29 protein-coding genes are annotated in these 40,995 nt (G+C 60.3%); 13 read left to right on the top strand and 16 right to left on the bottom strand.

The features are described from left to right. Positions 1–8: 8 nt before the first annotated feature. Complete coding sequence (locus VMU57_RS01200) at positions 9–1,175, bottom strand: pyridoxal phosphate-dependent aminotransferase (protein ID WP_325379961.1); 1,167 nt, start codon at positions 1,173–1,175, stop codon at positions 9–11. Positions 1,176–1,235: 60 nt separating this feature from the next. Between VMU57_RS01200 and VMU57_RS01195 the strand changes: the two genes are divergently transcribed. Further along, a complete protein-coding gene (locus tag VMU57_RS01195) occupies positions 1,236–1,889 on the top strand; it encodes an HAD family phosphatase (RefSeq protein ID WP_325379959.1) in 654 nt (217 codons plus the stop codon). A gap of 127 nt (positions 1,890–2,016) precedes the next feature. After that, positions 2,017–7,833 (top strand): choice-of-anchor D domain-containing protein, encoded by a 5,817-nt coding sequence (locus VMU57_RS01190; RefSeq protein ID WP_325379957.1) that lies wholly within the window; start codon positions 2,017–2,019, stop codon positions 7,831–7,833. A 16-nt stretch (positions 7,834–7,849) separates the two neighbouring features. Here the strand turns inward: VMU57_RS01190 and ribB are convergent, their stop codons facing one another. Together ribB and VMU57_RS01180 are read right to left on the bottom strand one after the other, a co-directional pair. Next, positions 7,850–8,989, bottom strand: a complete 1,140-nt coding sequence (gene ribB / locus VMU57_RS01185; RefSeq protein ID WP_325379955.1) for a 3,4-dihydroxy-2-butanone-4-phosphate synthase — start codon at positions 8,987–8,989, stop codon at positions 7,850–7,852. 134 nt (positions 8,990–9,123) lie between these two features. Next, positions 9,124–9,351, bottom strand: coding sequence for a hypothetical protein (locus tag VMU57_RS01180; RefSeq protein WP_020713518.1), 228 nt, complete (start codon positions 9,349–9,351; stop codon positions 9,124–9,126). 283 nt (positions 9,352–9,634) lie between these two features. Here VMU57_RS01180 and VMU57_RS01175 point away from each other — a divergent pair, with 283 nt between their 5' ends. The 5 genes from VMU57_RS01175 (at position 9,635) to VMU57_RS01155 (ending at position 16,943) form a co-directional block, all read left to right on the top strand. Then, the gene (locus VMU57_RS01175; protein ID WP_325379945.1) at positions 9,635–10,336 is read left to right on the top strand and encodes a 2Fe-2S iron-sulfur cluster-binding protein; all 702 of its coding nucleotides are present in this window, start codon (positions 9,635–9,637) and stop codon (positions 10,334–10,336) included. Next, on the top strand, positions 10,333–11,337 hold the full coding sequence (locus VMU57_RS01170; RefSeq protein WP_325379943.1) for a xanthine dehydrogenase family protein subunit M: 1,005 nt from the start codon (positions 10,333–10,335) through the stop codon (positions 11,335–11,337). Before VMU57_RS01175 ends, VMU57_RS01170 begins: the two co-directional genes overlap by 4 nt. Continuing rightward, complete coding sequence (locus tag VMU57_RS01165) at positions 11,334–13,535, top strand: xanthine dehydrogenase family protein molybdopterin-binding subunit (protein ID WP_325379941.1); 2,202 nt, start codon at positions 11,334–11,336, stop codon at positions 13,533–13,535. The genes VMU57_RS01170 and VMU57_RS01165 overlap by 4 nt, the downstream gene beginning before the upstream one ends. A 115-nt stretch (positions 13,536–13,650) precedes the next feature. Then, the gene (locus VMU57_RS01160) at positions 13,651–14,400 is read left to right on the top strand and encodes a glucose 1-dehydrogenase (RefSeq protein WP_325379939.1); all 750 of its coding nucleotides are present in this window, start codon (positions 13,651–13,653) and stop codon (positions 14,398–14,400) included. A 122-nt stretch (positions 14,401–14,522) separates the two neighbouring features. Beyond that, positions 14,523–16,943 (top strand): RecQ family ATP-dependent DNA helicase, encoded by a 2,421-nt coding sequence (locus VMU57_RS01155; protein ID WP_325379937.1) that lies wholly within the window; start codon positions 14,523–14,525, stop codon positions 16,941–16,943. Positions 16,944–16,964: 21 nt separating this feature from the next. On the opposite strand, the gene dgt is transcribed toward VMU57_RS01155, so the two are convergent. The 4 genes from dgt to VMU57_RS01135 all read right to left on the bottom strand — a co-directional run bounded on the left by dgt (position 16,965) and on the right by VMU57_RS01135 (position 22,951). Further along, entirely contained in the window at positions 16,965–18,107 is a 1,143-nt protein-coding gene (gene dgt, locus VMU57_RS01150) for a dGTP triphosphohydrolase (protein ID WP_325379935.1), read from the bottom strand. Positions 18,108–18,164: 57 nt separating this feature from the next. Next, a complete protein-coding gene (locus VMU57_RS01145) occupies positions 18,165–20,249 on the bottom strand; it encodes a tetratricopeptide repeat protein (RefSeq protein ID WP_325379933.1) in 2,085 nt (694 codons plus the stop codon). Positions 20,250–20,397: 148 nt separating this feature from the next. Continuing rightward, positions 20,398–22,011 carry a bifunctional phosphoribosylaminoimidazolecarboxamide formyltransferase/IMP cyclohydrolase gene (purH, locus tag VMU57_RS01140; RefSeq protein WP_325379931.1) on the bottom strand — a complete coding sequence of 538 codons (1,614 nt, stop codon included), beginning with the start codon at positions 22,009–22,011 and terminating at the stop codon, positions 20,398–20,400. Between the two features lie 34 nt (positions 22,012–22,045). Next, positions 22,046–22,951 carry a dihydroorotate dehydrogenase gene (locus tag VMU57_RS01135; protein WP_325379963.1) on the bottom strand — a complete coding sequence of 302 codons (906 nt, stop codon included), beginning with the start codon at positions 22,949–22,951 and terminating at the stop codon, positions 22,046–22,048. Between the two features lie 289 nt (positions 22,952–23,240). Between VMU57_RS01135 and serS the strand changes: the two genes are divergently transcribed. The 3 genes from serS to VMU57_RS01120 all read left to right on the top strand — a co-directional run bounded on the left by serS (position 23,241) and on the right by VMU57_RS01120 (position 25,739). Beyond that, positions 23,241–24,569, top strand: coding sequence for a serine--tRNA ligase (gene serS, locus VMU57_RS01130; protein ID WP_325379929.1), 1,329 nt, complete (start codon positions 23,241–23,243; stop codon positions 24,567–24,569). Between the two features lie 4 nt (positions 24,570–24,573). After that, positions 24,574–24,954: a hypothetical protein gene (locus tag VMU57_RS01125; protein WP_325379927.1), complete on the top strand. Its 381-nt coding sequence runs from the start codon at positions 24,574–24,576 to the stop codon at positions 24,952–24,954. A 68-nt stretch (positions 24,955–25,022) separates the two neighbouring features. Continuing rightward, entirely contained in the window at positions 25,023–25,739 is a 717-nt protein-coding gene (locus VMU57_RS01120; RefSeq protein WP_325379925.1) for an outer membrane lipoprotein-sorting protein, read from the top strand. Between the two features lie 96 nt (positions 25,740–25,835). Here VMU57_RS01120 and VMU57_RS01115 read toward each other — a convergent pair whose 3' ends face one another. After that, positions 25,836–27,224, bottom strand: coding sequence for an ArnT family glycosyltransferase (locus tag VMU57_RS01115; RefSeq protein ID WP_325379923.1), 1,389 nt, complete (start codon positions 27,222–27,224; stop codon positions 25,836–25,838). 106 nt (positions 27,225–27,330) lie between these two features. Here VMU57_RS01115 and VMU57_RS01110 point away from each other — a divergent pair, with 106 nt between their 5' ends. Continuing rightward, positions 27,331–30,885: a polysaccharide deacetylase family protein gene (locus VMU57_RS01110; protein ID WP_325379920.1), complete on the top strand. Its 3,555-nt coding sequence runs from the start codon at positions 27,331–27,333 to the stop codon at positions 30,883–30,885. Positions 30,886–31,017: 132 nt separating this feature from the next. On the opposite strand, the gene VMU57_RS01105 is transcribed toward VMU57_RS01110, so the two are convergent. The 5 genes from VMU57_RS01105 to VMU57_RS01085 are packed head-to-tail and all read right to left on the bottom strand — an operon-like array spanning position 31,018 to position 37,199. Continuing rightward, on the bottom strand, positions 31,018–32,268 hold the full coding sequence (locus VMU57_RS01105) for an Nramp family divalent metal transporter (protein ID WP_325379918.1): 1,251 nt from the start codon (positions 32,266–32,268) through the stop codon (positions 31,018–31,020). Beyond that, on the bottom strand, positions 32,265–33,254 hold the full coding sequence (locus VMU57_RS01100) for an aldo/keto reductase (protein WP_325379916.1): 990 nt from the start codon (positions 33,252–33,254) through the stop codon (positions 32,265–32,267). The genes VMU57_RS01105 and VMU57_RS01100 overlap by 4 nt, the downstream gene beginning before the upstream one ends. A gap of 31 nt (positions 33,255–33,285) precedes the next feature. Beyond that, a complete protein-coding gene (locus tag VMU57_RS01095; protein WP_325379914.1) occupies positions 33,286–34,824 on the bottom strand; it encodes a GMC family oxidoreductase in 1,539 nt (512 codons plus the stop codon). Next, positions 34,821–35,882 carry a glycosyltransferase gene (locus VMU57_RS01090; protein WP_325379912.1) on the bottom strand — a complete coding sequence of 354 codons (1,062 nt, stop codon included), beginning with the start codon at positions 35,880–35,882 and terminating at the stop codon, positions 34,821–34,823. The genes VMU57_RS01095 and VMU57_RS01090 overlap by 4 nt, the downstream gene beginning before the upstream one ends. Before the next feature lie 42 nt (positions 35,883–35,924). Further along, positions 35,925–37,199, bottom strand: a complete 1,275-nt coding sequence (locus VMU57_RS01085; protein WP_325379910.1) for a magnesium transporter MgtE N-terminal domain-containing protein — start codon at positions 37,197–37,199, stop codon at positions 35,925–35,927. A 327-nt stretch (positions 37,200–37,526) separates the two neighbouring features. Here VMU57_RS01085 and VMU57_RS01080 point away from each other — a divergent pair, with 327 nt between their 5' ends. Both VMU57_RS01080 and VMU57_RS01075 read left to right on the top strand, forming a co-directional pair. Next, positions 37,527–38,081, top strand: a complete 555-nt coding sequence (locus VMU57_RS01080; protein WP_325379908.1) for an ATP-binding protein — start codon at positions 37,527–37,529, stop codon at positions 38,079–38,081. 14 nt (positions 38,082–38,095) lie between these two features. Then, complete coding sequence (locus tag VMU57_RS01075; protein WP_158908951.1) at positions 38,096–38,443, top strand: STAS domain-containing protein; 348 nt, start codon at positions 38,096–38,098, stop codon at positions 38,441–38,443. 61 nt (positions 38,444–38,504) lie between these two features. Here VMU57_RS01075 and VMU57_RS01070 read toward each other — a convergent pair whose 3' ends face one another. From VMU57_RS01070 to VMU57_RS01060, 3 genes are all read right to left on the bottom strand, one after another. Next, positions 38,505–39,086 carry a LemA family protein gene (locus VMU57_RS01070; protein WP_325379904.1) on the bottom strand — a complete coding sequence of 194 codons (582 nt, stop codon included), beginning with the start codon at positions 39,084–39,086 and terminating at the stop codon, positions 38,505–38,507. A gap of 129 nt (positions 39,087–39,215) precedes the next feature. Then, on the bottom strand, positions 39,216–39,998 hold the full coding sequence (locus VMU57_RS01065) for a TPM domain-containing protein (RefSeq protein ID WP_325379902.1): 783 nt from the start codon (positions 39,996–39,998) through the stop codon (positions 39,216–39,218). Between the two features lie 87 nt (positions 39,999–40,085). Next, positions 40,086–40,799 (bottom strand): DUF4142 domain-containing protein, encoded by a 714-nt coding sequence (locus VMU57_RS01060; RefSeq protein WP_325379900.1) that lies wholly within the window; start codon positions 40,797–40,799, stop codon positions 40,086–40,088. Positions 40,800–40,995: the final 196 nt, after the last annotated feature.

The following is a 40,995-nucleotide window of genomic DNA, read 5'->3' as shown; positions in this document are numbered from 1 at the left end:
CTATTTACTTATTTGATTCCTCTGGTCGCAGTTGAAATCAACTTCATCCCCGCCGTAAAATCCTCCACCGGGCCAATCAAGCTGACCACCACTCTCCCAGCTTGAGCAATCCCATAGAAAGCCCCCGGATGAACGATCGCCCCGCACTCCTGCAATAGCTCGCCCGCCACATCCCCAGTTCGGGGCAGCCGCAGGATCGCACACCATCCCGCCTCCACCCGCAGCACCTCCAGTCCCATCCCCTCAACACAAGCCAGATTCGCCCGTACCCGTTCCAGAATTTGCTGCTGAATTCCCTGCCGTGCCTCCAGCCACGAAGGGAGCGCCCTCTGCACCGGAGCGTTCATCGACAGAAATGTATCTGCAATCACCTCCAGCCGCCCCATCGCCTCCCGCCGCAGCGCCTCTGGTCCAGACCCGGCGATCCACGCCGCCTTCATCTGCGGAAGCCCGGCAATCTTGCTCATCCCGCTCAAAACGAAGGTCAGAACCGGATGCGGCCCTACGGCAAAGCTGACCAGTTCCTCTGTATCCGCCCGATGCAGCGAGTAGTCCAGAAAGACCTCATCCACAATCAAGGCCAGCCCATACTGCGCACAGATCTCTTCGAGCCTCTGCCGCTCCACAGCCTTCGTCCCGTGCCCGGTCGGGTTATTCGGATGCACCACGACAATCGCCCGAGTCCGCGGCCCGATCCGCCGCTGCAACTCGGCAAAGTCGATCCACCAGCCATAGTCATAGAACAGGGGATAGGGCTTCAGCTTCACATCCTCAAGGTCGGCAAGAAAATCGAACAACGGATAGCTCGGCAGCGCCACCAGTACCTCATCGCCCGCATCGCAAAGCAGCCGAAACAGATAGCCGTAGCCTTCGCTGGTACTGGTGGTCAGCACCAGCGCGTCCGGATCGACCACAGCGCCATGCCCCCGGTAATAATCCGCCACGGCCTCCCGCGCTCGCCTCATCCCCCGAGCATCGGGATCATAGACCAGCGCCTCGCTATCCCCCAGCGGAGCCAGTATCGTCGCCGCGTTATAGCTGAATCCGCAGACCGTTGGGTTCGAGACGGTCAGATCATAGAGCCGCCGCCCAGTCAGCCGCGCCTCGCGAATCGCCGCAGCAAAACTGCTCTCCCCAACATCCCAACCCGTACGCACAGAAAATCGAAAGCTCACTTGACCATGCTAATCAATTCAACGTCTTCATCGTCATCCCCTACAATAACTACTCAACCTATGAGCTCAATCAAAGCAGTCCTCTTCGACTTCGGTAAAGTCCTCTCCCTGTCCGCCGATCCCGCCGTCTGGCAGCAGATGCTCGCCCTCAGCGGCCTCAGCGAAGCCGATCTCCAGCGCGAATACTGGGCGCATCGCCACGACTACGACCGCGGCACCCTCAACAGCCAGACCTACTGGCCGGCGGTAGCGGCAGGCTCCCGCACCACCTTCACCCCCGAGCAGATCACCGCGCTCATCGCCGCCGACGTCAACCTCTGGTCGCGCCTCAACCTTCCCATGGTCGAGTGGGCGCGGAACCTGCAACGCGCGGGCATCCGCACCGGCATCCTCTCCAACATCGGCGACGCTATGGCCGAAGGCCTCATCGCAAAGTTCGACTGGATCAGCGCCTTCGACCACTGCGTCTGGTCATACTCCCTCAAGCTCGCCAAACCCGAAACCACCATCTACCGCTGCGCCGCCGAAGGACTTGCCACCGATCCCTCGCAGATCCTCTTCATCGACGACAAGATCGAGAATATCGAAGCCGCCGAATCCATCGGCATGCAGGCCATCCAATACCACCTCGACCATCCTGCCTTCGAGCAGGAGCTACGCCGCCGCAACCTCGACTCTCTCCTCAACCTATCTCCGGCATCCACACCCGCATAGCGGCACCATTCCCAAATCGGCACAAAAACGTTACATTCGTCATGAATTCGTAAAGAAAAAATCTAATCTCACGCACCACCATGGATATTAAAAGGGCAGGCTGCAATCAGCGAGTCACCGCAGCCAGATGACCATGACGAAAACACGATCCTCCCCCCGGCTCATCCTCTGCGTCCTTAGCCTCTTCATCCCTAAAACCCTTCCCGCGCAACAGACCCAGCAACTCGTCTTCACCGGTCTTCACTCTACCGCCAGCCAGGGGCAATTCAATGCAGTGCAGTCCGCACCCAACGGTCATCTCTACCTTCTGCTCGATCAGAAAGACGGCGTTCGCATACTTGAGACCGACGCAAACGCCACCACCGTCCTCGCCCAGGCCCAGCTAGGCGCGAAGGGCGACATCGGTCTCGCCATGGCGCTCGACCCCAGCGGCAACCTCTACGTCACCGGAACCACCGCCTCCGGTTTCCTCGCCGGCACCTCCGGCGCAGCCTTCCCTGCCCCCGCCGACGCCTCCACCAACTCCTTCATCGCCAAGTTCGATAGCAACCTGGACCCGCTCTTCGTCACCTTCACCGGCAGCGGACGCACAGCAGCCTCCGCGATCGCCGCCACCTTGGACGCAGTTTTCATCACTGGCAGCATCTTCGGTGCTACCATCCCGGTCACGCCCACCGCCTTCACCCAAACACCGGCCAGCAACACCACGCAAAACGGCTTCGTCGAAAAGTTCAACACCACAGGCTCAACCCTCCTCTATGCCACCTATCTCAGCGGAGCCAACGGCACCACCGCTCCCGCGGCCATCGCAGCAGACGCGTCGGACAACGCCTACATCGCCGGATACACCACCTCCTCCGGCTACCCCACCCTAGCCGCACTCGTCCCCGAGAAGGTCGGCACATCCTCCGGCTTCCTCACCAGGCTCACCCCCGCAGGCGACGGCATCGTCTTCTCTACCTACATCCCGGGCTCAGGCATCACATCCCTTGCCCTCGATCCCGCCGCCCAGAACCTGCTTGTCTCGGGAACCGTCGCCATCGGCCAGTTCCCCGTCGCCAACGTAGCCACACCGCTGGTCAATCTCCCCTACCAGACACTTTTGCGCATTCCTCTCGACGGCAGCACCGTTCTTTCCTCCACGCTCCTCGCTCCCGGCACGCAATCCATCGTCACCCCCGCGCCCAACGGCGAAGCCTGGGCTATCGGAGCCCTCACCACCCCGCTCCTCCCGCTGCTAACCTTCTCCAACATCGGCAGCGCCTTCGCCCTCCGCATCACAGCGCAAAATAACATCGACCAGTCACTGCGCTTCGGTGGTCTTCCTACGAGCAACCCCAGCTACGCCAGCGCCCCCGTCACCCTGACCTCGCTCACAACCGACGCCATCGGCCAACCTGTCTTCGCCGGAGCCGTCACCCCCACCGCCAGTTCCAGCTTGCTGGCGACTGAAACCTACGACCTGCCACTCTATAACTCCCCCACCGCCGCTCTGCCATCGACCATACGTAACGCCGTGCTCGCTCCCGGCAGTTGCAACGGGAGCCTCTGCGCCGGATCAGCGGCCTACCTCAGCAAAGTCGATCCTGGGACCGCCGCGCCCAGTCTTGCGCTATCCACGGATGACTCTCCTAATATCATTCTGAGGAATCTCGGCTCTGCTACCGCCATCAACCTGCAACTGGCCGCAACCGGATTTACACTCGCCACCGACTGCCCCATAGCTCTCGCTCCCGGCGCGGAATGCAGCATCGCCCTAAGCGGCCCTGGCCCCGGCACCATCACCGCGCAAGCCGACAACGCTACCACTCAAACCGCAAACCTCCCCGCCTCCACTACCACGCCCAACGCCATCGTCTTCTCTCCCAAGGAGCTGGACTTCGGCATTGAGAGCGCCTCCAGCCCCGCCGCGACGCGCACCATCACCGTCACCAACCTAAGCGCCCAAAGCCAGGCATTTGCTTCCTCGACCACCAACACCCAATTTACAGAGCAGTCCAGCGACTGCCCCACGAACGGCACATCCAGGCTCCTCACCCCGGGTGCAAGCTGCCACATCACCATCGCCTTCACTGCCTCTGGCGACCCCGCCAGCGACGGCCCCGTCCAATCCAACTGGACCATCGGCCCCGGCAGCGTCCTGCTCACCGGCTACTCCGAGGCCGCAGCCCTCGCTGTCTCAGTCAGCGAGATCGACTTCGGCACCCAATACACCGGAGGCCTCCGTCTCCCCCGCTTCCTCTACCTCTCCAACAACTCGGCCACCACCGTCCTGCACACCGCTGTATCTCTACCCAGCACATCGCCCTTCTCTCTTATCGATCGCTGCCCCACGCAGCTTCTCCCTCACACCATCTGCCAACTCCAACTCGACTACCTCTCGGCGCAGTCCCCCTCGAACGACTCCATCACCCTCTCGCTCGACCAGGGCCTCACCGTCCTTGTCACCGGCAAAACCTTGCCGCCGCCCGGAGCAGGCGGAGCCACCGTCAACCCAAACCTCACCGTCTCCCCCTCCAGCCTGAACTTCCCCAACGCCATCCCCGTCACCGCTGTCTCGAGCGCGACACAGACCGTCACCATCGGCAACACCGGAGCACAACCCATCCCCCTGGCGCTCTCGCTCAGCGGAGACTTTACCCAGGCCACAAGCTGCACCTCCACGCTCGGCGCTCACAGCGCCTGCACCGTCGTCATCACCTTCGCGCCCTCGCAACCCGGAACCCGGCAGGGCCTGCTCTCCGTCACCGCGGGGCCTGCGACCACACCTGCCTATGTTGCCCTTAGCGGAACGGCCACTCCGATCCTCTCTACTAACAACGGCACGCTCGACTTCGGCAACGTCATCGCCGATCAACCTGCCGTTCAGTGGTACAAGATCACCCAATCCTTCACCGCTCTCAGCGCTGCCACCTCCAACTCCGCCTTCAAGGCGATCCTCGTCGAAGACATCGGCTACGGTCACGGAACCCCACCCACCTCGGCCTTCAGCACCAACGCCTCCGGCTCCTGCGTTAATTGCTGGCTCGGACTGCAATTCATTCCACCCACCACCGGCCCTGAAACCGCGACCGTAGCCCTCCGCTCCAGCACCTCCGGCAACGCCTACACCCTCGCGCTCACCGGCAACGGCCTTCCACTCACGGGACTCATCCTCACGCCCGTCAGCAATGACTTCGGCGCCATCCCGATCAACTCGACCAGCGCGCCCACGCTCGTCTCCCTCACTAACCTCACCTCAGCCGCAGTCTCCCTCACCGCACCCACCACCAGCACAGGCTTCGTCACCAACACCGCTCCCACCGGAGGAGCGCTCTGCACTGGAACCCTCGCGCCCACCGCGTCCTGCTTCGTCGAAGTGGCCTTCGCCCCAACTACCACAGGACAGATCGCCGGAACCCTCACCCTTCCCACCAGCGCCAATACCCTCACCGCTTCGCTCACCGGCTTCGGTGCGCCCGACCCCGGCCTCGCGTTCACACCGAACGCGCTCACCTTCAACAACGTTCCCGGCGCAACTGCTACGCAGCAGACCATCACTCTCAAAAACACCGGAGCAGCCACACTCCAGATCGCCACCCCTTCCGTCACCACTCCCAACTTCACCCTCACGAGTACCTGCGCCACACTCACTCCCGCAAACACCTGCTCCATCGCAGTGACGTACGTCCCCGGCAACGCCCCGGCAACCGATACCATCACCATTCCTGTAAACAGCTCCCTCACCGGAGCAGCCACCTACACCGTTCCTCTCACCGGCGCTTACACCACCGAAGACTCGGGCCTCCAGATCATTCCCGCCGAGACCAACTTCGGCCCGCAGCTCACCAGCAACCCCGGCCTCACCCGCCAGTTCACCATCAACAACCTCACCGCGAAGTCCCTTACCCTCGCGCTTTCACTTCCTCGCCAGTTCGTCCTCGCCGACCCGCCCTGCGCCGCGCTCGCACCCAATGCAAGCTGCAACTTCTCCGTCACCTTTCTGCCGCTCACCAACGGTGACATCACCGGAACCCTCTTCGCCCAGGCCACGCCCACCGACGGCACCGCCACCTTCAACAGCCTCGGCTACTTCGAAGGCTACGGCCTCGGCACCGGAGCCCTCGCCATCACCGGCAACCTCACCCCCACTGGAGGCGACGGCACTCTGCTCAACTTCGGCCAGGTAGCCTCGGGCCAGTCCCTCAGCCAGACCCTTACGCTAACGAATCCCAATACGACTGCCATCGCCATCCGTCGCATCACCAGCGAGTGGCCCTTCCTCAGCACCACGACCTGCGCTATCGCCCTCGCGCCCGGCGAATCCTGCACCGTAGCCGTGACCTACTCGCCTCTCAATCAGGCTGCCACGGGAACCGGCTCGCCTATCTCGAATACCGACACCGGCTCCCTCGTCATCGAGAGCGACGCCCTCACCAGCCCCGATGTGGTCGACCTCACCGGGACCGCCGCACCCATCCTTGTCTCCGTCCCCGACAACACCGCTCCGCTGGCCTCTTACACCGCATCACAAAGCTCCTTCACCTTCGACTCCACCGCCGTCGGCGACGTCTCCGCCGCCCAGACCATCACTCTCTCGAATACCGGAACCCTTACGCTCCACATCATCGGTCTTGAAGCCACGCCTGATTTCACCGCCGCCAGTACGTGCGCCACGCTCGTCCCCGGAGCAAGCTGCACTCTCACCGTCACCTTCACGCCACAGCTCCCCGGCACTCGCATCAGCGCGCTTGAAATCTCCTCCGACGCGAGCACGGCGCTCGACTTCATCAGCCTCCTCGGCACGGCGACTCCAGCGTCGCTCCTCTTGTCTCCGTCCTCGCTCGACTTCGGAAGCCTCCTCGTCGGCAGCACCTCGACCCTTCCCATCGAGGCCACCAATACCAGCGCGACCCCGGCGGTCTTTCACGGCATCACGGCCACAGGCGACTACACGGTCGCAGGTGACTGCCCCGCTCCCGGCAGCTCGCTCGCAGCCAACACAAGCTGTACGATCGAGGCCACCTTTAGGCCCACGCAGCCGGGCTTGCGCGCCGGAACCCTCAAGGTAGCCAACTCGCTCTCCACGCTGCCGCTCACCATTGCGCTGACCGGCACCGGAGCGCAGTCTCACCTTCAGGCCAATCCGGCCAGCCTCAACTTCGGGAGCCTATCGCTTGCCTCTTCGGCAAGCCTCACCCTTACCCTCATCAACTCCGGCAACGCCCCCGTCACCGGACTTCATCTTGCCATCACAGGCGACTACGCCGTCATCACCCCCTGCGCGCTCACAGCCCTTCCCGCAGGCACCAGTTGTTCTGTCACTATTTCTTTCACTCCCACCGCGCTCGACACCCGCGCCGGAACCCTTACCATCACCAGCGCAGCCAACGCGCCGACTGCGGTTCCACTCCTCGGCACCGGAGTTCCCAACGGCAGCTTCCTGCTCACCGTCAATGGAAAGCCGTCCTCCAGCGTCACCGTCAAGAGCGGGTACCCCGCCAGCTACACGTTGACGGTGACACCACAGAACAGCTTCAGCGGGACGGTTATCCTTAATTGCTCCCCGGTCACTCCCGGTCAGTACGCCAACTGTGCTCTGCTGCCCTCGAGCATCGCCATCAGCGGCGCCGCCCAGAACACCACCGCCACCCTCAACACCATTACCTCTGCTCAAGTCACTCTTGCCGAAGGCAGCCGAAAGCGCGGCAGCTTCCTGCTCTGTCTGCTGCCGGCGGCTTTATTTTTCTTCTGGAGAAGTCGCCCCACCGGCCTGAAGCTCTGTGCCACGTTCCTCGCAGCCACAGCGCTGATTACCTTGAACGGCTGCGGCAGCGGAGGCAGCCTCACCGATCCCAGTCTGCGCAAGACGCCGCCCGGCACCTACCAATACCAGATCACGGCAACCTCGACCAACGGCCCCCGCATCACGCAGACCGTGACCCTAAATCTTACCGTTCAGTAATCGAATAAAAAACTGGCTAAACTCCTACCCCCAGCGGTACCGGGACCTGCTCCACGATCTCGATTCCGAAGCCCTGAAGAGCGGGTACGTGGGTCGGGGTATTCGTCAGCAGCCGGATCTTGTGGATACCCAGATCGGACAAGATCTGTCCACCAAGACCGACCTGCCGCAAGGTTCGCTGCGTCTTGTCGTCGCCGCGCTCCCGCGAGCGATCCCGATGCAGCACCACCCGCGCCGGCACTGTTCCGCGATCGATGCCGAAGCCCTTGGTTCCATTGTGCAGATAGACCAGAGCGCCGTGCCCCGCCTCGGCGATCATGCGCAGCGAGTTCTCCACCACGGCCCGGCAATCGCACATCGTGGTCGAAAACACGTCGCCCGCAAGGCAATGCGTATGCACGCGGACCGTCACCGGCTCGTCGCCCGTCACATCGCCGTACACGAGTGCCACATGCGACTCTCCACCCTCGACCTCGCTCTCATACGCGATCATGCGGAACTCGCCATGCGCCGTAGGCATCAGCGACTCCGCCACGCGATGGATATACCGCTCATTCTGCAGCCGGTAGCGAATCAGGTCAGCCACCGTCACCATCTTCAATCCGTGCAACTCACAGAACTTGATCAGATCAGGCACCCGCGCCATGGTTCCGTCTTCGTTCATGATCTCGCAGATCACCCCAGCCGTGATCAGCCCCGCCATCCGTGCCAGATCGACCGAAGCCTCGGTCTGCCCTGCGCGCACCAGAACACCGCCCTTACGCGCGCGCAACGGAAAGACATGTCCTGGGCGAGCAAGGTCCTGCGCCGTAGAGGCTGGATTGATCGCCACCCGAATCGTATGCGCCCGGTCTGCGGCAGAGATTCCTGTGGTGACGCCTTCGCGGGCCTCGATGCTCTCGGTAAACGCGGTGCCGAAACGCGACGTGTTCTCCTGCGTCATCGGCCCCAGCCGAAGGTAGTCGGCACGCTCTTCGGTCAAGGTCAGACAGATCAAGCCCCGTCCAAAGCGTGCCATGAAGTTGATGGCTTCTGGCGTGACAAACTCCGCCGCCAGCGTCAGATCGCCTTCATTCTCGCGGTCCTCGTCGTCGACGACCACCACCATCCGTCCGGCCCGTATCTCAGCAACAGCCTCGGCAACATCGGCAAACATAGCAGCCTCCAATACTTTCGACTCAACTCATCATACGTTCGACGCAAAAAGAAACGCCGCCATTTGCAGGCGGCGCTTATCGCTCCAGCTATTTTTTTTACAGAATCGACTTATTTACAGGATCGACTCGTTTTTTATAGAGTCGACTCAATCTCGAATCCCCACGCTTCCAACAGCGCCTCGGGGATGTACTTCGAATTCTTGTTCCGCCGGGCCCACTCACGCAGCCTGGTCGACCGGATGTACTGGTCGGGAGTCAATTTGAATTCCTTCACGACCTGCTCGAACGATGTAACCGTTGGCACCACCGGGCCTATCGGCTCAGGCTTGCCCCAGTTTGGATTTCCGCGACGCTTTGCCATATCTGTTCAGTACCTCTTCCAGGATATCTAGATAATCCCCCGCTCTTCGTGCGGCGGTTTAAGGGAAATTGACGCTGTATTCATTCTATGCCATTTATGCCCATAAATCAAGGCATTTCCTTGGCCTCGGGAGCGATACGAGCTTGCTCAGCCTCCTTCGATCCAGAGGCGTCTTTTTCAGTCCCTTCTCCGTCTATTCCACCAGCCATCCTGCGATGTAAGATCGAACCTACATTTAAGGTCGTACCATCTCTGCCGTTCAACCGCACATGAGGCAATCCCTATGAGCGCACCGCCCTGCTCCCCTCCCGAAGAAGAAGAGCTTCTCGAAACTGAGTCGACCGACCTCGATATATCTCGTCGCACCTTTGTCAAAGCTGCCAGCATCCTGAGCGCTGGAGTGGTCACCGGCATTCCCCATCTCGCCGAGGCCGAAGCGACCAGCATTGCCGCGACCAGCACTCCCCAGACGATCTCGGTGACGCTCAAGGTCAACGGCAAGTCCGAGCCGCTGACCCTCGACACCCGCACCACGCTGCTCGACGCGCTGCGCGATCATCTCGACCTTACCGGCAGCAAAAAAGGCTGCGACCACGGTCAATGCGGAGCCTGTACGGTGCTGGTGGATGGCCGCCGCGTGAATAGCTGCCTCACCCTCGCCGTCGTCGCCGACGGAGCCGAGATCACCACCATTGAGGGCCTCGCACAGGGCGATACCCTCAGCGCGGTCCAGACCGCGTTCCTCGAACATGACGCCTTCCAGTGCGGTTACTGCACTCCGGGCCAGATTTGTTCGGCCACCGCCCTGCTCGACGAGCAGAAGCACGGCACCCTCAGCACCGTCTCCTTCGAGACCGGCAACATCGCCAGTCCGCAGCTCACCGACAACGAGATTCGCGAGCGCATGAGCGGCAACATCTGCCGTTGCGCCGCCTACCCCAACATCGTCGCCGCCGTCCGCGCCGCCGCGAGGGCCACCGCATGAATCCCTTCAGCTATCAACGTGCCACCGCACCGGAAGAAGCGATCCGCGCCGTCTCCGCCCACAACGCAAAGTTTCTCGGCGGCGGAACCAACCTCGTCGACCTGATGAAGGATGGGGTCGAGCAGCCATCCACCCTGGTCGACATCAACCGCCTCGATCTCGCGCAGGTCACTACCACTCCCAGTGGTGGCGCGCTCATCGGAGCGCTGGTCCGCAACAGCGACCTCGCCAACCACCAGATGATCCGCAGTAACTATCCGCTGCTCTCGCATGGATTGCTGAGCGGCGCCTCTCCGCAACTGCGCAACATGGCCACTACCGGCGGCAACCTGCTGCAGCGAACCCGCTGCTACTACTTCATGGACACCGCCTTTCCCGCCTGCAACAAGCGCACGCCCGGCTCCGGCTGCGCGGCCATCCACGGCTTCAACCGCATCCATGCCATTCTGGGTGCAAGCGAAGACTGTATTGCCACTAACCCCTCCGACATGAACGTCGCCATGGCCGCCCTCGATGCCACCGTCCACGTACAGGGACCGAAGGGCAAACGCGCCATCCCGTTCGCCGACTTCCACCGCCTCCCCGGCAAGACTCCGCAGATCGAAACCACTCTCAGGCCCGACGAACTCATCACCGCCGTTGAACTTCCTGCTCCGAAGTTCGCAAAGAACTCCTGGTACCTCAAGGTCCGCGACCGCCAGAGCTACGCCTTCGCCCTGGTATCCGTAGCCGCCGGGCTTGAGATGAACGGCACCACCATCAAATCGGCGGGACTCGCGCTGGGCGGTGTAGCCCACAAACCCTGGCGGTCTATAGAAGCCGAAAAGTCCCTGGCTGGCGCAACCGCCAACACCGAGGCCTTCAAAAAAGCCGCTGAGCTTGCCGTAGCCGGGGCTCATCCCTACGAGCACAACGCCTTCAAGATCGAACTAGCCAAACAGAGCATCGTGCACGCCCTTACGCTCGCCGCACAGGGCTCACGAGAAGGAGCACAGGCATGATGGCCATCGAGTCAGAGCAGCAGCAGGAGCAAAAGCCGGAGCGCCAGCTCGATCACCGCTACGACGCCTTCGCCAAGGTCACGGGCCGCGCCAAGTACGCCGCCGAGTTCCCGGTCAAGAATGTCGCCTACGCCTACATCGTGCAAGCCACCATTCCCGCAGGATCAGTAGCCTCCATCGACGACACCGCCGCCAGCCGCGCCTCCGGGGTGCACAACGTCCTCACGCCCTTCAACGCGCCAAAGCTTGCCGAGCTTGGCAACGTCAACGTGCTGCAGGATGCCACCGTCTTCTATAGCGGACAGCCTATCGCGGTGGTGGTTGCCCGCTCGCTGCCTGAAGCCCGCTCCGCCGCGGCTCTGCTTCACATCACCTACAAAGAGCAGCCGGCGAAACTCGACTTCAACAACCTGCTCGGCGATGCTCGGCCTCCAAAGCGCGGTGGCACGTCACGTCGTGGCGATCCAGCCGCCTCTCTTGCCAAAGCCACCGTCACCGTCGACCAGACCTACTCCACGCCGCTGCAGAACCACAATCCGATGGAGCCGCACGCTACCATCGCCGCCTGGGATGGCGACAAGCTCAACGTCTACGATTCCACGCAGGGCATCACTGGCGTTCAGCAGGGACTGGCGCGCGCCTTCTCCATCCCGCAAGCCAACGTCCACGTCGACTGTCCCTACACCGGCGGTGGATTCGGCTGCAAGGGCTACGTCTGGTCTCAGACCATCCTCGCCGCGATGGCGGCCAAGGTCGCCCAGCGCCCGGTCAAACTCGTCCTCGACCGTGGACAGATGTTCGGCCCCGTCGGCTCCCGCCCCAACACCAGCCAGCACATCAAGCTCGCCGCCTCGGCCGATGGCAAGCTCCTGCTGCAGCAGCACGACTCCACCTGTTACACCTCTTTCATCTCCGACTGGGTCGAAAGTGCCGCCGCTCAGACCACGCTGCTCTACGACAGCGAATCGCTCTCCACCACGCACCTCGTCGTTCCGCTCAACCTGGGCATGGGCACGTGGATGCGCGCCCCCGGCGAGTCCACCGGCAGCGTCGGCCTCGAGATCGCGCTCGACGAGCTGGCCGAAAAGCTGAACATCGATCCCGTCCAGCTGCGGCTCATCAACTACGCCGAAAAAGATCCCCGCAACGGCAAACCCTGGTCAAGCAAGCATCTCCGCGAGGCTTACGCGCAGGCCTCCGAGCGCTTCGGCTGGTCCAAACGTAGCGCACAACCCGGCCAACACCGCGAGGGCAACAAGCTTATCGGCTACGGCATGGCCACCGCGAACTACGGAGCCGGACGCTCGCCTTCCTCCGCCGTAGTCCGAATTCTGCCCAGCGGGCGAGTCTTCGTCGGCATCGGCACGCAGGATATCGGCACCGGAACCTACACCATCCTCGCCCAGACAGCAGCCCTTGCGCTCGCCATGGATCCTTCGCACGTAGACGTGAAACTGGGTGACACCAACCTGCCGCGCTCCGGAGGATCGGGCGGATCGACCACCGCCGCCTCGGTCTGCCCAGCCGTCTACGATGCTGCGGCGCAGGCCAGGCTCAAGCTCGCACAACTGGCGATTGGAGACGCACAGTCGCCGCTCCATGGAGCCGCCGCTGAAGACTTCGACACCAAAGACGGCAAGGTCTTCCTGAAATCGGCGCCGGATAAATCCGAAGCAATCATCGCGCTGCTCGCACGCAACGGCGGAGCTCCGGTTGAAGCCACCGCAACCTCCGAGCTTTCCAAAGATCGCGACACCTTTACCTCGCACTCCTGGGGTGCAGTCTTCGCCGAGGTCGCCGTCGACGCCGATACGCACATGGTCCAGGTCCGCCGCCTCGTCGCCACCTACGACATCGGCACCCTGCTCAACGACAAGACCGGCCTCAACCAGTTGACCGGCGGACTCGTCTGGGGCATCAGCATGGCTCTCCACGAAGAGGCCGTCATCGACAAGAAATACGGTCGCACCGTCAACGAGAACTTCGCCGAGTACCACGTCCCCGTCAATGCCGACGTCCACGAGATCGACGTCACCTGCCTCAACATCCCCGACTATAAATTCAATCCTCTGGGAGCAAGAGGCATCGGCGAAATCGGCATCACCGGGACAGCCGCCGCTATCGCCAATGCTATCTATAACGCCACCGGCAAGCGCGTACGCGACCTGCCCATCACCCTCGACAAACTGATGGCCTGAGCGAAAAAATTACTCGCCGGGCCATTGAATTATTTTTCGCTTCGCTGAATCCTTTACATCTCCACCCCATCTATTCGATTGTTGTCGAATTATGAAACTAACGGAGCGTAGAGAGATGGGTAAGCTGGCAGGCAAAGTAGCAGTCGTAACCGGAGCATCCAAAGGCATTGGCGCAGGTATCGCAAAGGGCCTGGCAGCAGAAGGCGCATCAGTCGTGGTCAACTACGCCTCCAGTAAAGAAGGCGCGGATCGCATCGTCGCAGAGATCACGGCCAGCGGCGGCAAAGCCATCGCGGTACAGGGCGACGTGGCCAAGGCCGAAGACGTTAAGCGCATCTTCGCAGAGACAAAAAAGTCCTTCGGCCAACTCGACATCCTCGTAAATAACGCTGGCGTCTACCAGTTCACGCCGCTCGAAGAGGTCACCGAGGATATCTTCCACCGTCAATTCAACACCAACGTGCTCGGCCTTCTCCTCGCCACGCAGGAAGCTGCAAAGCACTTCGGCCCCGAGGGCGGGAACGTCGTTAATATCAGCTCGACCGTCACTGCGATTAATCCACCGGCATCGGCGATCTACACGGCGACCAAAGGCGCGGTCGATTCCATCACCCACGTCCTCGCCAAGGAGCTTGGCCCCAGAAAGATCCGCGTCAACGCCATCAACCCCGGCTTGGTCGAGACGGAAGGCGTCCACACCGCTGGCTTCATGGGAACCGACTTCCAGAAGCAGCTTGAGACCCAGACTCCCCTGGGAAGGATTGGTCAGCCCGACGACATCACTCCCGTCGCGGTCTTTCTGGCCTCGTCCGACTCAGGCTGGATCACCGGCGAAACATTGCTGGTCTCAGGCGGCCTCCGCTAAATCCTGTAGAAGAGTTGTGCCAAGCCCCGACCACACGTCGGGGCTTTTCACTGATCTCGCCTGCCTGTACCTGCTCCGGCATTTCATCCAGGGCAAACAATATGCGAAGATAGCCCAAGCGCATGGAACCCGAATCAGCAGATCTCGCAGCACTCCTCCACCGAACTTTCGGCTTCCCTGCCTTCCGCGCCAATCAGGAGGCCGTCTGCCGCGCTGCCACCGATGGCCGCGATGTCCTTCTGGTGATGCCGACCGGTGCGGGCAAGAGCCTCTGCTACCAACTTCCCGCTATCGCGCGCGGCGGTACAGCATTGGTCATCAGCCCGCTGATCGCGCTGATGGACGACCAGGCGGCCAAGCTCTCCGCCCTGGGACTGCGCGTGGCCCGCATCCACTCTGGCCTCAGCCGCGACGACTCCCGCCAGGCCTGCCGCGACTATCTCGATGGCACCCTGCAATTTCTCTTCATCGCGCCCGAGCGCATGCGCGTCCCCGGCTTCCCCGAGATGCTGGCAAAGAAAAAGCCCGCCCTCATCGCCATCGACGAGGCCCACTGTATCTCGCAATGGGGCCACGACTTCCGCCCCGACTATCGCACCCTCGGCGACTATCTCCCCGCGCTGCGGCCCGCGCCGGTGATTGCTCTCACCGCAACAGCTACGCCGACCGTCCAGAAAGACATCGCAACGCAGCTCCAGCTTCATCAACCGGCGCTCTTCATCCACGGCTTTCGCCGCCACAACCTCGCCATCGAGGTGGTCGAGATGTCGAAGCCACAGCGCACTGAGTTCACCGCGAAGCTCCTCAAATTGCCAGAGAACCGGCCAGCGATCGTCTACGCGCCCAGCCGCAAAGCAGCCGAAGAGATCGCCTCCACACTAGGCAGAAGTGCTGCTGCCTACCATGCCGGACTCGAACCGAGCGTCCGCGAAAGAGTCCAGCGGCACTTCCTCTCAGGAGAACTAGAGGTTGTCGTCGCCACCATCGCCTTCGGCATGGGCATCGACAAGGCGGACGTCCGCACCGTCGTCCACACCGCGCTACCGGGCAGCGTCGAAGCCTACTACCAGGAGATCGGCCGCGCCGGACGAGACGGTCTGCTCAGCCGCACCGTGCTGCTCCACTCCTACGCCGACCGCAAGATGCACGACTTCTTCCTCGAGCGCGACTATCCCGCTCCCACCGAGTTGGCTCGCGTGGCCCAGGTCCTCAACGACGAATACCAGATGCCCGACATCCTCCGTCAGCGTCTCAAGATGGATGTGGAGAGCTTCAATCGCACCGCCGAAAAACTTGTCTCCCAGGGCGCAGCAGCCTTCGACATCGCAGGCAACCTACGCTCTACCGGCCAGACTAACTGGCGCTCCAGCTACGACACCCAGCTCGCCTTCCGCCGCAGCCAGATCGACCGCATGGTCGCCTTCGCCGAATCGCCGCAATGCCGCATGTCCGCCCTCGTCCAGCACTTTGGCGACACCGCCGACGGTCTGCGCCCCTGCGGCCACTGCGATTTCTGCTCTCCCGAGCGGGCCACCGCGCAGACCTATCGCCATCCGACCTCGCTCGAAGAACGTCAGCTCCGCTCCATCCTCGAAGCTCTCGAAGGCGGAGCCGCTAAAGCCACCGGAAAACTTCACACCGACCTTGCCCTCGGCATCGACCGCAAACAGTTCGACGCCTATCTCGATGCTCTTACCCGCGCTGGCCTCATCACTCTCACTGCCGACACCTTCACCAATGCCGAAGGCACGCTCATCAACTTCAAACGGGCTTCGCTGACCCACGAAGGCCGCACCCGCGACGAGGATGATGATCTCAACGTCCTCCTCAAAGACATCTCAGACCAGAAGCCGTCGAAGTCGCGCACGTCAACCACAGGCAAAAAAATCTCGAGTAAAGCAGAGAAAGCCGATGCCGCCGCCGCTTATACTCCAGCGCAGAAAGACCTCGATCAGCGTCTCCGCGAGTGGCGCAAAGCCGAAGCCGCCAAGACCGGCAAACCAGCCTTCATGGTCTTTTCCGATGCCATCCTCACCGCCATCGTCCACGCGAGTCCCACGACCATCCCCAGCCTGCTCGGCATCTCCGGTATTGGCCCCGAAAAAGCAGACCGCTACGGCGCCGCGGTCGTCGCTATCTGTACTTCAAAGCCGGTCCCTCTCGAATACGGCGCTCCCGATAAGCCAAAGCCGGTTCGCTCCCAATCACGACCAAAAGACACCTCGCCAATCACATCGAGCAGCAAAGTCAACTCGCGAGAACAGGCCGCCGAAACTTTTCACCGACCTCGTGCCGCCCCATCGGAGCCAGCCGAAGCTCTTACTCTCGACCAGCAGGCCCTCGATCAGCGCCTTCGCGACTGGCGCAAGACCGAGGCAGAAAAGCTTGGCCTTCCTCAATTTTTCGTTCTTGGCTCTTCGGCTCTGCGCAGCATTGTCGTTCAGCGGCCCCAGACCCTCGCTCAATTGAAGACGATCAGCGGCATTGGCTCGGAGAAGACGGAACGGTTCGGGTCCGCCATCCTTGAAGCCTGCAAGATATGAATAATTTCTGCTGATTTTTCTTTACCGGCGAACCACTCGTTTGATCTGCGCGTATTGCTGCAGGATAAAGCTGTCGGTCATTCCCGCAATATAGTCGGCAACCACCCGCGCCAGCCCTTCTTCCGCAATATCGTCGAAGTGTCCCTGCGGCAGTTCCTCTGGATCATTGATCCAGTAGTTGAACAGCGCCGTCACCACCTCTTCCGCCTTGTCGTGCTCGTTTTCAAGCGTCTCGCAGGTATAGAGCGTGTCGTAAAGGTAACGCTTCTCCTGCAAGCGCTCGGACTCGGCCTGCGGCGAAAAAACGGCGAGCCGGTGCGGGCAGCGGCGTATGTCTTCAAGGCTCTCCGCGCCAATCTCTTCGACATTCTTCTGGGTTGTCGCGATCAGGTCGTCGGTCAAAATGTTCTGCATCAGCTGCAGCGCTTCGTTGAACAGGTACTTTTCTTCGACCCCGGCATGTTGCCTCTCCACCGCCTGGTAGCACCTGGAAAGAATCTCGACGTTCTCGCGGATGTGGCCGATAGCCAGCAACCCGGACTCAACTCCATCGTCAAGGTCTGCGGTCAGGTAGGCGATCTCATCGGCAAGGTCGATCAACTGTGCCTCAAGCGGTGGCCGCTGGTCCAGCATGTACTCAGCCAGTTCCGGGTACTCTCCCACACTGTAGTCGCGCGAGTGCTTGATGATTCCCTCGCGAACGCCGAGCGTGAGATTCAGGCCGCGATGCGCCGCATAACGCTGCTCGAAGTGCTCGACGATACGCAGCGCGTGAAGATTGTGATCGAACCGGCGTCCATGACTGCGCAGGCATCGATCGAGAGCCCGCTCTCCGGCGTGACCAAACGGAGGATGCCCGATATCGTGCACCAGTGCCAGCGTCTCGGCCAGGTCTTCGTTCAGGCCAAGCGTCGAAGCAGACAACCGCGCAATCTGCGCGACCTCCATCGTGTGGGTCAGACGGCTGCGAAAGTGGTCGGAGGCCCGACTCGTAAATACCTGCGTCTTGCCTGCAAGGCGGCGAAAGGCGCGCGCCTGCACAATCCGCTCCCGGTCCCGCTGAAAAGGAGTCCGCGAAGGCCGCAACGGCGCAGGATAGACACGCTCCATCAGCGGATCGTCAGATCCTCCGGCGACCGCATAGCGATGCAGTTTGGTAGACATGGTCACGTTCGAGTGTAACGGAAGAAGACAAAACAGAGGTGCAGCAGAGCTACATCCTTACTTTGCAGACTCCGGCGAAAGCTTCGCCAGCTTCACCCGCGCATTTTCGAGCTTGTGCTGCACCTTGGCTACATCCGCAGGATCAGCGTCAGCAGGCAGCGAGTGCGCATACTCCGTCATCGACCGCTGCCACTGCTCGACAGCCAGTTTTAGCTTGCCCGTCTTCTCGTAGACCTCGCCCAGATGGTCATGGACGGTCGGGTCCGTGCTCATACGCTCCATCGCCTTGCGCAGGTTCGCCTCCGCCAGGTCATATTGACCGGACTTGAAGTAGACCCATCCCAATGAATCGAGATACGCCCCATTCTGCGGATCGAGCTCGACTGCCTTGCGGATCATCGCCAGCGCCTCCGGCAGCTTGACGCCGCGGTCTGCCAGCATGTAGCCGAGATAGTTCAGGATCGTCGCATTCTGGGAATCGATGGCCAGCGCCTTGTGGAACTCGGTCTCGGCTTCGTCGTAATGCTTTTGCCGGTCGGCCAATACTCCACGGAGAAAATACACGTACAGCTTCTCGTCAGGCTTTGTCGACAATCCTGCCGCATTATCGAGCGCCGCCGCGGCATCGGGCCAGCGCTTCAGCCGGGTATAGATCTGCGTCAAGGCAAGATAGGTATCTCTGTCATCCGCTGTATTTCCCGCAGCCGAAAGCTGCGCCTTGGCCAGGGCAATTCCCTGCTCGGCTTGCCCGGTATCTGCAAGCTGACCGGCGTACATCAACTGTGTCGCCTGATCTTTAGGAGATGCCTTGGCCGCGGCGGCGGCGGCGACGGTGGCATCTTTCCAAAGGTGAGCGTCACGGTAGGCATCTACCTGCCCCTGATAACCGCCCTTGGCATACTCTCCGCCAAGATCCACCAACTGCTGATAAGCTGCGACGGCGTCGGCCGTCTTATTCTCTTCGCGGTAGATGATGCCCAGCCGATCGAGGAAGATGGAACGGTTCGCCTTCTCACCATCGCTATACTTTCCATCCGCGTGGGCGGTGTCAGACACGAGCTTGGTCAGGACGCCGGTAGCATCATCATAGCGGCCCAGCGAATCGTAGATCAGCGCCTCGTTATAGCTTAGCTCCAGCGAATTCTGTGCCAGCGGCTTGGCCTTTTCGAGCGTAGCCAGCGCCTGGTCGTAGTGTCCCTGCCTGCGCTCGATCTCCGAGATATGGATCTGCGACTGCGCGTCCTGCGGCTCGGCAGCAACGATCTCATTCAGGATCTTCAACGCTTCATCGAGCTTGCCCTGCATCAGCAGCGCATTCGCCAGGCCGCGCTCCGTATCGATGTTGCCCGGCTCCTGATCCAGGGAGCGCTGATAGGCTGCCGCCGCCTCTTGGGGCTTCTTCAGCTGGTCATAGGTTGTGCCGAGAGCATACTCGAGGCGCGCGCTGCGGTCATCGACCGGAACTCCGTTCAGCACCTCGGCAGCGCGGTTGGCGTCTCCCTCATCGCTGTAGAGCCGCGCCATGTTCAGCGCTACCTCTTCCGAGTTCGCGTCGATCTTCTGGGCCTGCTTGAACTGCGCCTCGGCCTTGACCGAATCATGGTTCAATCCATAAAGCTGGCCAAGCAGGAGATGCGTCTCGATATCTTTGGGCTTTAACTGCGCCAGCTTTTCGTACTCGGCGATAGCGAGCTTCAGTATCTGCCCGGATTGAGGCGTTTGCACATCGCCAAGCGACCGCAGATACACCTTGCCCAGAAGCTCATGGGCCTCCACATCGTTCGGGTCCTTGGCGATGCGGTCCTGAGCCGCGCTTACCGCCTCGCGAATTCGCCCGATCTTGAAATAAAGATCGGCCAGCCCATCCTGCAACTGCTGCGAGTTGGGATCGGCATTCAGCGCCAGCTTGTACTCTTCCACCGCCTGCGTCGCATAGTCAGAGCGTCCAGCGCTAACGGCCATGTCCTCATAAAGGTGCGCAAGGCCATAATGATAGTAGGACGAGGCCCGGTCTTGCACGGGAGGAGCGGTCGTCGTGGCAGCAGGCGTTTCGGCAAAGACAGAATGCGCTGCAAACAAAAGCGCCGCCGCCGGAAGCAGGCGGAACTGGCGAAGAGACGAAGCACGCAAGAACAAGGTCATGTGATCTAACTTTCTGGACTGGCAAACTCTGGACCGAATCGTTGCGAGACGAAAGACACAGGTTAGACGGCTCTCCCTGGCGATTGGATGCAGCGCCAGACCCTGCCGCTTACGAGGCTGGCGCTGATTATAATCCGTGCGCCGACCCTCACCCATGCCGAAAGTGGCGAACGCCGGTAAACACCATCGCCACTCCCAACCGGTTGGCTGCCTCGATCACCTCGGCATCCCGAACCGACCCGCCCGGCTGAATCACCGCCGTAGCTCCGGCCTTGGCGACTACCTCCAGACCATCAGGAAACGGGAAGAAGGCATCCGAGGCGGCAACCGTACCCGCCAGCGGCAACACGGCCTTCATCGCGCCGAACCGTGCCGCATCCACGCGGCTCATCTGTCCCGCACCGATACCAACCGTCTGCCCATGCCCATCGGCAAACCGCGCATAGACGATCGCATTCGATTTCACATACTTGCAGATGCTCCACGCGAACAGCAGAGCCCGCAGCTCTTCAGCCGTAGGTTTCCGCTCCGTCACCATCTTCAGTTCGGCCTCGGTGATCTTCAGATGGTCGGCATCCTGCACCAACATGCCGCCCGAGACCTGCTTCAGCATTCGCGGCGTATCCGCAGGTGAGATCTTCACCAGCCTCAGGTTCTTCTTTGCGGCAAACCGCTCCAGCGCTCCGGCAGTAAACGATGGCGCAACAATGGCCTCGACAAACAGCTTGGCAATCTCTTCGGCGGCCTCTGCATCCACCTCGCGGTTGATGCCGATCACGCCGCCAAACGCCGAGACCGGATCGGCCTCGAGCGCCCGCTTATAAGCCTCCAGCACCGTCGCCCCAGTCGAAGCTCCACACGGATTGGTGTGCTTGATGATCGCCACGGCCGTCTCATCGAACTCGCTGGCAATATCCCAGCACGCATCCAGATCGACGAGGTTGTTATAGCTAAGCTCCTTGCCCTGCAACTGCTCCGCCCCGGCAACGCCCTTGCCGCTGCCATCGACATAAAGCGCGGCCTTCTGGTGCGGATTCTCGCCATAGCGAAGCGTCTTTGCCAGCGGCTCGATCAGCCGGATCGCCTGCGGCAGCTCCTTTGAAAACACCGCCGCGCCACTAGGCTCCTCGATGCTCTCGAGCGCCGTCGCAATTCCGGCATCGTAAGCCGCCGTCACCGCAAACGCCTGCTTCGCCAGCCGCCAGCGAGTGGCCCGGCTCAAGCTACCCTTGTTCGCCTTCAACTCTTCCGTCAGTGAGCCGTAGTCACTCGCCGAGGTCACAATCGCCACATCGGCAAAGTTCTTCGCCGCCGACCGCACCATCGAAGGCCCGCCGATATCGATATTCTCGATCACATCGGCAAACGCCACGCCCGGCTTCTGCGAGGTCTTCTCGAACGCATACAGATTCACCACCACCATATCGATCGGTTCAATCGCGTGTTCCGCAACCGACGCCTCATGCTCGGCATTCTCACGGATATGCAGGATGCCGCCATGCACCTTGGGATGAAGCGTCTTCACGCGGCCGTCCAGCATCTCCGGGAAGCCAGTCAGATCGCTGATATCACGAACGGGCAGGCCTGCCTCACGCAGCGCGCGAGCAGTCCCTCCGGTCGATACAAGGTCTACGTTGAATGAAGCAAGAGCACGAGCAAAATCGACAAGGCCTGTCTTGTCCGTCACGGACAGGAGAGCACGGCGAATGCGGCGAAGGTCGGCAGGAGCGGCAGAACTGGAGGCGGAGGAATGTTCGATCATCACACTCCTATTATGCTTGACCCGCCGCCTCAAATCACAGCAGCATGCCACCAGTCAGCGACGCCGCCTGTGCCAGCCCATGCGACGCGCACCAGCGCTTCAGGCCATTGGCAATATTTTCCACCGCCCGCGGATCGGCATAGCTCGCCGTCCCCACCTGAACCGCCGTCGCCCCGGCCAGCATAAACTCCACCGCATCCTCCGCCCGCACAATCCCACCCATCCCGACAACAGGAATCTTCACCGCCCGCGAGACCTCATGGACCATCCGCACCGCAATCGGCTTGATCGCCGGTCCCGACAACCCACCGGTCACATTGGCGATCTTCGGCTTGCGCGTCTTCACGTCAATCGCGAGCGAGACAAACGTATTCACCAGCGAGACCGCATCCGCTCCGCCATCCTCCGCCACCTTGGCCATCTGCCCGATATTAGTCACATTCGGCGACAGTTTCACCATCAACGGACGCTTCGCTGCCGCCTTGCACCGCACCGTCAGCTCATGCAGCAGCGCCGGATCGGTTCCAAACACCATGCCACCGTGGCTCGTGTTCGGACAGCTCGCATTCAGCTCGTACATGGCGATGCCCTCGGCGTCGTTCAGCGCGCCGATCACCTCCAGGCAATCCTCAATCGTGAAGCCGAAGACATTCGCAATCACCACCGCGCCAGCCAGCTTTCGCAGTTTGGGCAGCTTCTCCGCGATAAACGGGCGAACCCCCATATTTTGCAACCCAATGGCATTGATCATCCCTGCCGCCGTCTCAATGATTCGGGGAGCGGCATTACCCGCCATCGGTTCCCGCGAGAGCCCCTTGGTCACAAACGCGCCGATACGCTCCAGCGAGACGATCTCTTCGAACTCGATGCCATAGCCAAACGTCCCGCTCGCCGCAATGACGGGCGAACGCAGTTCGACCCCAGCGATGTTTACCCGCATATCCGGGCCTTTACCGTGTGCCGTCACACTCACCCTATCCTTCACCCCTGTCCCTCTCAATACGCAAGCTCGGCAGCAGCAGTTTTGCTTCCAGGCACCCCAAGGCTTCAGCCTTGGGTCTCTTTTAGAGCTTCAACAAAGTGGGGCTTTAGCCCCGGAGGTATGCCCTCTTGTTAAAAGAGGGAACACAAAAGAACTCATCCCGACAATCTCTCTAAGCCTAATCGTATTTCCTTTGCGTCCCTTATCAAAATCCGCATTCGCCCCGAGAGACGCTAAAATACTTCTAATGATCGATCTAGGGTTTATGCGGGCGAATCTGCCCCTTGTGGAGGAGAAACTGCGCGCACGGGGTATGGACCCGTCTGCCGCGCTGGGCAATTTTGCCGAAGTGGACCAGCAGCGGCGTGATGCCATCACCCGCGTCGAAACGCTGAAGGCAGAGCGCAACAAGCTCACCACAGAGATCGCCGCCCTGCGCAAGGCAGGCTCCGACGCCACCGCGCAGACCGAGCAGACGCGAACACTCAAGACCGAAGTCGAGTCTCTCGAAGCCACCGCAGCCGCAGCCGACGACCGCCTGCGCGAGATGATGCAGACGCTCCCTAACCTCCCACAGGACGACGTCCCCATCGGCAAGTCCGAGCACGACAACCGCGTCGAAAAGACCTGGGGCGAGCAGCCGAAGTTCAGCTTCCCCGCCAAGCCACACTGGGAGCTGGGCGAAGCCCTCGGCATCCTCGACTTCAACCGCGCCGCCAAGATCTCCGGCTCGCGCTTCGTCGTGCACTTCGGCCAGGGAGCGCGCCTCGAACGCGCGCTCGCCAACTTCATGCTCGACCTGCACACCGGCGAGCACGGCTACACCGAAGTCCTGCCGCCCTACATGGTCAACTCCAAGTCGCTCTTCGGCACCGGCCAGCTCCCCAAGTTCGCCGAAGACCTCTTTCACTGCGACGACAAAGGTCCCTACGTCGCGGGCGAGCTAAACGACAGCGACCACTGGCTCATCCCCACCGCCGAAGTCCCCGTCACCAACCTCTTCCGCGACGAGACCCTCGACGAAGCGCATCTCCCCATCTCCTTCTGCGCCTACACCCCCTGCTTCCGGAGCGAGGCAGGCAGTTACGGCAAAGACGTTCGCGGCATGATCCGCCAGCACCAGTTCCAGAAGGTCGAGCTGGTCAAGTTCGCCAAACCCGAAGACTCCAACGCCGAGCACGAGCGCCTCACCCGCCACGCCGAAACCGTCCTCGAAAAGCTCGGCCTTCCCTATCGACGCATGCTGCTCTGCACCGGCGACATGGGCTTCTCCTCGGCCAAGACCTACGACCTCGAGGTCTGGCTCCCCGGTCAGAACCTCTACCGCGAGATCTCCTCCTGCTCCAACTTCGAGGCCTTCCAGGCCCGCCGCGCCAACATCCGCTACCGCCCCAGCGGTGCGAAGAAGAGCGAATTTCTCCACACTCTCAACGGCAGCGGCCTTGCCGTCGGGCGCACTTATCTCGCCATTCTCGAGAACTATCAGCAGGCCGACGGTACTATTCGCGTTCCCGACGCGCTCGTCCCATACATGAACGGTGATACAGTCATCGGCAAGCAGCAAGGCAGGGGCTGACACGATGATCAAACTCCTTCGCAGCTATCTCTTCTGGACCTACGAGCGCGGCAGCTTCCACTACGACGTCATGGTGACGCTGATTCTCCTCTTCCTCTTCGTCGGGCCGCGGTTCATCGACTTCAAGGCCAAGCCGGTTGAGACCATCACCCTCGCTCCCAGCGAAGTCATGGTGAAAGAGGCAGGAACGACCGAGGCGGGTAAGATCTTCGTCTACCAGATTCGAGCGCAAGACCTGCCTGCGACCACCAACGAGAGCGACCGGCAGGCAGCCATCCTCAACGTGATCGAGCCGATCTCGGGCCACGTCACGCTCCGCCGCTATGAGCCCATCCGCGACGCCAAGGGAAAGATTATCTCCTATAACGCCTGGGTTCTCCGCTAGCGTCCGGTCAGGTCGCAGCCTACCCCAATCCCACGACGAACCATCCAATGACCGGGAGCAATTAACGAATGATGAATCTCCGCCGTGCCGCTACAGCGCTTCTTATCCCCGCCGCCGCGCTCTTGATTTCACCTGTCTCCTCTCTTGCTCAATCCAAGCCTGCCGATCTGAACGCCGTCCTGCACGAGATGGACCAGGCGAGCGCCAGGTTCAAATCCGCGGAGGCCGACTTCCGCTGGGACATCTACGAGCGGGTCGTCAAAGAGACCACGACGCAAACCGGCAGCATCTACTTCATCAAAAAAGGCTCCGACCTGCGGATGGGCGCGCAGTTCAAACCGCCCACAGCCAAAGTTGTTGAGTATAAAAATGGTGTCCTGCAACTCTTCGACCCCGGCGCGGACCACCTCACCGTCATGAAGGCCGGAAACAATCAGGCGCAGGCTGAGAACTTCCTCACCCTCGGCTTCGGTGGCAGCGGCAGCGATCTCTCCAAGGCCTGGACCATCACCGACCTCGGCACCGAGCAGATCAACGACGGCAGCAAGATGGTGACGACCACCAAGCTCGATCTGGTCTCAAAAGATCCCAACATGCGCAACACCTTCACACACATCATCCTCTGGGTCGACCCTGCACGCGCAATCTCGCTGAAGCAGCAGTTCTTCATGCCGTCGGAAGACCAGCGCACGACCTACTTCACCAACATCCGCTACAACCAGTCGGTCAACACCAGGCCCTTCGCGATCAAGACGGACAAGAGCACGACGGTCGATCGTCGTTAGGGAACTCTGATGTAAGCCTTGGACTTGAAAGGGACGGACTTTAGTCCGTCCGTAAGTGGCTTTGCTTCGAAGTGGCTTTCGCCACCGAGGGAATGCCTAGGACTCAACCAGAGCTTCATTGGGCCGCGCCGCAATCACCGCTGCCCACACAACCATCACCGGAAAGAACTCCAGCGTATATCGCGGCTCCGAGTTGTCGAGCGTCAGCAGCACAGCGCACCGCAGCAGCACAAACCCCATCATCGACCAGGCCAGCGCAGGGTTTCCATCCCATCCCCGCATCCGCCACAGCCAGAAGCCAACGCCTGCCAGCAAAAAATAAAGCAGGTTCAGCCCGGCATACCCTGCGGCAAACCAGCTCTTCTCGGGATGATCCCAGTGCCACCAGTACAGCGGGATCGGCATCATCTCCGTCCGTGGCCGGAACATCATGTTTCCTAAGCGCGCCACGGGCAGGGCAACATAGTAGCGAACCGGATCATCCTGAATTCGCTGCTCGGCAATCTTTTCAAACCGTGCATCGATCGTTGCCGTGGCATTATCGGTCTGGTTGTAGTCGTTCAACAGCGCATTCGTCTGCTCATACTGCTCTTCGGAATCGAAGGCCCGCGATGGCACATCGCTGATGTCGATCTCCGCGCCGTCATAGTTCCAGTACACGTCCTCGGTCGAGGCAAAGTCGATGGCCCAGGTCCCGTACCATCGCTGAAATCCCAGGGGATCCAGCTCCCCCTGATCGGTGGCCGAACGAGGAGCCAGCGGCTGAATCACATGAAACGTCCGCCAGTTCCGCACCGCCCAGGGTGCCAGCGGAAGCACCATGCACACGGCGGCCACAGCTACCGGCCACACGGAACGCGTCCAGTCGCGTCCCCGCAAACAGATCCAGAGCATAGCGCCCAGCACGGCTGCGGCCAGCAATCCCTGCTCAGGCCGCAGCAGCACGGCATAGGCAAGCGCGAAGGTGATCGCCCAGAGCCAACGGTTCAGGCCGAGGGCCGTCGTCCGCCATCGTTCCAGCCCATAAAAGGCAACCGCGATACAGGCCAGACTCAGCGTCTCCGTCAAGGGAGCCGCAACATAGTTCGCCGTAAACGGGCACAGGGCAGCCAGCCACAGCGCGACCACCGCCGCGCGCCGCCCAAACAAACGCCCCGCCAGCGCACTCACGACCAGGCAGGTGAACAGGTCGATCACGCTCTGGACGACCATCACCGCGGTGTAGTGCTCCATGCCGAAGACGCGAAAACACGCTGCCAGAAACAGCGGATAGCCGGGCAGCCGGATCAGCGTTGGACGCGGAGCGATACCGGTCCGGGTAAATCCATAGACGCCATGCTCCAGCCAGTTCTTGGCAATATCGCCATACAGCAGCGTGTCGCCGTCGATCCTGGCGAAATGGGCGATAAACCATAGCCGCAGGGCAAGCCCCAGCACCAGCGGCAAAGCCACCCATAGCCCTAGCTGTATTCGCCTACGAGTCATGTATGTGCATCATACTTTGGATCATGCCCTCCATTGCCTTCACATTGACTGAACCCGTTTCCCTGCATACGATTGACATAGGCGCTTACACCGCAACCCCTCCTCAATGAACAAGCAAATTTTCTACGATCCGCTACGTAAACGCTGGAAGAGGCTGCGTCGAGTTCTCGATATCCTCGCTCTTCTCGGCATCCTGCTGATCGCCGTGTTTCTGGTGGGACTGCTGCGCACCAAACCCTTGCCCGAGCTGTCTTTTCAGGCTCAAAAGCGGAACTACCGTACCCTGACCAATCCGCGAAAGCCGGTCCTCAAACCGGGCCAGAAGCTGCGCCCCTCCGCGCATCGAAAGACCGACCTTAAGCCCTCGGACGTTACCCTGAACTCAGGGGAAGGACTTCGTGCCGCCTACTATGTCGAGTGGGACCCAGCGAGCTACTCCTCGCTCAAGCAGCACATCAAGCAGGTTGACCTGCTCTTTCCCGAGTGGCTCCACATCGTTACGCCCGATGGCAACCTGACCTCATTCACCATCGACAACCGGCCCTTCCGCGTCGTCGATGACGGTGGAGTCCACCCGGTTGACCAGGAGTTCAAGGTGGCCCGCACGATTGCGGCAAACCACGTCGATACCGAGGTCTTCCCGCTCGTCAACAACTACGACCCGGTCAAGGGCATCTTTCTCTCCTCCATCGGAGACTTCCTCGAAAGCGACGAGGCCCGCGCAACCTTCCTCAAGCAGCTCGATACGTTTTTCGCGGCAAACCCCAACTACCACGGCCTGTCACTCGACTTCGAGGAGATTCCCTCCGTTGCTCAGCCCGGCTACAACTCCCTGATCGCCGCCATCTACAGCGACTTTCAGCAGCACCATCTTCGCCTTTACGTGAATACTCCCGTAGGCGACGACGACTTCAACCTGAAATACATTGCCGACCACTCCGACGGACTGCTGCTGATGAACTACGACCAGCACCAGACCGACAGCGGTCCCGGCCCCATCGCTCCGCAGGACTGGTTCATCGACAACCTGAAGAACGTCCTCAAGATTGTCCCTAAAGAGAAGATCATCTGCGCCATCGGCAGCTACGGCTACGACTGGTCCATGTCCATGCCTCCGGCGCCTGCCAAACACGGAAGGCACATCAAGCCAACGCCTCCAAAGGTGTTGACTTCAGAGAACCTGTCGACGCAAGAGGCCTGGCAGGAGGCCTATGACTCCGGCTCTGACGTCGAGCTGGATGACAACTCCCTTAACGCGCACTTTGCCTACGACGACGAAGACGCTCATGTCCGTCACCAGGTCTGGTTTCTCGATGCGGTCACCGTCCTGAACGAGATGCGGGCAGCACGCGCGCTTGGACTCGAGACCTTTGCCCTGTGGCGGCTTGGCTCCGAGGACAACTCGCTCTGGAAGATCTGGGACAACCCGACCAAGGGAGACCCGCTCAAGGAGCTCGCCACCGTCGAGCCCGGATATGACGTGGACACCGAGGGCGACGGCGACATTCTACGCATCACGCGAAAGCCCCAGAATGGTCAGCGCACCATGACCCTGGACGATGACACCTCGATCCCGTTGAACTACCGCTCCATCACCGACGAGACGATGGACTCCCTCCCGCTCTCCTACACGGTGCAGCAGTACGGCTACCACCCCAAGGAGGTCGCGCTCACCTTCGACGACGGCCCCGATCCCGAGTGGACGCCGAAGATCCTCGACATTCTGAAGCGTTACAACGTCCACGCCACCTTCCTGATGATCGGCGAAGTAGCTGAAAACAATGTCGGCGTGATGCAGCGGGTCTATCGCGAAGGCCATGAGATAGGCAACCACACCTTCACCCATCCGGACATCAGCGACATCTCCAACGCTCAGGTTGACCTGCAACTGAACCTCACCGAGCGCCTCTTCGCCTCCAAGCTGGGCGTACAGCCTCTCTACTTCCGTCCGCCCTACTCCATCGACCAGGAACCCGACACCAACGACCAGGCCGCGCCTGTAGACCGCATTCAGCACATGGGCTACGTCATCCTGGGCAACAAGATCGACACCAACGACTGGGACGAGCATCCACGTAAATCTCCGCAGGAGATCGTCGAGAGCGTCTTCCAGCAGATTGCGGACATGAACGTCCGTACCTGGACGAAAGGCTCCGTCATCCTGATGCACGATGGCGGCGGCGACCGCTCCGCAACCGTTGCCGCGCTGCCAGTCCTTATTGAAGCTCTGCGCGCCCACGGCTACAAGATCGTCAACGTCTCCGATCTGATCGGCAAGACCCGCGCCGAGGTGATGCCACCGCTCACGCCTCACCAGCGTTGGATGGCCCGCGCCGACTCCGTCACCTTCTTCTTCGTCGGCTTCTTTAATAACTTCATCGTCGGCGTCTTCTTTATTGGCGATATCCTCATGAGCGCACGGCTCGTCATCATGGGCATCTGTGCCATCATCGACCGCCTGCGCAAGCGCAAAAACTACGCAACCGAGAGTTATCAGCCAAGAGTCGCAGTCGTCATCCCCGCCTACAACGAAGAGACGGTCATCGTGCGGACCATCCGCTCCGTGATGATGTCTACCTATAAGAACCTGCGCATCATCGTCGTCGACGACGGCTCAACCGACAAGACCTACGACATTGCGCGCGCGGCCTACCCCGCCGATATCGCCTCCGGCCGCCTCATCGTTATGACCAAGGCCAATGCCGGTAAGGCAGAGGCCCTGAACTTCGCCCTTCCCCATATCGAGGAAGAGATCTATGTCGGCATCGACGCCGATACGGTCATCGCCCACGACGCCATCGCCCGGCTGGTGCCGAACTTTGCCAACCCCAAGGTCGGTGCCGTCGCCGGCAATGCCAAGGTGGGCAACAAGGTCAACCTGTGGACCCGCTGGCAGGCGTTGGAATACATCACCAGCCAGAACTTCGAGCGCCGCGCCCTCGATCTCTTCGATGTCGTCACCGTCGTTCCCGGTGCCATCGGAGCGTGGCGCACCTCCATCGTCAAGGAGGGCGGCGGCTATCACTCCAATACCGTAGCCGAAGATGCCGACCTCACCATGAACATCCTCGAGCAGGGCTATTCGTCCATCTACGAGGACGCGGCCCTGGCCTTCACCGAAGCGCCGGTGACAGCCAACGGACTGATGCGCCAGCGTTTCCGCTGGTCCTTCGGCATCCTGCAGGCCATCTGGAAGCACCGCGGCGCATTCACCAAACACAAGGCTCTGGGCTTCTTTGCGCTCCCCAACACGCTGATCTTCCAGATCCTGCTGCCGCTGGTCTCCCCGCTCATCGACCTCATGTTTGTCGTCGGCGTGCTGAGCTATTACGTCGACAAGCACTTCCATCCGATCACCACCTCGGCCGCCAACCTGGACAAGCTGATCATCTTCTTCCTTGCCTTCCTGATGATCGATTTCATTACCTCTGCGCTCGCCTTCGCGCTCGAACGAAAGCACCCGGCAAGCAAGGGCGACGGCTGGCTTCTCTTCCATATCTGGATTCAGCGCTTCACCTACCGCCAGGTCTTCTCGGTCGTGCTCTTCAAGACGATCAAGCGCGCCATCGACGGCAAGCCCTTCAACTGGGATAAGCTCGAGCGCACCGCCAAGATGTCCAAAGCCACCGATAAGCTCACCGAGGACAACTCCACGCACTAAGCTCTGTCTAAAACGAAAAGGTCATCCGACAGCAAAAGAACGTCATCTCGACCGGAGCAAAGTGGAGTGGAGAACCCCTGTATTTCGCCTTCGTCCTCGCTGTTGTCTGTTCTCATCGGCACTGAGAACGCTCTAAGAGTGGAAGCCATTCCAAATCATCATCCCCGACAGCACAATCACGATGACTGTGGTGAGCCAAGCCATCGCATTGAACCAGCGGCTGTTCGTATACTTCCCCATCAGCTCATGCTTGTTGATCAGGCGCAGCATGAAGATCAGCACTATCGGCAGCAGAACGCCGTTGAGCACTTGCGACAGGATGGTGAACTTGACCAGTGGAAAGTTCGGTATCAACACGATGCCCGCGCCGCCCGCCAGCAGCAGCGTGTAGAACCAGTAAAAGAAGCGGGCCTCCTTGAAGCTCTTATCGAGTCCGCTTTCGAGCCCAAGTCCCTCACAGACCGTATAGGCAGTCGATAGCGGAAGAATCGAAGCCGCAAACAGTGAAGCGTTGAAAAGTCCCGCGGCAAAGAGAATAAACGCATACTGACCGGCCAGCGGCTTCATCGCTCCCGCAGCATCGGCAGGGTCTGCAATATTACGGATGCCGTGAGTGAACAACGTCGCCGCACAGGCCACAACAATGAACCACGCCACAAGATCGGTAAAAAAGGAGCCAACGATGACGTCCAGCCGCGAGGCCTTGTACTGGCGAACGTTGATTCCCTTCTCAACAATGGTCGATTGCAGATAGAACTGCATCCACGGACTGATCGTCGTGCCGATAATGGCGACTGTCGAGTAGACGTACATCTTGTCGCTCCACACGCCGCGTCCCGGCAGCTTTACCGTTTCGACCAGTGCAAGATGCCAATCAGGCCCACTGAGAACGCCCGCCACGATGTAAGTAATATAGAAGACGCTGGCAATCAGAAAGACCTTTTCGACGCTCTTGTAGTCGCCTTTGACCACCAGTATCCAAACCAGAAACGCGCACGCCGGTACGCTGGCGTACTTGCTGATGTGGAAGAGTTGCATGCTGCCCGCAATGCCGGAGAACTCCGCAATGACGTTGCAGAAGTTGACCACCACCAGCAGGATCATCATCACAAAGGTCATGCGCAACCCGAACTCTTCCCGAATCAGGTCGCTCAGTCCCTTGCCTGTGACCACCCCCATGCGCGCGCACATCTCCTGCACGATGATCAGCGCCAGCGTGATCGGAATCATCGTCCACAGCAGCGTGTATCCGAACTGTGCGCCCGCCTGCGAGTAGGTAAGGATGCCGCCGGCATCGTTGTCGACGTTCGCGGTGATGAAGCCTGGCCCAAGCACGGCCAGAAAGAGGATGAGACTCGTTCGCCATCTGCGCCACGATGTCATAGCGCTTCGTCTCCAGCCTCTTGCAGAAGCTGCTTCCCTTCAGCCTGAACCAGATCGTAGAGCCTCTGCGCGGGTGCATCCAGCGTGGCGTCCCCAGCCACACGGACATTGTTCTGAATGTGGTCCGGGTTCTTCGAAGAGAACAGAATGACGCTCCCCGGATTCATGACGAGTGATGCCTTAAGCATCAGGTTTGCCAGTTGCTCCCGATCTCCGAGTTCGGCTCCGACCTTCTCCGACCAGCGCCTGCAGAGGACCGTATCCTTCGTTAGCGCGCCATGCAGGGAGCGGAAGTTCTTTGTGAGCGCGCGATGGTGAATGCGAAAGGGGCCGCCGAATGGGACCGGAGCATCGAGAACTGACCACTCATACTGTAGCGTGCGGCAATATGCGGGACGCGAGATGAGAAGATCATCCACCTTGGCTGCTTCGCTGCCGATGCCGAAGGTTCCGATCGTTCCTTTGGCAACTTCGTCTTCGAGAAGACGAAGCAAACCGTCGTCCTGAAGATCGAGGGCCTCCACCTCGTGCAGAAGCCACACATCAATGTGGTCGGTGCGTAGAGCGGCAAGGCTCCGTTCGAGCGATTCCTTTGCCTGGGACGCAGTAAAGGAAGCTCTCCCTACGGGTCGCGTTGCGGTGTGAGCCATCCCGGCAAGCCGTTTCTTGAGCCCGGGGAGTTGTTTCACCAATGGACGGACGATGCCCCGTGCCATTCCGATAAAGGATACGTTTCTGGCCGGTGGAATCCCATATTTTGTCGCCACGGTCACATCGGAATGCTTCTGCAAAAACTCACCCAGGCAACTCTCCGCCTCTCCGTAACCGTACGTGGGAGCAACATCGAAGTGCCGAATCCCGGCATCGAAGGCGCTTTCGAGCACGGCCAAAGAATCGCGACGGCCCATCGCTCCCATCAGCGACGAGCAGCCGTAACCAAGCCGGGTGGTTTTACGGCCGGAACTTCCCAGTGCGATCTGATCCATTTTCTCTCCCGCCAAAAGGCCCTATGTCAGGCTAACCCAGATGTTGCGCCAGCCTGACAGCCAGCGCGAGAAGAGTGTGAGTCGGGTTTGAAAAGCCCGAAGTTGGAAAGACCGCGCTGCTACAGATGTAGGCATTACTCGTCCCATGGAGACGGAGGTTCGAATCGACCACACCCTTCGCGGGCGAGTCGGACATACGCATTCCGCCCATGTGGTGATTGCTGTCATCACAGTGCGCCAAAAACTTATCGGAAGAAAGATCTTCGTGCGGATGAACATGAGCCACACTGGCCAAAGACTTTGTGGCTATCCGGACGTACTCCCGTATGCTGGCAAGCTCTTTCTCTGAGATCTTCCAGTCGAGCCGTGTCCGCCGAAGGCCAAGGGCATCTCGGGTATCGGCCAGCGTAATGCTGCTCCTGGACATCGGCTCCTGTTCGCAGTGAACGCGAAGAAAGATGCGTGCATCGGGTGGATTATAAGCACGATGCTGAACCTTGTAACGAAACCCCTGGCGGACGATGAGTGGAAGGTGACGAGCTGCGAAGCCGACCTCCGCCGCGCCGATCTCACGAACACGTCCCCGTAAAAAGCTCTTAGCCGTCGTCTTCAACTCCGTCAGGGTCTCGTCGGTATCGCTGACGAAGGCCATCGTGGATGCAACGTTGAGCGTACCGTGTGCAGCCTGCTCGGACACAGCCAGCCGCAGCTTGGGATGATATTTAAAGCCTCTGCTGAAGACGTTGTCGAACATCCGGTGAAAGCGCCCGGTATGGATCGGCTCCACGGTCGCCGCGTTGCAATCCACATGATCCTGAAAGTGCTTGCCCAGCAGCCCGGAGCTGTTCCACGGCAGACCAGCAGCTCTAGGCTGTAGAAAAAAACGAGAACTCTCTATCCCACCAAGGCAAAAAATAAACTGGGAAGCATGAAAGATAGCCTCTTTGCCGGTAAGCGTGCGGCAGCGAATACCCCGCATCACCTCTCCTTCGAGCACGGGCTCTGTCGCATTGGCGTGGAGCCAGAGGCTTATGCCCGAGTGTTCTTCGATAGATTTACGATGCAGCCTGGCAAAGTTCGGCTCGGGGCACCAGCGGGAAAAATATGGTTCCAGATCGGGTAGCTTCGGTGATGCTTCGCCGATCTCGCGCCAGACCTCTTCGTCCTGACGCGTAACTTTCGCCAATCCTTCAAACTCCAATGCCCGTTCGTAAAACGGTGTAAGCTCACTCTTTGGAAAAGACCATCCGCTGCCATCGATCCCCGGACGCTGTTCGAAATCCAAAGTGTCCAATTCGAGAATCTGGCCACCCCATTTGGTCGTCGTTCCGCCTTTTGCGCGGAAGCGCCCGGTGTGAATCCCGCGATGCGGAAGTCCCGAAAGCTCGCTGAGGTAGGGGTCCTGCGAAGACTCTTCGATTTCGCTGCCGCCGCCTTCGAGCAGAAGAACGCTCTTGCCCCGGCGTGCCAGATCTACCGCCAGAACAATACCCGCAGCCCCAGCGCCGACAATGCAGATATCGGCGGCCGCACCAGCTTCAGGTTGCGACTGGAGCAGATCGCGAATCATGAACGTCTCCCTGCCTGTTGCATTCTCTGAACAATCGGTTGGGCGCGTTCGATGATGAGGCCCACCTGGCGGTCGTTGTGATACCCGTCGCGAACCCCTCGCGCATGGCCCGCGGCCGCAATCCGCTCGCGTGCCGCTTCGTCCGGAAGATAGCGGCGAATCTTTGCAGCGCATTCTTCTATGTCGGAAAAAAAGACCGCTTCCTCACCTTCTATAAAGCGCTGCTTATGTCCCTCCGAGCGTTCGGCAAGCAGAAAGCCCCCGCAACCGACGATCTCGAAGCTCTTCTGGACAAACTCATCCTGATTGGAGTGCGTAATGAAGCTGAGGTTGATCTGCGACTTCCAGATGCCCTCCCTGTACTCGTCGCAAAACAGTTCTCCCTTGCCACGATAGATGGCCGCTGCTGCCTCTGCACCCAGAGCTGGCTTCCAGACCAGACCTCCGGAGACAGTGACCGGGACCCCAAACTCTTTCCATAGCCGCGTGAGAAATTCTGCGCGCTTGTCATAGGGCGTTCCGATAAAAGAGACAGCACGGTCTCGGTCCTTGTCGCTCCAGCCGGAAGGAGGAGGAAAGTGAATGGTGGGCTCATAGGCAGTCTGAATCTTGATGACATCGCGAGCACCGTGCTCCCGATAGTCGAGAATGTTTTTATCGCGCTGCACGGCATGCAGGTCATAGTGCGGAATGTCCTTCATGTAGAGCCGCCAGCCGGGATCTTTCCGAGGACCAAAGGGATTGTCGATCATGTAACTGACCGTGGCTATTCCCATCGCTCTCATGCGATCAAGCGTCGCTGGCCGCATCCCAAGCAGCTTGTCCGTCCACAACAGATCGGGTCTCTCATCCGCGGCCACACGAAGCAGATCGCGGTTGAGACGCGAGACCAGTGGTCCCGTCGCGAGACGATAGAAGACCTTGCGCGCGTAGGCGTTTTTATATTGATACTCATCCGCATTAAAAGGAATGATCTGATGGCCCAACCGCTCCAGAGCCCATAAGCGAGAGAGCGAGGAGCCATTAGGCGAGAGGCTGGCGGCATAGAGAATTTTCATTGGAATCGGAGTCTCTTCCTGATTGTTGGCGTTGTTTTGATTCTAGTTGTTAGATCGCAGCAGGGCGATTACCTGCTCGGCATGTACAACTCCCACCAGCCGTTTTTCGTCGTCCAGCACCGGCAGCGATCGCAGGTTGTATTTGTCGAAAAGCTCGGCCACCTTGCGGCCGTTCGAATCGATATTGCAGGCCACGACATGGCTGTGCGGCAGCTCTGCCAGTGGAGCATCCGGTGCCGCCAGCAGCAACTGGACCAGCGGAATAAGGCTGGCAATCCTTCCCTCTTCATCCAGGAGATAAATATCTGTGACAATCTCGATGTCGCCCTCAAACTCGCGCAGCGCTGCAATAGCCTCCGCAAGCCGCGCTGTCGCAGGCAACGCAATGTAGTCCGTCGTCATGCGCCCTGCGGCCGAGTCGCCGGGGAACTCAAGCAGCTCCTCGACCTCCTGCCTCTCCTGGGGCTCCATCTCGCCGAGAATCTCTTCCGACCGCTCGTCCGACAATTCCGAGAGCAAGTCCGCGGCGGCCCCCGGGTCCATCTCCTCGACGATGTCGGCAATCTGGCCCGAGTCGAGCGACTCGATCAGCGCCTGCTGCATCTTCGGCTTGACCTCTTCCAGCGCCTCGGCGGCAATCTCCTCGTTGAGGCTGATAAACAGCGCCTGGCGCTCCGCAGGCGCAAGCTCCTCAAGAATGTCCGCGATATCGGAGGGGTGCATCTGCGAGAGCCGGTTCTGCTCGATCTTGAGCTTGACTCTGCGCGACGGGTCGCGGTCGATCAGGTCAACGAAGTCCCACGGGATCAGGCTGGGCCTGAAGCGTCCCGCGATGCGTTCGGCAGCGGCAGTGGGCAGCCCTTTCAAAAGACGGCGGATCGCACCGCGCAGCCCAACCTCGACCTCGACGATTCGCAGGGATAGCTCAGAGCCATTTTCCTGGCTCGACTCCCAGACCAGATCGACATCGTTAACCCGGACTACCTTGCGCCCATGCACATCGATGATCTGCTGATCGAGCAGATCGCGCTCCAGCATCAGCCGGTTGTCGTCGTCAGCCAGCGTGGCCGGCGAAGCGCCCGCGCGCATTTGCATCTCGTTGCGAGGTGTCAGCTTCAGATCGGTGATGAGAACCAGCGCGGGCGGCTCGCCCCGTTTCGCGGAAGGCCGCTTCAGCACCAGGCCATGAACCTGCGAAGTCGCAACCTCCGGCGCAACGACGAACTCGTGCACCCGGCCGTATAGGGAACCTCGTTCGTCCACCACGCTCGCGCCCATCAGGGCGGCAACGCTCGTTCGTTGGCTTAACTTCGTCATAGGCAATCGTAACTGCTGTAGTACAGGACTTTACATCATTCAGATTAAACGGCTTGCCTCCGTTCTACTGTGATGGTTGCTGAAAGAACCACGTCCTCTCGACCGGAACGGAGCGCAGTGGAGAGACCCTTGTATTTCGTCTTTCGCTACTCCGGCGCGCAGAGCCGAAAACCTGCATCCAATAAATTTGTGGAAAACGGAGCATTGGCCCAACCTGTCCGTATACTCCTCTTATCCGCATAGTAGCTCACCTGAACGAGCCGGACCGCGAAAAGACCGGAAAGTAATGCCGTCTCGTTCGCGCCCGTATCGAAGGGGAGGAAGATTTTGGAAAAGCTCAAGAACCCGCCATCCTTGACATTCGGCCAAACCACAAGCACACTGCCATCATCGCTCTCGTCTGCATCCGACGACCGATACAAGGGTTCTTCAGGGACAGCATTGGCCGATTCCACCACAAGCCGCGTCAGCTTCACACTTGACTCGTCGCTCGACAGCGTCAACAAAGTTGAGTTGACCGCCGAACAGACCGCGCAGCGCGCCGGCTTCGACGAGGACACCGCGACCCACGTGGCTATGGCCGTCCGCGAGGCCGCCGTCAACGCCGTTCTGCACGGCAATGCCTACGACCCCAACAAGCACATCACCGCCTCGTTTGAAACCACCTCGGATGCGCTCGTCATTCGCGTCGCCGACCAGGGCCCCGGACTCGATCCGGACACCATTCCCGACCCGCTTGCGCCAGAAAATATTCTCCGTGGTTCCGGTCGTGGCATCTTCCTTATCAAGGCATTCATGGATGAGGTACACTTTCGCCAGCTACATCCCGGCACGGAACTGACACTAATTAAACATCGCAGACCCGCTCAACCGGGGAACTAAGGAGACGATTACTCATGAGCATGAAAGTACAGACTCGCCAGGTCGACGGCATAACAATTCTGGATCTCAGCGGCCGAATCACACTCGGCGAAGGCAGCGTCACCATTCGCGACGCAGTTCGCGATGTGCTGGCCAAAGGGTCGAACAAGATCCTGCTCAACCTCGGCGAAGTCAACTATATCGATAGCTCCGGAATCGGCGAGCTGGTCAGCGCCTTCACCACGGTGAAGAACGCAGGCGGCGAATTGAAGCTGCTCAACCTCACCAAGAAGGTCCACGACCTGCTTCAGATCACCAAGCTCTACACCGTCTTCGACGTCAAGGACGACGAAGCCTCAGCAATCTCTTCCTTCACCAAATAACATCGTTCCGTACAAAAAGGCCGTCGCCCAAAGCGACGGCCTTCTTATTGCTCCAAACTGCCTACTTCGAGAAGTCAACCTTCGGCGCAGCGCTGTTCTCCGGATTGCCCTTGAAGTATTCATCCCTGTAGTGGAAACCCGCAAAGTTCGCCCAGATGCTGTTGGGAAACTGGCGAACATAAACGTTGTACTCTTCGAGCGTCCGGTTGTAGCGGCTGCGCTCAACCGCAATTCTGTTCTCTGTCCCGGCCAGTTCGTCCGTCAGCCGCGTGAACTGCTCGTTGCCCTTCAGGTTGGGATACTGTTCCTGCAACCGGAAGAACGGCCCCAACGCGACATCCAGCTTCGAGTTGGCCGCGATGCTGCTCGCGCGGTCCGGAGCGCTCGTGATGGCCGCGCGGGCGTTTGCGATGTTGGTCAGCACGGTGGACTCTTCGTTGACATAGCCCTTCACCGACGCAACCAGGTTCGGTATCAGGTCGAGGCGGCGCTGCTGCACCACGTTCACCTGCGAATAGGCCTGGTTGATGGCCTCATTCTTCTGAACCAAAGTATTCTTCGTGCTCACATAGCTGCCAAATCCAAACAGCAGTATGAGAATAATGACGCCCAAAATTCCAAGTCCAACCCATAAAGATTTCATTCGTCCCTCGATCTCCTTTGTCTGGTTTCGATCTTCCCGGCAGACATCTCCGGCTGTACTGTATCACTCCCGGATATCTCTGCCCTTCTCACTCCATTGACGCCGAGCTAATCTCTACATCGGGCACCCTCAAAAATCTCCACTCGCACCTCCGCCGCCGGAGCTTCCACCGCCAAAGCCGCCGAAGCCACCTCCGCCGCCCCGATCGTCATCTCCGCCACCTCTGCCGCCACCGCCTCCCATCAGGCTTCCCAGCAGAAAAAAGATCAGCCCGACATTTCCCGTCCTGACCAGGATGAACAACACAAACAGAATACCGAGCCCGCCAAGCACCACCTGCCATAGGCTCAGATGCACCGGCACTGCCTGCGGCTGCTGACGGTACTGCCGCTGCATCGGCTGCGTCAGGGTAACACCCGCATCCGTCGAAATAATCTGTGCAAGCTGCCCTACCCCCAGCGCCACCGCACGGTTATAGTCTCCCTGCCGCGCATACGGAGCCATCGCCCTGCCAATGTCGCCCACCTTGGCATCGTTGAGGATGCCCTCAAGCCCATAGCCGACCTCGATGCGCCCTCGTCTCGGCTGCATGACCAGCAACATCAGCACGCCCTTGTCGGTTCCCTTCGCCCCCACCTTCCACTTCTCTTCAAGCGCCGTGGCAAACTCTTCGATCGACTGGTCGCCGTCAATCGTCTTGATCGTGACCACAGCGATCTGCGCATGGGCCTGGCGGTCAACCTGCGTGCACAGCGCATCCACGCTCTGCACAGTCCCCGGAGACAGCACACCAGCAAAATCGTTGACATAGCCCGTAGGCGCAGGCAGCGACGCTACGGTCTCCGCCGTCAGAAAACCGACTGGCGAAAGAACCAGAACAACGATTGCCAGCCATCGCGAAATGCGCTTCATTGAAGGTCTATTCTACGCCTTGCCGGGCAGCATCACAGGGCAAAAGAAAAGGACGCTCCCGGCGTCCTTTTCCCTCACAACTCAACATCACTGCGCAGGCGGGGGAGGAGGCGCAGGCTGCTCCGCCCTGTTCTCGTGATGCCGATGCGGAACCTCGACACCTTTGCTCTTCGCCAGTTGGTCCACCATCACCAGGTGCTCATGAATCGTCTTCGCGCCCTTCACCACTGCAATTCTCAGCGCCGCGTCTTGGGTTCCTTGCGCTTCTACACGAAACTCCCTCAGGTCATGGTGATGCCCCTTCACCATCATCGTCAGATACTCCGTATCGAAGGCATCGCCCGATAGGCCATTCAGCTTGTCCAGCTCCGCCTGGTCTTCTTTGTTGATGTGCTTGGGCAGCATCACCCCCATCGAGTCCGCCACGCCCTCCAGATCCTTGTTCAGCGCCGTGTGCTCTTCGACCATATGCTGGCCAAGAGCCTTGACGTCGTCGCTGCCGCCCTTTTCTGCGGCCAGCTGGCCAAACTGCACCTGGGCCATTCCACCTTCGACGGCATTGCGAACGAACATCTTGTCCTTGGTCGCCTGTGCCGTCTGCTCGCTGCTTCCGATCGAGTCCTGCATCGACGGCCGCGACGGCTGCCGTTGTCCCGGCCCAGGCGAGGGCTCGCTCGATGGAGCCGACTGTTGCGCCGCCATCTCCGGCAGCGTTCCCGGCTCTGCCTGCCCAAACATCGCTACAGGAAATAACGTCGTTGCCGTACACAGCAGGATGATACGCACTGGTTTAAAGTTCATTGCCATAGCCCTCCGGCGGACATCTGTTAGTCGTTCTTGTGCCGCCTTGTCTTTCTGGTTTGGTGTACTCGTTCCGGTTAGGGTTGCCTCTCTCAAGTGGCTAACGCGGTATCCTGTCGGCTGGAGTTTATTGAATGACCGAAAGCATCATCACGCCGCCAACTGCCCGCCAGGAACCTACGCCTACAACGCTGCA

This window comes from Edaphobacter sp. (assembly GCF_035532915.1).
GTDB lineage: Bacteria > Acidobacteriota > Terriglobia > Terriglobales > Acidobacteriaceae > Edaphobacter.
This window is presented reverse-complemented; position numbering and strand designations above follow the sequence as displayed.

Coding starts and splice junctions, on each gene's coding strand:
- VMU57_RS01120 (WP_325379925.1), top strand. CDS start 25,023: ATGATGAATCTCCGCCGTGCCGCTACAGCGCTTCTTATCCCCGCCGCC.
- VMU57_RS01110 (WP_325379920.1), top strand. CDS start 27,331: ATGAACAAGCAAATTTTCTACGATCCGCTACGTAAACGCTGGAAGAGG.
- VMU57_RS01135 (WP_325379963.1), bottom strand. CDS start 22,951: ATGCGGGTAAACATCGCTGGGGTCGAACTGCGTTCGCCCGTCATTGCG.
- VMU57_RS01165 (WP_325379941.1), top strand. CDS start 11,334: ATGATGGCCATCGAGTCAGAGCAGCAGCAGGAGCAAAAGCCGGAGCGC.
- VMU57_RS01170 (WP_325379943.1), top strand. CDS start 10,333: ATGAATCCCTTCAGCTATCAACGTGCCACCGCACCGGAAGAAGCGATC.
- serS (WP_325379929.1), top strand. CDS start 23,241: ATGATCGATCTAGGGTTTATGCGGGCGAATCTGCCCCTTGTGGAGGAG.
- purH (WP_325379931.1), bottom strand. CDS start 22,011: ATGATCGAACATTCCTCCGCCTCCAGTTCTGCCGCTCCTGCCGACCTT.
- VMU57_RS01095 (WP_325379914.1), bottom strand. CDS start 34,824: ATGATTCGCGATCTGCTCCAGTCGCAACCTGAAGCTGGTGCGGCCGCC.
- VMU57_RS01160 (WP_325379939.1), top strand. CDS start 13,651: ATGGGTAAGCTGGCAGGCAAAGTAGCAGTCGTAACCGGAGCATCCAAA.
- VMU57_RS01100 (WP_325379916.1), bottom strand. CDS start 33,254: ATGGATCAGATCGCACTGGGAAGTTCCGGCCGTAAAACCACCCGGCTT.
- VMU57_RS01155 (WP_325379937.1), top strand. CDS start 14,523: ATGGAACCCGAATCAGCAGATCTCGCAGCACTCCTCCACCGAACTTTC.
- VMU57_RS01075 (WP_158908951.1), top strand. CDS start 38,096: ATGAGCATGAAAGTACAGACTCGCCAGGTCGACGGCATAACAATTCTG.
- VMU57_RS01085 (WP_325379910.1), bottom strand. CDS start 37,199: ATGACGAAGTTAAGCCAACGAACGAGCGTTGCCGCCCTGATGGGCGCG.
- VMU57_RS01180 (WP_020713518.1), bottom strand. CDS start 9,351: ATGGCAAAGCGTCGCGGAAATCCAAACTGGGGCAAGCCTGAGCCGATA.
- VMU57_RS01175 (WP_325379945.1), top strand. CDS start 9,635: ATGAGCGCACCGCCCTGCTCCCCTCCCGAAGAAGAAGAGCTTCTCGAA.
- VMU57_RS01145 (WP_325379933.1), bottom strand. CDS start 20,249: ATGACCTTGTTCTTGCGTGCTTCGTCTCTTCGCCAGTTCCGCCTGCTT.
- VMU57_RS01060 (WP_325379900.1), bottom strand. CDS start 40,799: ATGAACTTTAAACCAGTGCGTATCATCCTGCTGTGTACGGCAACGACG.
- VMU57_RS01190 (WP_325379957.1), top strand. CDS start 2,017: ATGACCATGACGAAAACACGATCCTCCCCCCGGCTCATCCTCTGCGTC.
- VMU57_RS01115 (WP_325379923.1), bottom strand. CDS start 27,224: ATGACTCGTAGGCGAATACAGCTAGGGCTATGGGTGGCTTTGCCGCTG.
- VMU57_RS01125 (WP_325379927.1), top strand. CDS start 24,574: ATGATCAAACTCCTTCGCAGCTATCTCTTCTGGACCTACGAGCGCGGC.
- ribB (WP_325379955.1), bottom strand. CDS start 8,989: ATGTTTGCCGATGTTGCCGAGGCTGTTGCTGAGATACGGGCCGGACGG.
- VMU57_RS01070 (WP_325379904.1), bottom strand. CDS start 39,086: ATGAAATCTTTATGGGTTGGACTTGGAATTTTGGGCGTCATTATTCTC.
- VMU57_RS01195 (WP_325379959.1), top strand. CDS start 1,236: ATGAGCTCAATCAAAGCAGTCCTCTTCGACTTCGGTAAAGTCCTCTCC.
- VMU57_RS01105 (WP_325379918.1), bottom strand. CDS start 32,268: ATGACATCGTGGCGCAGATGGCGAACGAGTCTCATCCTCTTTCTGGCC.
- VMU57_RS01090 (WP_325379912.1), bottom strand. CDS start 35,882: ATGAAAATTCTCTATGCCGCCAGCCTCTCGCCTAATGGCTCCTCGCTC.
- VMU57_RS01065 (WP_325379902.1), bottom strand. CDS start 39,998: ATGAAGCGCATTTCGCGATGGCTGGCAATCGTTGTTCTGGTTCTTTCG.
- dgt (WP_325379935.1), bottom strand. CDS start 18,107: ATGTCTACCAAACTGCATCGCTATGCGGTCGCCGGAGGATCTGACGAT.